Raw genomic sequence first — 46,246 nt, 5'->3', positions numbered from 1 at the left:
CCGATCTCGGTGGAATGGGAGGACGCGGGCATGGACCGCCTGGCCGGCGCCCCCGAGGCCCTGGCCTACGTCAAGGCCCTCAACGCCATCACCCCACCCACCGCCGCCTTCGACGCCGCCTTCTCCTCGGACTGACCGTCCCTGCGGCGATTCGGCCCGAGCCCATGGCGGCGGCCGTCCGCGTGGGCCGCGAGCACCGGCCGTACACGGCACCGCTGACACCGGATTCAGGCTCGCAGTGCCCTTGAGACGTGGCGAAACACCGGCCGGCCCCGCGACCGTTCGTCGTGGTGGCCGGCTTCGCGTCACCGTAGGCTGGAGGAATGAGCGTGGATCCGTTGCCGGACTGGGTGATCCCCCCGCAGGGAGGGTTCACCGCCGATGACTTCTTCCGGATGCCCGGTCTTCCCCCGCACACCGAATTGATCGACGGAAGTCTCGTTTTCGTGAGCCCCCAGGCGAAGTGGCACAGCCGCGTCATCAACCTCCTCGTGGGAGAGCTCGACGCGCAGGCGCCTCCTCATCTGAGGGCCGACCGCGAGATGGCGGTCCGGCTGGCGAAGCGGCAGGTGCCCGAGCCGGACGTCGTCGTCGTGACCGCCGACGCCTACGAGCGCGACGAACCGTCCACCTTCTACCGGCCGGAAGATGTCGTCCTCGCCATCGAGGCGGTCTCACCCGACTCGGAGGACCGCGACCGGGACACCAAGCCCAGGAAGTACGCCGCCGCCGGGATCAAGCACTTCTGGCGACTGGAGACCTCCGAGGGCAGGACGGTGGTCTACGTGTACGAACGTGACCCTGCGTGCGGCGTCTACGCGCTGACCGGCATCCACCACGACCGTCTCAAGGTGGCCGATCCCTACCCGATCGACATCGACCTCACCGCCGTCGGCACGCGCCGGCGTTAGGCCGCGTGGGTTCGCGCGACCTGTTCTGCGGCGTTGCCAGGCTCGGCGATGGGCGGGTGTTCCACGTCGTCGGCGACGCCACCCGAGGTGGCGCCGCCGAAGGGGAGGGGGTCAGTCGAAGACGACGATCTGGCGGAGCACCTCGCCGGAGCGCAGGGCGGCGACGGCGTCGTTGAGGTCGGCGAGCTTGATCCGCGAACTGATCATGCTCTCCAGGTCGAGCTTCCCGGCCTTCCACAACTCGGCGAAGAACGGGAAGTCGTGGCGCACGTCGCTGCCCCCGTACAGCGAGCTGAGCAGGTTCTTGCCCTCGAACAGCAGGCTGAACGCCGACAGCGGCACCGTGTCGTCCATGGCGCCGGCCCCGACCACGATGACGTCCCCGCCCCGGCGGGTGGCCTGCCAGGCCGACATGATCGACGCCGACTTGCCGACCACCTCGAAGCCGTAGTCGAACCCGCGTCCCCCTGTCAGCTCACCGATGGCGCCCATGAGCTGGTCGGGGGTGCAGGCGTGCGTCGCGCCGACCTTCTTGGCCAGGGAGTGCTTGGACTCGAGCGGGTCCACCGCCAGGATCGTCGTCGCGCCCGACACCCGGGCCCCCTGGATGACCGACAGGCCCACCCCGCCGCACCCGATCACGGCCACGCTGGAGCCGGGACGGACCTTCGCGGTGTTGATCGCCGCGCCGACGCCCGTGGTGATGCCGCAGCCGATCAGCGCCGCCACCTCGTACGGCACCTCCGGGTCGACCTTGATCGCGCCCTGCCAGGGGACGACGATCTCCTCGGCCCACGTGCCACAGCCGGCCATGCCGAACGCGGAGCTCTCGCCGCCGTAGCGGAACCGCGCCAGCGTGAAGCTCTCCATGACGTAGGTCATGCACAGGTACGGCTGGCCGACCAGGCAGTTGGGACAGGTGCCGCAGGCCGGCGTCCAGTTGATGATCACGTGGTCGCCGGGCTGGACGGTGGTGACGTGGTCCCCGACCTCCACGACCTCGCCCGCGCCCTCGTGTCCCGGGATCACCGGCAGAGGCATCGGCAGCACGCCGGTCAGCACCGACAGGTCCGAGTGGCAGACGCCGGTGGCCTTGATCCTCACCCGGACGTCCGTCGGCCCCACCGGGGTGAGGGTGAAGTCGTCGCGGATGTCGAGTTTGTCGTCACCGACGGCGTGCAGCAGGGCGGCTCGCATGGGGGGACCTCCTTGAGGTTAGGCCTACTCGTCCTCGAGGGAGAGCGCGGCCTTGGGACAGGATCGGACCGCGTGGCGCACGCGGTCGAGCATCTCCGGCGGGGGCTCGGGGAGCAGAACGTGCAGGTTGTCGTCGTCGTCCACTTCGAAGACCTCGGGGGCCAGTCCCATGCAGACCGCGTTGGCCTCGCAGACGTCGTAGTCGACCTTGATTTTCATCGGAGCCTTCCTCGCAATACGGACCCTTCACAGCCGAGATTAGGCCGTGGCGGGCGTCGAAAGCTTGCGATGGTCCCAGGAAACCACCCGGGTCGGCTCGACGATGTAGGCGACGCGCTTACGGCCGGTGTGCTCGACGTACCCGCGAAGCTCCGCAGTCACGTCGGCGTCGGTCAGTCCTGTCATGCGCTTGGTGATGTCCATGCCGATGTCCAGGACGGCCTCCGGCTCGGTGACCAGGCGCGTCGTGCCGTACAGCAGGACGCCCCGCAGCTCGGCGTAGTCGTCGCCGGCCTCGACCAGGCAGCTCACGCGGGGATCGCGGGCGAGGTTGCGCGTCTTCTGGGCCTTGCCATAGGTCCAGAACGTCAGCCGGTCCTCGGTGAGCCCGTAGAACATCGTCACCATGTGCGGCGTCCCGTCCGCGTTGATCGTCCCGAGCTGGAACTTCCGCGACTCCCGCAGGAACGCCTCCACCTCGTCATCGGACATCACTATGCGAGCACGCTGGTTCACCCAGGAAGTAGAACACGTTCCACCGCACCCGACAAGAGCCCGACGGAACATTGTTCGGATCGCCCGCCGGCCATCCTCAGCGCTGCCTACCTCCAGGCCGCGACGACGTCGTCCGGCCCCCACACCAGGTCCAGGTCCAGCCCGGAAGCGACCCCCGACAAGGACACCGCGACGAGCCCGCCCGAGTCGTGGCCGGGGATCTGGGCGGCGGACTCACGAAGCCGGTGCAGGTCTTGGGCGTCGAAGGCCGTGCCCAGCCACTTGATCGAACCGGCGAAGCGCACATGACGCGCGACCGGCGCCCGGTCGGCGCCCACGAGGTCCACCTCCGGGTCGAAGCGCCGGTTCCACCACCCCCCCACCGCCTCCACGTCGTCCCAGGGGAGGCGCTCGGCCGCGGCGGCCATCGACAGCGCCTCCCGGATCACCGGCTCGACCGCGCGACCGCGCAGTGAGGACCAGCGGCGTTCGACGAGCTTGACCGCGGCGTCCAACTGGCCACGTCGCGACCTCTCCGCGGCGGCGCGCAGAACTCCGAGATACAGGCGCAGGTTGTGATCGGCCACCCGGTAGAGGGGGGGCTTGCCCGGCTGCGTCGACAAGGGCTCCTCAACGGCCAGAACCCGCTTCTCTTCGGTCAGGCGGCGCAGGAGGGGGGAAACGGAGCCGGAGGCCAGAGCGCCCCGGCGTCCCCCGGCCGTCGCCGCGATGTTCGCCTGTGTTCGTTCCCCGCTGCCCACCGCCTCCAGGACCCGGCGGGCCTGATCAGGCGTCGGGAACTCGGCGAGCAAGGACGCCTCGGGGACGTTGAAGAGCGGGGAGGCCGGATCGGCGCACTCCTGCCGGATGAACTCCAGGGCGGGGGTGCCGTGCGGCCAGGCGCGGAGGATGCCTGGCAGGCCACCGGAGGTGAGATAGGCATCGATGGCGTCGCCGCCGCTCAGCCCGAGCGCGTCGGCGGTCTCGGCGGGGTTCAGCGGCCCGAGGACCATGGCGTCCGCCCGGCCGAAGAACGGACGGTCGTAGGCGGTGAAGCGCTCCATCATGTGCAGATCGCTGCCGAGCAGCAGCAACAGGACCGGCCGGTCGCTCAGCAGCCTGTCCCACGCCGTCTGCAAGGCGCCGTCGAACAACTCGTCCTGCTCGGCCAGCCACGGCACCTCGTCGATCACCACGACCGACGGGTGATCGGGAAGCGTCGTCGAAAGGATGCGGAACGCGTCGGGCCAGTTGCCGGCGCCCGCCTGGGGCACGGCCTCGGGTCGTGCGGGCAACGGGGACTCGCGCAGCTCGGCGCAGAAGGCGTCGACGGACTCGACAGGGGACATGCCCTTGGTGGCGGTGAAGAAGAAGTAGGGCACCTGCGCGCGATCGCAGAACTCCTGCACGAGCCGAGATTTGCCGACCTGGCGGCGCCCCCGGATCGCGACCGCGGCACCGGTGCCCGTGGCCCGTACGCGCTCCAGCCGCTTCCCCAGAGCTCCCAGCTCCGCCCCGCGCCCGACGAACGCCGTCCTCGGCATGCCCCTCCTATGTAGACACCATCTACGTAGATGCACCCTACCTTGAGGACGCCCTGGCTGGTGGGAGTGCGATGGGGGCTGCCTCCTCGGCCATATACGTCCGAGCCTGAGAGCACGCCGGCAAGCCGGCGGCGGTTGAGCCGGCGGCCGCCGACGGCGGTCTCACCGCCTGGGGACGCTTCCCTATGCCCTACCATTTGCACCGGAAATGCACCAAAAGAACGGTTTGTCCGGTGAACTCCCACTTCTTCGACCTGCTGGCGAGCTGTCACTTGCGCTTGGTCGGCACCCCGCTGGTAGGCCCCGAGACCACGGCGCGCTGGCTGTACGAGGACGCGCCCTTCGGGGTGCTGGCACACGACGCGGGGGACGACCCCCGCTTCACCTATGCGAACCTCGCCGCCCAGCGATGCTTCGAATACGACTGGGAGGAGTTCGTCGGCATGCCCTCCCGCCTCTCGGCAGAACCCGACCGGCGGGAGGACCGCCAGTGGCTCCTGGACGCCGTCCACCGCGACGGCTTCGCGACCGGTTACCGGGGGCGGCGCATCGCCAAGTCGGGACGCCGCTTCTGGATCGAGGACGTGACGATGTGGAACCTGGTGGAAGACGGAATCCTCGTCGGCCAGGCGGCGTCCTTCCAGCACTGCCAAGACGCCTGACACCCGCCCCGGTGAACCTGCGCGGCATCGCTCCCCGACGAGCCGGCCGCCCACCTGACGCTCGCTACGGCGGGCCCGAGCGGTATCGCTTTCCCCATGCCCGCCGAGGCGGCGGCCCTTGCGGCTCGGAGATCGGACCGCTCGTCTGACGACCGCTACGGCGCGCCCGGCGGCGTCGCACTCCCGTCGAGCGGAGCGTGTGGCCCCGCTCGTCACGCCGCGACCATCGCCGCCGGAGGCGGTGAGGTCGGGTGGGCGCGGCATTCAAGAGTGGCGGCATGGGCAACGGGTGGGTCCACCACCCTGACCAGCGTCACGAATGTTCTTGATAGTGCATGGTCGAATGGTCGAGCGGGATGTGACCCGACCATGCGAGGTTACGGCGTGAGGGGTCAGGGGCCCAGGGTGCCGGAGCGTACGCCTTGGAGGAAGGCGGCGAACTCGGGGGAGGGGACGGACAGGACGGCGGGGCTTTGCACCTTGCTGTCCCGGATGCCGACTGTCGTCCCGGTGTCGAATCTGGCCACCTCGACGCAGTCTCCACCGTTGTTGCTGTAGCTGCTCTTGTGCCATCTGCCAGGGGAGTGGCCGTTCTCTAACCGGGGGCGATCAGCGCTCACGTCGATCACGCATCCTTTGCCACTTGAGCGATCAGGCTCCGGCTCTGATCTGGGTCCAGGGCCTTTGCGCGTAGGTGATTGAAGACCAGGTTATATCGGTCGACCGCTGATGACTCTTCCAAGTAAAGACTGCCCATCTGGTTCTCCAGGTACACGACGTCGGGATCCGCCGCCTCCGGAAAACCAAGGATGACGAAGCCGCCGTCCATCGCTGGGTGTGGCCCTGCCGCGAACGGGAGGATCTGCAAAGTGACATTGTTGCGGCCGGACGTGTCGATGAGGTGCCGTAGTTGGGCTCTCATGACGCTTTCGCTACCCACGGGACGACGGATGACGGCCTCGTTGACGATGACCCAGAGTCGCAACGGTTCGGGACCGTCGAGTCGCGCTTGTCGGGCCATTCGAAAGTCGATTTTCCGGTCTGTCTCCTCCTGAGATGCCGCCATTGGGGCTGTGCGGATGTAGGCGCGGTAGTAGTCAGGGGTCTGGAGAAGGCCGGGTACGAGTTCAGTGTCATACCTGCGCAGCTCCGCTGCTTCGGCTTCGAGGCCGACGAAGATCTGGAACCACTCGGGGATCACGTCGCCGTAGGTGTGCCACCAGCCGCGCTGTCGTGCCTGCCGGGCCAGGACGAGCAGCTCTTCCCTGGCCGAGCCGTGGACGTCGTAGACATCGAGGAGGGCACGCAGGTCGATGGGGCGGATGCGCCGTCGTCCCGTTTCGATGCGGCTGATCCAGGAGGGGTCGATCTCCAGCTTCTCGGCGATGGTCTCGGCGGTCAGGCCCGCCTCCTTGCGCAGACGGCGAAGCTCGGCGGCGAGTCTTCTCCGCCGGACGGTGGGGCTGCTTCCAGCGGTCAACGCTGTCACCTCACAGCAGTCGGACGATCCCTGGGGGAGTTCCACAAGGACACAGATGAATGAGTGGGAAGTTGTTTTTGGCACCTTGCCAATGCCTCGTCGTGACTTTCAGTATGTTATCCGCGACCGAACGTGACCGTCTTGCCGTTTGCAGTATCGGCCGTTATGGAGGGGTCGCAAGGTGGCAGCATCTCCCACGCCGCAAGAACAACAGTTCATCCATCTCGTACGGCTTGCTTGGGACCTGCGGAAACGGGGGCTGGGGGCGGCCATTGAGCTGCCGAGCCGGGATCAGCCCGTTCTGCTGCTCGCCCGGACGCCGGGCCCGGTGAGGGTCATGGCCGTGGCGCTCGACGGCAGGTGGTTCTTCACCTGGGGGCGCGGGCGCGCTCGCCGGATCCGGGCGCTGGCGGACGACGCGGCCGACCGGGTCTGGGAGGTGGCGCAGTGAGGACGATCGGGCTTATGGGCAGCGTCCACTTGCCCGGCAGGGTCATCTCGGTTCCGGTGGCGCGGGCTTTCGTGCGCGAGCTGCTGGGGGTGGCGGGATGGGCCGAAGCCGACGACGTCCTGTTGCTGGTCAGCGAACTGGTGACCAACGCCGTTCGGTACTCGGACTCCGGTCGCCGCCCGAACGGGCTCGTCGCGTTGACGGTCACCGACAACGGCCGCTCCCTGCGCGTCGACGTGCTGGATGAGGGATCGCGGGACGGGGCGCCATGCGTCCGGGAGGCCGGCTCAGAGAGCGACAACGGCCGGGGGCTATGGCTGGTCGAGCACATCGCCTCGACCTGGGGCGTGCGGGAGGACGAGACCGGCCGCACGGTGTGGTTCGAGATGAACGCCCCCCGTTGACGTGGCTCTTCCGCTCCGTCAAAGGTGCGGGCCCGGGCGGAGTCCGGGATGGACCTGCGGGTGCGGGTGCGGGTGCGGGGTGGGGGGTGCGGGGTGAATCCTGTGCGGGTCATGACTGAGACGGGCGCCGCGACCGTCGCCGCCGGAGGCGGCGAGGTCGGGGTGGGCGCGGCATTCGAGAGTGGCGGCATCGGCAACGGGTGGGTCCACCGCCCTCGCCACACCTCCAAGCCCCAGAGCGTGTCCAGGTCGGCTGGAGGGAGGCTCGCTGGAACATTATTCGGTGGGGTTTGGGTGGGGAAGGGGGGCACCTTTCAGGCGGCTGCGGTGTTGATAGATAGGGTGCATCCGCATTGGCCGCACAAAGAGGAAAAATCATGACTCACGTGTCCATGCCGGCGGACCTGCGTCACGTGGCCGAGCGCGCGAAGGGCTTCATGCCCTCCAACGAGGGCCAGGCCCTCTTCGAGACCGCGTACACGTACGGATCCCTCGGTCCCATCTGCGAGATCGGCACCTACTGCGGCAAGTCGGCGATCTACCTCGGCGCCGCCGCCCGGCAGGTCGGGTCGGTCGTCTTCACCGTCGACCACCACCGCGGCTCGGAGGAGATCCAGCCCGGCTGGGCCCACCACGACCCCACCCTGATGGACCCGCGGTTCGGGAAGATGGACTCCCTGCCCTTCTTCCGGGCGGCCATCGCCAAGGCCGGGCTGGAGGAGGAGGTCATCGCCGTCGTGGGACGGTCGGAGACGGTGGCCCGCTACTGGAACACCCGCCTGGCGATGCTGTTCATCGACGGAGGGCACTCTGAGGGGCCGGTGACCAGCGACTACGAGGGTTGGGCGCCGCACGTCATGGTGGGCGGGGCTCTGGTGTTCCACGACATCTACCCCGACCCCGCCGACGGCGGGCAGGCTCCGCTCCGCGTCTTCGAGCGCGCGCTGGCCTCCGGCGACTTCAAGGAGGTCGCGGCCGAGGGCTCGCTGCGCGTGCTCCAGCGCGTCGGCTTCTCCGCCTGACGCCGCCGAGGTCAGGACTCGGGGGCGTCGGGGGCCGGGGCGCCGGTGTAGGCGGCCGTGGTGCGCGCGGCGGCGGCGCGGGCCTTGGCCTCGTCGGTGCCGGCGGCGATGTCGGCCTCGGCCCAGCGGTCGCTGCTGAGCGCCGTGAAGGTCTTGCCCTCCTCGGAGGCCGCCCAGGCCGCTCCGGCCGCGAGGTCGACGGGTTGCCCGGTGGACAGGTGCATGGCCAGGCCGACCAGGCCCATGTCCCAGCCGATGCCGACGGCGCCGGGGCCGAACTGCTCCCAGTGGTCCTCGGGCAGGGCGATGTGCTCCAGTACGAACCGGGCGCGGCCGTCGCCCTCGGGGGTGAGGCGGACCTCGATCCAGCTGACGTTGCCGCCGAACTCCCAGGTGGCCGAGAAGCCCTTCGGCGGGTCGCACCGCTCGACGACGCCGCCCGCGTTGCCCTCGAACTGGTAGCGGCCGTGCAGGCGCAGGTCGCCGGAGACGGGCAGGAACCACCGGGCAATGCGCTCGGGGTCGGTGCAGGCGTTCCACAGGTCTTCGACGGTGGTGTCGTAGGTCTGGGCGATGGTGACGGTGACGGCCTCGCCGGCCTCGATCACGCGGGAGCCGACCTGCCGCCGGACGGCGTTGATCTGCTGGTTGACGTCGATCATTGGGTATCCCCTTGAATTGGTGCTTCGCCTGGGTCGCGGAGCCGGCGTTCGCGCTTGCCGCGGGCCAGCTCTGTCGCCAGCGCGTCCAGATGCGGAGTCCAGTAGCGCCGGAAGCGTTCGAGCCATGCGTCGATGTCGCGTAGCGGGTCGAGGTTGACCGCGTAGAGGCGGCGGGCGCCTTCGGGGCGCACCGTCGCGAACCCGCCGTCGCGCAGCACCCGCAGGTGCTGTGAGACGGCCGGCTGCGAGATGCCGAACTCCTCCTGGATGACCGCGCTCACCGCGCCGGAGGTCTTCTCTCCGTCGGCGAGGAGCAGTTCCAGAATCCTGCGGCGCACCGGGTCGCCGAGCACATCGAACGCATGCACGAGTAATGTGTATCAGCAGTGCCTTATATAAAACAAGCCTTCTATACTTCCGCGTCACGGCGGCGGGCCCCGGGGCGCAGGCGTCACGGACCCCGGGCGCAGGCGTCACAGACCCCGGAACCCCGGGCGCGGGCGTCACGGTTCACGGGACCGTCCGCCGGCGGCGGTCAGGTGCGGCTGGAGGCGGGGGAGCAGCCGCAGGCGTCGGGGTCGATCACCGGGACGGCGAAGCGGCCCGCGTCGCGGAACAGCGAGGACGCCGGTGTGGCGCCCGAGAGGGCGTCGGCGGCCAGGACGACCGCGGCGGCTGTGTAGGCGGACTGCTCGTGCGGGAACCATGCCCCGTTCACGAACTGCCAGCCGGTCCAGTACGAGCCGTTGTCGTGCCGCAGGTGCTGCATGTCGCGGTAGACGGCGAGGGCCCGCTCCCGCTCGCCGGCCGCGTCCAGCGCGAGGGCCAGCTCGCACGACTCGGCTCCGGTCACCCACGGTTGGTCGGACACGCACCGGATGCCGAGGCCGGGGACGACGAAGGTCTCCCACTCCTCCTCCAGCCGCATCAGCGCGTCGGTTCCGCGCACCGCGCCGCCCAGCACGGGGTAGTACCAGTCCATCGAGAAGCGGCTCTTGTCGGCGAACGCCTCGGGGTGGGCGGCCAGCACGTGCCCGAGCCGGTCGGCGGCCAGCTCCCAGTCGGGCTGGGGGTCGCCCAGGTGCTCGCCGAGCAGCACGCCGCAGCGCAGTCCCTGGTAGATCGACGAGCACCCGGTCAGCAGGGCGTACTGCGCGGGGACGCCGGCGGCCGAGCGCTCCCAGACGATCTCCCCGCGGGCCGTCTGCAGGCCGACGACGAAGTCCAGCGCCTTCCGCACGACCGGCCACATCGCGCGGGCGAAGTCCTCGTCCCCGGTGACCAGCAGCTCGTGGCGCACGCCCACGGCGAGGTACGCGGCGTGGTTGCTCTCGCCGTTCGCCTCGGCGGCCGCGCCGCGCACCATCTTCATCGGCCATGAGCCGTCGTCGCGCTGGCGCCGCGCCAGCCAGTCGTAGCCCTTCCTGGCCTCGGCGGTGAGCCCGGCGGCGCTCATGGCCATCAGGCACTCGACGTGGTTCCAGGCGTCGACGTGCCCTTCCGGCCACGGCACGCCGCCGTCGGGCTGCTGGACGGCGGCGATGCTGCGCGCGGTCGCGAGGACCTGTTCCGCGGTGATGATCCCCGGTACCGCCGGGACGGCGCCCGTCGAGACCGGTTCGGTCATGCCGGCTTCCGGACGTAGACCACCACGCTCTTGCCGATCAGGGGGTTGAGCAAAGATTCGGCGACCCGGGTCAGCGGCGGGCGCTTCATGATGTCCCACACCAGCAGCTCGTGGTAGGCCTTGGCCAGCGGGTGGTCGTCGTCGTTCACGCCGACCGCGCACTTGATCCACCAGTACGGCGAGTGCAGGCCGTGGGCGTGGTGGTGCGGGCCCACCACGAAGCCCGTCGACTTGAGCTTGGCGGTGAGCTCGGCCAGCGTGTAGATGCGGACGTGGCCGCCGGGCGCGGTGTGGTAGTCCTCCGACAGCGCCCAGCAGATGCGCTCGGGCAGGAAGCTCGGCACGGTGATCGCCGCCCGGCCGCCCGGCTTGAGCACCCGCAGGATCTCGCGCATCGCCGTCATGTCGTCGGGGATGTGCTCCAGCACCTCGGCCGCGATCACCCGGTCGAAGGAGGCGTCCGGGAACGGCATGGCCAGCGCGTCGCCGGTCACCGTCTCGGCGGTGGCCTCGGCGGGCACCTCGCCGGCCTTGTCCATGGCGGCGAACATGTTCGCGACGCCTTCCAGCTCGGCCGCGTCCTGGTCGAAGGCCACCACGTCGGCGCCGCGGCGCAGCACCTCGAAGGCGTGGCGGCCGCCGCCGCAGCCGAGGTCCAGCACCCGTACCCCGGGTCCGACCGGAAGCTTGCCGAAGTCGACGGTCAGCACTTACCGCTCCCCTTTCCTGCGGGCCTCGATGGCCTCGTGATAGGCCTCGACGGTCCGCTTGGCGACCACGTGCCAGGTGTAGCGCTCCATCACCCGGTCGTATCCGGCCCGGCCGACCCGCTCGCGCTCCTGCGGCGAGTCGTGCAGGCGGCGCAGCACCGCGGCCAGCTCCTCAGGGTCGCCGGGGGCGACCTGGACGGCGGCGTCGCCGACCACCTCGGGCAGCGCGCCCGTGCGGCTGGCGACCAGCGGGGTCGCGCAGGCCATGTGCTCGACGGCGGGCAGCGAGAAGCCCTCGTAGAGGGACGGCACCACCGAGATCTCGGAGGTCGCGATCAGCTCGCCGAGCTCGTCGTCGCTGATGCCGTGCACGAACCGCACCCGGTCGCCGAGCGCGAGTTCCTGGACGAGCTTCTCGGTGGGCCCGCCGGGCGTCGGCCTGCTGACCACCGTCAGGTTGACGTCGCGTTCGGTGGCGAGCTTGGCGACCGCGCGCAGCAGGGTGGCGACGCCCTTCATGGGCGAGTCGGCGCTGGCCACGGCGACGATCGATCCCTTGCGCCTGGGCAGGTGCGGGCGCGGGTGGAAGTACCGGGTGTCGACGCCGAGCGGGATGAGCCGCATGCTGCTCTGCGGGACGTTGAAGTCGCGGTGGATGTCGGCCAGGCTGGACTCGCTGACCGTGAGGATCGGCTTCAGACGGGGGGCGACGATGCTCTGCATGCGGACGAAGCCGTACCAGCGGCGCATGGAGAGCTGCTTGCGCAGCGGCGCGGCCTCCAGCTCGATGCGCCGGTCGACGCTGATCGGGTGGTGGATGGTGCCGACGACCGGGAAGAGCTTCTGGATGCCGAGCACGCCGTAGCCGAGCGTCTGGTTGTCCTGGACGACGTCGAAGTCGCCGCGGCGCTTCTTCAGCTCGCGCAGCGCGCGCAGGCTGAAGGTCAGCGGCTCGGGGAAGCCGGCGGTCCACATCGTGGCGACCTCGAGCACGTCGATCCAGTCGCGGTACTCGTCGAGGGCGGGGGTGCGGAAGGGGTCCTCGTCGCGGTACAGGTCGAGGCTCGGCACCTTGGTGAGCACGACGCCCTCGTCCAGCTCCGGGTAGGGCGGGCCGGAGAAGACCTCGACGTAGTGGCCGAGCGCGACCAGCTCGCGGCTGAGGTGGCGCAGGTAGACGCCCTGGCCGCCGCAGGTGGGCTTGCTCCGGTACGACAGGAGGGCGACCCGCAGCCTGCCCGGTTCCCGCTCCCGCTGGTCGTCTGGAACCTCCACGGACACCCCTTTCGAGAGCGGTGCTCGGCGGTCGCCGCCCGGGCACACCACAAAGCCGATCTTAGCCGCGAAGCCTACCATCTAGGTGTGAACCAGCACCTAATGTGGAATTAGGCCCCAAACGGCTCTCACACCTCACGAGCTGGGACGTTAGAGTTACCGAACGTCACTCGGTAGAACCTGTTCTACCGAGGCGGAGGGGCGGCGCCTCGGCAGCCCATGGCGCTCGACGCACCCCTTGGCGGTACATTCGCGTCTTACAGCTCACAGTTCGGGTGAGGCCGCGCGAGCCGCCGAGCCCGGAGAACAAGGAGGACCCGTTGGCCAGGCGTGCGCTGATCACTGGCATCACCGGGCAGGACGGCTCCTACCTCGCCGAGCATCTGCTCGACCAGGGCTACGACGTCTGGGGCCTGGTGCGCGGCCAGGCCAACCCCCGGGTCTCGCGCGTGCGCCGGCTGCTGCAGGACGTCCAGCTCGTCCGAGGGGATTTGCTCGACCAGGGTTCGCTGATCAGCGCGGTGGAGCGCGTCCAGCCCGACGAGGTCTACAACCTGGGCGCCATCTCGTTCGTGCCGATGTCCTGGGAACAGGCCGAGCTGACGGCCGAGGTCACCGGCATGGGCGTGCTGCGCATGCTGGAGGCGATCAGGGTCTGCTCGGGCATCACCTCCTCGCGCGCCTCCGGTTCAGGCCAGATCAGGTTCTACCAGGCGTCCTCGTCGGAGATGTTCGGCCAGGTGCGCGAGACCCCGCAGAACGAGCGCACGCCGTTCCACCCGCGCTCCCCCTACGGCGTGGCCAAGGCGTACGGGCACTTCCTCACTCAGAACTACCGCGAGTCCTACGGCATGTTCGCCGTCTCCGGCATCCTGTTCAACCACGAGTCCCCGCGGCGCGGCGCCGAGTTCGTCACGCGCAAGGTGACGCTGGGCGTCGCGCGGATCAAGCTCGGCCTGGCCTCGGAGCTGCGGCTGGGCAACCTCGAGGCCCGCCGCGACTGGGGGTTCGCCGGGGACTACGTCCAGGCCATGCGGCTGATGCTGCGGGCCGGCACCCCGGAGGACTACGTCATCGGCACCGGCCGCACGCACTCGGTGCGCGAACTGGTCGTCGCGGCGTTCGAGGCGGCGCAGCTCGACTGGGAGCGCTACGTGGTCGCCGACCGGACGCTGCACCGGCCGGCCGAGGTGGACCTGCTGTGCGCCGACCCCAAGAAGGCCCGCGTCCAGCTCGGCTGGGAGCCCGCGGTGACCTTCGAGGAGCTGGTCACGATGATGGTCGAGTCCGACGTCCGGCTGCTGTCGCAGGGCGCCGACCCCGAGCAGGACTCCTCCTGGCCCTGAGCCGATCGGCGCGGCCGATCCCGGGCCGGCCCGTCCTGAGCCGATCGGCGCACCGGCCGCGCCGATCGGCCGATCGGGTCGTTCAGCCGATCCACGCGCCCGTGGTGAAGTTGCCGACGTTGATCGCCATGACGGGCAGCATGACCGCCATGACCGTCCAGAAGAGCCATGGTCGCTTCACGCCCGCCCAGCCGAGCGCCAGCCACAGCGGGAACCAGGTGAGCGACGCCCGCCCGATGGACAGGTAGAACGACGACAGGGTCAGGAACGACAGCACCTGCGGCACCATGTACGCCAGATCCGGCCAGCGGCGGCGCACCGCCAGCCAGACCGCCAGGGCCAGCAGCACCGCCGCGGCGGCGATCTCCTCGTAGTAGGAGGTGGTCAGCGAGGGGACGTCGTCGGACATGTTCCAGGTGTTGAGGAACGCCTCCCACGGCCACACGGTGTGCCGGCCCCAGTACTGCGCCTGGACGCTGTTGTAGGCCAGTGGGTCGCCGGTGCGCGTCCAGTGGTACAGGGTGTAGAGGGCCACCGGGACGGCGGGCAGGGCCAGCCAGAGCCACGCGCGCCGGTTCTCGGGCGCCTTGCGGCCGTTGGCGGCCACCAGGTACATGACCACCAGGCCGACGGCCAGGAACAGCCCGGAGATGCGGACCGCCGCGGCCGCCGCCGCGCACAGGGCCGCGTCCTCCCAGCGGCCCTTGCGGGCCAGCAGCCACGCCGGGAAGGCCAGCGCCAGGAACAGGGACTCCGAGTAGCCGGTGAACAGGAAGGCGGCGAAGGGGCTGAGGAACAGGGCGCCCACGGCGAACGGGCCGCTGCCCTTGAGCATGTGCTCGGCCAGCCGCGACAGCGCCACGGCGGCGACCGCGCTGGCCACCAGCGAGATCAGCACCGTGGCAAGGCGGCCGTCGTGCACGATCGGCTTCAGCAGCCTGATCAGCAGCGCCATGCCGGGGAAGAACGCGGGAAGCTTGGCGCTGTCCTGCATGCCGGGCGGGCCGTCGTAGCCGTAGTCGGCGATGGCGATGAAGTTCTCGGCGTCCCAGCGGGTGAGCCGGTTGATGAAGGGGTCGGTGGTGCGCCCCGGGGCGGCCAGGTAGGCGTAGATCAGGAAGCCGACGTGTGAGCACAGCCAGATGAGCAGCGCCTTGCGGTCGGTCGCGTCGGTGACGAATCGCGGCGGCCACCACCGCCTCTGGACGGCCGTCCCGCCGTCTCCCGTGTCGTGCTCCTGCTGTCGCTCGTCCGCGCGTCCGCCGGCGGCCGTGCCGTCCTCGCGTCCGCCGGCCGCCGCCTCGTCTTCGGCGACGGTCTCGACCTGGTCTCGGGCGAGCGTCACAGACCCGTCGGCGTCTCGGGCGAGCGTCACGGACCCGTCGGCGCCGGCCGTCTCGGGCACGCGCTCGCGGGTGGTCTCGGGCGGAGGCACGGGGGCCTTCTCGGGCACGGGCTCGGCGACCGTCTCGGGCGCGGTGCCGGTGTCCCGCGGGGTCACGGGGGCCGGTTCGGGCCCGGACGCGGTGGCGGGCAGGGACGCGGTCCGGACCGGCTCGCGTGGTGGGGTGCGTTCCATCACCAGGACACCCTGATATATCCGACAAATTCCTGACAAGCGATTACGCGTCATCCGTCATGCGCGGAGAGAGAACGAACCATCCGACCTGGGGTGACGCCCGGCCGCTCCGGCGGCCACCACGCCCCCCGGGAGCGCGGCGCGAAACTTTCACGGCCGTGCCGGGCGTCCGCGGGCGTCCCCGCGGCGGTGAGAGCGGTGACGAGGGCAGGGGAGACGGGCCGCGGGCGTCACCTGTGCACGTACGTCCAGAGCGCATGGAAAAGCGGAACGCCCGCCTCGCTCGGCGGGTGCCGAGGAGGCGGGCGTTCCGCTCAGAAGGCGGAGGGCTTCACCGGCCCGGCCGGTCAGATCCGGACGGGAAGGCTCTTGATGCCGTTGATGAAGTACGACCGCAGGCGCTTGGCCTCGCCGGCCGGGCGCAGGTCGGGCATGCGCTGCGCCAGTACCTCGAACAGCACCCGCAGCTCCAGCTTGGCCAGGTGGTTGCCCAGGCAGAAGTGGGCGCCGCCGCCGCCGAAGCCGATGTGCGGGTTCGGGTCGCGGCCGATGTCGAAGCCGCCCGGAGCGGCGAAGACGTCCTCGTCGCGGTTGGCCGAGGAGTAGAACACCACGACCTTGTCGCCCTCCTTGACCTGCTTGCCGTGCAGGGTGGTGTCGCGGGTGGCGGTGCGGCGGAACAGGTTGACCGGGGAGACCCAGCGGACGATCTCGTCGGCCGCGGTGCGGGCGAGGGACGGGTCGCGGACCAGCCGCTCCCACTGCTCGGGGTGCTCGAACAGGGCGAGCATGCCGCCCGACGCCGCGTTGCGGGTGGTCTCGTTGCCCGCGACGACCAGCAGCAGGACGAACAGGTCGAACTCGTCCTCGCTCAGCGACTCGCCGTCGTCGCCCGGCTGGAGCAGCTTGGTGACGATGTCGTCGCGCGGCTCCTCGCGGCGCCGGGCGGCGAGCTGGTTGGCGTAGGCGTAGACCTCCATCGCCGCCGCCTGGCCCTCCTCGGGGCTGGTGGCGTAGTCGGGGTCCTGGCTGCCGATCATGCGGTTGGACCACTGGAACAGCTTGTCGCGGTCCTCGACCGGCGCGCCGAGCAGCTCGCAGATCACGTACAGGGGGAGCGGGGCCGCCACGTCGGTGACGAAGTCCACCTCGCCCTTGGCGGTCGCCTCGTCCACCAGGCCGTGGCAGATGTCGCGGATGTGGTCCTCGAGGATGCCGATCTGGCGCGGGGTGAAGCCGCGGTTGACCAGCGAGCGCCGGCGGGTGTGCTCCGGCGGGTCCTGGTTGAGCATCATCATCCGCTGGAGCTGGCGCTGCTCCTCGGCCATCTCGTTGAACAGGGCCAGGCTCCTGCTGGAGGAGAACACATCGGAACGGCGGGAGATGTGCACGACGTCCTCGTGCTTGGTGACGGCCCAGAAGCCCGGCCAGCCCGGCTCCTGCTCGCCCTCGTGCCAGAAGACCGGATCGTTGGCGCGCAGCCACCTGAGCTGCTCGTGCGGGACGCCGGAGCGCGCGTAGTGGTCCTGGTCGACGAGGTTGATTTCCATATGACCGCCCGGGGGAGTTGATCAAGCGCTTGGTCGGCAGGTTTCTGAAACGTGTTCTATTACGGTCGCCGGAGCCCGTCAAGGCACGCCAGGATGGGAATACCCTGCCGGGCCGCCGTACCACCACGTCCAGGGGTCAGGTTACGAGATGGTGAAAGCACTGTCGCGATGACGGCACAGCCATCGGATGAATAGGCGGACAGCCTCGCCAACCCTCTTGACGTGGGCGCATCTCCGCGTAGTCTTCTTTTCCAACACATCCGATGAATATGGGGGAGACGCGTGAAGCTGCTGCGAGTCGGACCGCCCGGAGAGGAACGGCCCGCCGTCCTGGACGACGCCGGCCGCCCGCGTGACCTGCGCGGCGTCCTCGGGCAGGGCGTCGACTTCGACGGGGACTTCTTCGCCTCGGGCCGGATCGAACGTGTGGCGATCGCCCTGCGGGCCGGCGAACTGCCGCCGCTCGACGAGGAGGCCGCGCCGGGGACCACGGAGGGCCGCGTCGGGGCGCCGATCGCCCGTCCGGGCAAGGTGGTCTGCGTCGGCCTCAACTACCGCGACCACGCCGAGGAGACCGGGGCGTCCATCCCCGGCGAGCCGATCATCTTCATGAAGGCCCCCAACACCGTCGTCGGGCCCGAGGACGAGGTCCTCATCCCGCGCGGCAGCGTGAAGACCGACTGGGAGGTCGAGCTGGGCGTCGTCATCGGCAGGACCGCCCGCTACCTCGGCACCCACGAGGAGGCGCTGGCCTGCGTCGCCGGCTACGCCGTCTCCAACGACGTCTCCGAGCGGGAGTTCCAGCTCGAGCGCGGCGGTCAGTGGGACAAGGGCAAGTCGTGCGAGACGTTCAACCCGCTCGGCCCCTGGCTGGTCACCGCCGACGAGGTGCCCGACCCACAGAGCCTCGGCCTGCGGCTGTGGGTCAACGGCGAGGCAAGGCAGGACGGCAGCACCGCGAACATGATCTTCGGGGTGGCCGAGATCGTCCGCTACCTCAGCCAGTTCATGGTCCTGGAGCCCGGCGATCTGATCAACACCGGCACGCCCGCCGGCGTCGCCCTCGGCATGCCCGGCCAGCCGTACCTGGTCAAGGGCGACGTGGTCGAGCTGGAGATCGACGGCCTGGGCCGCCAGCGCCAGACGGTGGGTCAGGCATGAGCCGCGCACCGCTGATCATCGCCCTGGAGACCCACGACATCCGGTTCCCCACCTCCCAGGAGCTGGACGGGTCCGACGCGATGAACCCCGACCCGGACTACTCCGCCGCCTACGTGGTCCTGCGGACCGACGGCGGCGTCGACGGCCACGGCTTCGCCTTCACCATCGGCCGCGGCAACGACGTGCAGACCGCCGCCATCGCCGCCCTGGAACCGTTCGTCGTGGGCCGCCGCCCGGACGACCTCGGCGCCCTGTACAAGGAGATGGTGCACGACTCCCAGCTCCGCTGGCTCGGCCCGGAGAAGGGCGTCATGCACATGGCGATCTCCGCGGTCGTCAACGCGCTGTGGGACCTCAAGGCCAAGCTGGAGGGCAAGCCGCTCTGGCAACTGCTGAGCGAGATGTCCCCCGAGGAGCTCGTCGACCTGGTCGACTTCCGCTACCTCAGCGACGCGCTCACCCCCGGCGAGGCGCTGGAGATTCTGCGCCGCGCCGAACCGGGCCGGGCCGAGCGCGCAGCCGACCTGCGGGCCAACGGCTACGCCGCCTACACCACCTCCCCGGGGTGGCTCGGCTACGACGACGACAAGCTGCGCCGCCTGTGCCGGGAGGCGATCGCCGCGGGCTTCACCCAGATCAAGCTCAAGGTCGGCGCCGACCTCGACGACGACCTGCGCCGCATGCGCATCGCCCGCGAGGTCTGCGGCCCCGGCTTCCGCATCGCGATCGACGCCAACCAGCGCTGGGACGTCGGCGCGGCCATCACCTGGGTGAACGCGCTCAGGGAGTACGACCCGTACTGGATCGAGGAGCCCACCAGCCCCGACGACGTGCTCGGCCACGCCACCGTCGCCCGCGCCCTGGCGCCGATCAAGGTGGCCACCGGCGAGCACGTGCAGAACCGCGTGGTCTTCAAGCAGATGCTCCAGGCCGGTTCGATGTCGATCGTGCAACTCGACTCCGCCCGCGTCGGCGGGGTGAACGAGAACATCGCGATCCTGCTGCTCGCCGCCAAGTTCGGTGTGCCCGTCTGCCCGCACGCCGGCGGCGTCGGCCTGTGCGAGCTGGTGCAGCACCTGGCCATGTTCGACTACGTGGCGGTCAGCGGCAGCCGGCAGGACCGGGTGATCGAGTACGTCGACCACCTGCACGAGCACTTCGTCGACCCCGTGGTGGTCAAGAACGGCCGCTACCAGGCGCCGGACGCGCCCGGGTTCAGCGCCGCCATGCGCCCGGAGTCGATCTCCGCCCACACCTTCCCCGGCGGGCGCGTCTGGGCCGGCGGCGACGTCGAGGAGGGGGCCGCATGAGCGAGCTGGAAGGGCTGTCCGCGCTGGTCACCGGCGGCGGCTCGGGCATCGGCCTGGCGACCGCCGAGCTGCTCGCCGAGCGCGGCGCCCGGGTGGCCTGCCTGGACCTCGACCCGCCGGGCGAGCCGTTCGTCGGCGTCAAGGCCGACGTCACCGACGACGCCGCGGTCCGCTCCGCCGTCGCGGCGGCGGCCGGACGGCTCGGCGGCATCGACATCCTGGTCAACAACGCCGGCATCGGCGCGGCCGGGACGGTCGAGTCCAACCCCGACGAGGAGTGGTTCCGCGTCCTGGACGTCAACCTCCTCGGCATCGTCCGGGTCACCAGGGCGGCGCTGCCGCACCTGCGCGCGTCCACCCACGCGGCCATCGTCAACACCTGTTCGATCGCGGCCACGGCCGGCCTGCCCGACCGCGCGCTCTACAGCGCGTCCAAGGGCGCGATCCTGTCGCTGACGCTGGCCATGGCCGCCGACCACATCGGCGAGGGCATCCGCGTCAACTGCGTCAACCCGGGCACCGCCGACACGCCCTGGGTGCAGCGACTGCTCGCCGTGGCGCCGGACCCGCAGGCCGAACGCCGCGCGCTGGAGGCCCGTCAGCCCATGGGCCGACTGGTCAGCGCCCAGGAGGTCGCCGCGGCCATCGCCTACCTCGCCGGCCCGCTGGCGTCGAGCACGACGGGCACCGTGCTCGACGTGGACGGCGGCATGCACGGCCTGCGGCTGCGTCCCAAGACCTAGCCGTCCCAAGACCTGGCCGTCCCAAGACCTGGCCTTCCGGTCCCACCTCCCCAGGCCCGCCGCTCCTCACCTCCCCGGAGGCCCACCCCGCCGCCCCTACGTCCCCGAGGCGGCCCCGACGTCCCGCACCCGCCCTCCCGGGGCGCCGCGCCCTCATACCGAGGCGCCCCGCAACCCCCCGCATTTCCCGTTGAATCGAGGCGACAAGTGACAATACGATCCTCGGCCACCTACGGTGTGGCACTTCTCGCGGCGACCCTGACCCTCGCCGCGTGCGGGTCGTCGACGCCGTCCAGCCCCTCGTCCTCGGCCGGGGGCGGTTCGACCGCCGCCGCCGGGGGCGGCAAGATCGGCATCGACTTCCCGCGCGCCGACACCGACTTCTGGAACTCCTACAACAAGTACGTCCCGCAGATGGCGAGCCAGCTCGGCATCGACCTGATGCCGCCGACCAACTCGCAGAACGACATCGCCAAGCTGGTGGCCAACACCCAGGCGCTGGTGAGCCAGGGCGCGAAGGCCATCGTGATGGCCCCGCAGGACACCGGCGCGATCGCCACCACCCTCGACCAGCTCGCCGGGAAGAACATTCCGGTCGTCACCGTGGACACCCGGCCCGACAAGGGCAAGACTTTCATGGTGGTCCGCGCCGACAACCGCGCCTATGGCGAGAAGGCCTGCAAGTTCCTCGGCGACCAGCTCAAGGGCAAGGGCAAGGTCGTCGAGTTCCAGGGCTCGCTGTCGTCGGTCAACGGCCGCGACCGCTCCGAGGCGTTCGGCGCGTGCATGAAGTCCAACTACCCCGGCATCACGGTCTTCGCCGAGCCCACCGAGTGGGAGGGCCCCAAGGCCTCGGCCGCGCTGCAGACCCGGCTCACCCAGCACCCCGACATCAACGGCATCTACATGCAGGCGGGCGGCGCCTTCCTCGCGCCCACCCTCCAGCTGCTGAAGTCCAAGAACCTGGTGGTGCCGCCGACCGACCCCAAGCACATCTTCATCGTCTCCAACGACGGCATCCCGCAGGAGTTCCAGGCCATCCGGGACGGGCAGATCGACGCCACCGTCTCCCAGCCCGCCGACCTGTACGCCAAGTGGGCGCTCTTCTACGCCAAGGCGGCATTGGAGGGCAAGACCTTCGCGCCGGGCGCGACCGACCACGACAGCACGATCGTCGACGTCGGCGGCGGTCGTCTGGAGGACCAGCTCGCCGCGCCGCTGGTCACCAAGGACAACGTGGACGACCCCAATCTCTGGGGCAACCAGGTCAAATGATGTCGTCATCCGCCACCCCGGCCGTCGAGGCCCGTGACATCACCAAACGGTACGGGCCCACGACGGCGCTCGACGACGCGGGCATCGTCATCGCCGAGGGAGAGACGCACGCCCTGGTCGGCCGCAACGGCGCCGGCAAGTCGACGCTGGTGTCCATCCTGACCGGGCTCCAGCGCCCCGACGCGGGCGAGGTCCGCTTCGCCGGTCGGCAGGCCCCGCCGGTCGCCGACCGCGACGGCTGGCGCCGCAACGTCGCCTGCGTGTACCAGAAGTCCACGATCATCCCGACGCTCACCGTCGCGGAGAACCTGTTCCTCAACCGCCAGTCGGCCCGCGGCCCGATCAACTGGCGGACGCTGCGGGCACGGGCGCACGAGGTGCTGGAGCAGTACGGGGTGGCGGTCGACGCCGGGCGCCTGGCCGGCGATCTCAACGTCGAGCAGCGCCAGCTGCTGGAGATCGCCCGGGCGCTGTCGTTCGGCGCCCGGTTCATCATCCTGGACGAGCCGACCGCGCAGCTCGACGGCCCGGCGATCGAGCGGCTGTTCGACCGCATGCGGTCGCTGCGCGAGCAGGGCGTCACGATGATGTTCATCTCCCACCACCTGGAGGAGGTGTACCGGGTGTGCCAGTCGGTCACGGTCTTCCGCGACGCCCGGCACGTCCTCACCAGCGCGGTGGACGACCTGCCGCACGACGAGCTGGTCGCCGCGATGACCGGCGAGGCCGCGGCCGGCTACCAGGCCAGGGCCCGGGCGGCGGACGCCGGCGCGCCGGCCGTGCTGAGCGCCGAGAAGCTCACGCTGGCCGGCCGCTACCAGGACGTCGATCTCACCGTGCGCGCCGGGGAGATCGTCGGGGTGGCGGGGTCGGGCAGCAGCGGCAAGGTGAGCCTGGCCGAGACGCTCGTCGGCCTGCTCGCCGCCGACAGCGGCACGGTGACCGTCAACGGCACCCGGCCCCGGCCGGGGGACGTCGCCTCGGCGCTGCGCGCCGGGCTCGGCTTCGTCCCGAAGGACCGGCACAAGGAGGGCTTCGTGCCGCTGCTGTCGATCGCCGAGAACGCCACTCTGCCGATCGCGCACAAGCTCGGCCGCCTCGGCGCGGTGTCCCCGGCCCGGCGCCGCGCCAAGGCCGAGAGGATGATCGAGGATCTCACCATCAAGACGACCGGGCCCTCCCAGCCGGTCGGCGACCTGTCGGGCGGCAACGCCCAGAAGGTCGTCATGGCGCGGGCGCTCGCCGACGACCCCAGGGCGCTGGTCGTGATCGACCCGACCGCCGGGGTGGACGTGCGGGCGAAGCAGGCGCTGCTCGGAGCCGTGGAGGACGCGGCCGAGCGCGGCGCGGCGGCCGTGCTCGTCTCCGACGAGCTGGACGACCTGCGCATCTGCGACCGGGTCGTCGTGATGTTCCATGGACGCATCGTCAAGGAAGTGCCACGGGGCTGGGCGGACGCCGAGCTCGTGGCGGTCATGGAAGGTGTCGACGCACGATGACGGAAACGACCGTGGCCTCCCCCGGCAGCCCCGGCGAGTCCCCGGGCACGGAGGTCAGCACGACGCGGGGCCCGGCGAGGGTCCCGCTCGCGCGGTTCCGCGACCTCGCCTTGGTGCCGGCCATCCTGCTGCTGATGGTCGTCGGCGCCCTGCTGGAGCCGGCCTTCCTCAGCGCCGACAACCTGACCAACGTGCTCCAGCAGCAGACCGAGCTGTCGCTGCTCGTGCTCGCCGAGGCGATCATCCTGATCGCCGGGAAGTTCGACCTGTCGCTGGAGTCCACCGTGGGCCTCGCGCCCGCGCTCGGCGTCGCGTTGGTCATCCCGGCCGCCTCCAACGGGCTCGGCACCGAATGGCCGACGTGGCTGGGCGTGCCGATCTGCCTGCTGATCGGCGTGCTCGTCGGGGCGTTCAACGGCATGCTCATCATGCGGTTCAAGCTGTCGGCGTTCATCGTGACGCTCGGCATGCTGATCGTGCTGCGCGGCCTGCAGATCGGCTTCACCGGCGGCCAGAACCTCTTCGCGCTGCCCGAGTCGTTCCTGTACCTGGGCAACGCCCGCTGGCTCGGCCTGCCGGCCTCCATCTGGATCTGCGTGGTCGCCTACGCCATCGGCATCGTCGCGCTCGGGTACTTCCGGCACGGGCGCTCGATCTACGCGATCGGCGGCAACGTCGACGCGGCCCGCGCCGCGGGCGTGCGCACCGACCGGGTCATGTGGACGGTGTTCATGATCGGCGGCCTGCTGGCCGCGCTCGCGGGCCTGCTCATGACCGGCCGGCTCGGGTCGGTGGCGGCCGCCCAGGGCGACGGCATGATCTTCACGGTGTTCGCGGCCGCGGTCATCGGCGGGGTCAGCCTCGACGGCGGCAAGGGCACGCTGTTCGGCGCGCTGTGCGGCGTGCTCGTCCTCGGACTGATCAACAACATCCTCACGCTGGCGGGCGTCTCCGCGCAGTGGATCCAGGCGATCTACGGAGGCATCATCCTCATTGCGCTGATGCTCGCCCGGGTGACCAGCGGAAAGGCACAAGATTGACCCAGCGCATCGCCCTGCGCACCCGGCTGCGCCCGGGGGCCGAGGAGGCCTACGACAGGGAGCACGCCACGATCCCCGCCGACCTGGAGGCCCAGATGCGCGGGGCGGGCGTGCACACCTGGAAGATCTGGCGCGACGGCCTCGACCTGTTCCACTACATCGAGGCGGACGACTACGCGGCCCTGCAGGACAGGCTGCGCCTCAGCGAGGCCAACCTGGCCTGGCAACGCCGGATCGACCGCCTGCTGGACGGGGACTTCGACCCCTCGGCCACGGGTATGCGCATGGTCTGGCAGATGGAGGCGCCGGCTCCTTGAGCCGGCGGCGACCGACGAAGGAGAAGCGATGCAGAGCCGGACCGTGGGACGCGGCGTCCAGGTCACCAGGTACGGATTCGGCGCCGCGCCGATCGGCAACCTGTTCGCGGCGGTGGGCGACGGCGAGGCGCGCGAGGCGGTCGACGCGGCGTGGGCGGCCGGGGTGCGGTACTTCGACACCGCCCCGCACTACGGCCTCGGCCTGTCCGAGCGCCGCCTCGGCGCCGCTCTGCGCGACCGGCCGCGTGACTCCTACGCCCTGTCGACCAAGGTAGGGCGGCTCATCGTCCCGGCCGAGGACGCGGCGGCCGGCCACGAGCCGCCCGCGGGGGGCGGACGCGACGACCAGGGCTTCGACGTGCCCGCGACGCGGCGCCGGGTCTGGGACTTCTCCCGCGACGGCGTGCGCCGCTCCATCGAGGAGAGCCTCTCGCGTCTCGGGCTGGACGCGGTCGACATCGCGCTGATCCACGACCCGGACGACCACTGGGCGCAGGCCGTGGGCGAGGCCTACCCGGCGCTGGCCGAGCTGCGCGACCAGGGCGTGGTCAAGGCGATCGGCGCCGGCATGAACCAATGGGAGATGCTGGAGGGTTTCGTCAAGGAGACCGACCTCGACGTGGTCATGCTCGCCGGGCGTTACACGCTGCTCGACCAGTCGGGCGGCGCGCGGCTGCTGCCGCTCTGCCAGGAGCGCGGCGTCGCGGTGTTCGCGGCCGGCGTCTTCAACAGCGGGCTGCTGGCCACCCACGAGCCGGCCGGCACCTACGAGTACGCGCCGGCTCCCGGCCCGCTGGTGGAGCGGGCGCGGCGCATCGCGGCGGTGTGCGAGCGGTACGACGTCACGCTGCCGCAGGCGGCGCTGGCCTTCCCGCTGCGGCACCCGGCGGTGTCCTGCGTGGTCTCCGGCGCCCGCTCGGCGGCGGAGGTCGAGCGCAACGCGGCCCTGGCCGCCGTCCCCGTCCCCGGCGAGCTGTGGACCGCGCTCGCCGAGGAGTCCCTGGTCACCCTCGGCTAGCCGGATGGAGAGCAGCTCATGATCGACGCCCATCACCACCTGTGGGACACGGCCGCGCGCGACTACCCGTGGATGAGCGGCGCGGCGATGGCCCCGCTGCGCCGCCCGTACGGCCTGGCGGACCTGCGGCGCGGGTGCGCGGCCCGCGGCGTCGAGCACACGGTGCTGGTGCAGACCGTGGGCGAGACGGAGGAGACCGAGGAGTTCCTGGCCACCGCGGCGGCCTCGGACGGACTGGTGGCGGGCGTCGTGGGATGGGTCGACCTCACCGCGCCGGACGTGGCCGGCGAGCTCATGCGCCTGCGTTCCCTGCCGGGCGGCGAGCTCCTGGTGGGGATACGCCACCCGGTGCAGGACGAGACCGACCCGAAGTGGCTGTACCGCGAGGACGTGCGGCACGGCGTCCGCGCGGTCGGCCAGGCGGGCCTGGCCTACGACCTGCTCGTGCTGGCACACCAGCTCCCGGCGGCCCGCGACCTCGTGCGCGACCTGCCGGGCGTGCGGTTCGTGCTGGACCACGCGGCCAAGCCGCCGATCGCGTCCGGCGCCGTCGAGCCGTGGGCGAGCGAGCTCAAGGCCCTGGCCGCCTCGCCCAACGTGATGTGCAAGCTGTCCGGCCTGGTCACCGAGGCCGACTGGCACGACTGGGACGCGCCGCGCCTCGCCCCGTACGCCGAGCACGTCCTCGGCTGTTTCGGGACCGACCGGGTGATGTTCGGCTCCGACTGGCCGGTGTGCGAGCTCGCGGCCTCGTATGAACAGGTCGTCGATCTGGCCCGGGAATTGACCGCAGGCCTTTCCGCCGCGGAGCGCGAGCTGGTTTTCGCGGGCAACGCCCGGGTGGCGTACGACCTGCCATCCTGAGCCGACGCCCGCCGGCTCGCTGTTCCCTTTCCCGTACGTCCGCCTGAGGCCAGGCGGGCGTACGAGCATGCCCTGATCTCGGAAAACGCGGGCCTTTGCCCGGCGTTCATGGCAGCATTCGTGAATCACGGCGGGGAAAGGGTTTCCATTTACCCGCCGGGCGCGATAACCCCGGCGGTTAACGCTGATTGCTCATTCTTAGCCGCATATTGGCCCTTTTGGGTGCGACGTCGGGTATATCCGCAAATGCTGACGGAAAGGTCCGAACAGGGTAAGGGAGAGGCTCATGATGGCGGTGCGCGCGGGAGTCATGGCGATGGTCATGCCGGTGACGTTGCTGGGCGGAGGCGCCGTGGCGTCGGCCAGGCCCCAGCCGGAGCCGCTGAGCCGCGGCCCCGAGCCGGTCCTCGCGCTCGGCCGCTTCGCGGGCTACGGCCCCGGGCAGACGGCCGTCACCTACGACCCCAAGCTCGTCCCCTCCGGCGCGGCGGCGGCCGTCGCCTATGTCCCCACCGCCGACGGGCACGCCAGCGTGCAGCTGAGGGCGCAGGGGCTGCTGCCCAACCGCAGGTACGGCGCGCACGTGCACACCAACGCCTGCGGGTCCAAGGGCGAGGACGCCGGGCCGCACTTCCAGCACGTCCAGGACCCGAAGACGCCCTCCACCGATCCGAAGTTCGCCAATTCCCGCAACGAGATCTGGCTCGACTTCACCACCGACGGCCAGGGCAACGGGTTCTCCCGCGCCGCGCTGGAGCGCAGGTTCACCGACCGGCGCCCGCACTCGGTGATCGTGCACGCCGACCACACCCACACCGACCCCGGACACGCCGGCCAGGCGGGCGCCAGGCTCGCCTGCATCAACGTCGACTTCTGAGGACGTCGGCCGCTCGTGAGCACGTCGGCCGCGGGCTGAGCGCGTCCGCCCCGCGGGGGAGCGTGGGGGGTCAGGGGAGGCGGGCCGCCGTGCCGGCGTAGCGAGGCGCGGCGCCGGCGGTCTCGCTCACCTCGAAGCTCACCTGTCCGTCGCCGAGCGGCGACAGCAGCAGGGTGCCCTGGTGACACTGGTCGCCCCGCACGCGGTCGAGCCGGAAGACCGCCGTGGCGTCCCGCGCGCCCGCCGGGGTGAGGCGGCCGGAGCAGTGCAGGTCGGCGCCCCACAGCATGGTGCCGGTGTCGGCGCCGGTGGGCAGGCGGATCTCCACCGGGAACACCCGCCCGGCGGCCGGATGCTCCGCGGTGCCGGTCCAGGTGCCCGCGTAGGACACCCCGCCCGGCTCCCGCCCGCCCGTCGCCCACCACACCGCGCCGAACGCCACGACAGCCGCCACCACGGCGAGCCCGGCGAGCGCCGCCCATCGCCCGCGCCGCCGCCCGGGACGGGCCGGACTCCCGGGCGCGGCGCCCGCACTGGAGCCGGTGTGGCCCTCGGTGGCGGCGGCCGGGCCGCCGTGCCCGTCGCCGGTCGCCTCCTCGGCTTCCCCGGGGACCGTGGTCCCGGGAGCGTGCCGGCCCTGGGCGGGCCCTGCGGGGGCGCCGGCGGCGCGCGAGGGCGGTGCGGTGGACGGGTCGGCGGCGCGCCAGGGCGGTGCGGCGGCCAGGGTGGCGCCCGTTTCGAGTACGCCGTGACGCGGCATGGGGGCGGCGGCCGGTCCCGTGCCGATGAGCAGGCGCAGCGCCTCCTCGGCGCCCGGGCGGTCGGCCGGGTCGGCGGCGAGGCAGGCCACCACGATCTCCCGCAGCGGCCCGGCGAGCGGGCCGAGGTCGGGCTCCCCGAACAGGATGCGGCCCAGGGTCGCCTCGAACGACCGAGCGGCGTAGGCGTGACGTCCGCTCGCCGTGAAGGCGACCGTGAGCGCCCAGCCGAACATGTCGGCCGCGGGCTCGGCGCGCTCGCCCTTGAGCTGCTCGGGCGAGATGTACGCGGGCGTGCCGACGGGCGGCCGGCCCGTGGTGGTCACCGTGCCCGTCATCCGCGAGATGCCGAAGTCGATCACCCTGGGCCCTTCGAGGCCCAGCAGGACGTTGCCGGGCTTGAGGTCTCGATGCACGACCCCGGCCCCGTGGATCGCGGCCAGCGCCGTGGCGGTGCCGACGGCGATGCGGTCCAGGGACCCCCCGGCGAGCGGCCCCTCGGTGGCGACGTGCCGGTGCAGCGAGACCCCGTCGACGTACTCGCTGACGATGTACGGACGGTCGCCGTCCAGGTCGGCGTCCAGCACCTGGGCGGTGCAGAACGGCGCCACCCGCCGGATCGCCCGCACCTCGTCGGCGAACCGGCGGCGTGCCCGGTCATCGTCCAGCCGCGCGTGCATCAGCTTCACCGCGACCGGCTCGCCGCCGGGCCCCAGCGCACGGTACACCACACCCTGCCCGCCCTGGCCGAGGCGGCCGGTCAGGCGGTAGTCGCCGATTCGCTCGGGGTCGCCGGGCCGCAGGGGGTCGGGTGGGGCCATGATCCATGATTACCACGAACCCGCGCGGGGCACGGCCGGCGCGTCAGCCGGCCCCGGCGCCGCGCAGGGCTCCGGCGGGCGGCGGGCCTTCCGGGGTGCTGAGGGATGCGGCGGCCCTCCGCGCGGACGGCCGCACGGCCAGGACGGCGAGGCCGGTCAGCACGATGGCGCCGCCCAGCAACTCGCCGGGGCCGGGACGCTCGCCGAGCCAGACGCCGGCCGTCGCCATGCCGATGATCGGGACGAGCAGCGTGAACGGCGCCACGGCCGAGGCGGGGTACCGGCGCAGCAACGCGTTCCAGATGCCGAAGCCGACGAAGGTCGACAGGACCACCACGTAGGCCAGCGCCGCGACCGACCCTAGGGCGAAGGAGGAGAACGCGCCGCGGATGCGGTCCGGGCCCTCGAACAGCGCCGACAGCCCGAGCAGGGGCAGCGGCGGCACCAGGCTGGACCACACCAGCAGACCGAGCCCCCCGGGCGCCTCGGCGCGCCGGACGCACACGTTGGCGACGCCCAACGAGGCCGCGGCCCCGAGCGCGAGCAGCAGGGGCCACAGCGGCACCTGGGCGCCCCTGCCCACCGCGATCACCGCGATGCCGGCGGAGGCGACCACGATGCCGGCGAGCCGGCGCCGTCCCGGGCGCTCGCCGAGGACCACGGCGGCGACGGCCACCGTGAAGATCACCTGCGCCTGGAGCACCAGGGAGCTGAGGCCGGCGGGCAGGCCCAGGTACATGGCGGTGAACAGCAGCCCGAACTGCCCGGCCCACTGGAACAGCCCTACGACGACGATCCAGCGGACCGGGATCGCCGGGCGCGGGATGAGGAACACCGCAGGGACGGCGACCAAGGTGAAGCGCAGCGCCGCGAACAGCAGCGGCGGGAAGTGTTCGAGCCCGATGTCGATGACGACGAAGTTGACGCCCCACAGGACGGCGACGGCGATGGCGAGGAAGGAGTGAAGGGGGCGCACCCCTGGAGTTTCGACGCGTGGCGCAGTTCAGTCCAGCTATTTCTTCTAAAGTGATTTGTGTAGTGACGCTACATCGTTCTGCGGGCCGTCCGGCGTGGTGGCCGTCTCGCCCGGAGCGGCCGTCGTCCCGGCCGGTGTGGTCGTCGTCGCGGCGGGAGCGGCCGTCGTCGTGGGAGCGGCGTATCGGCGTAGCGCCGGCATGGCCAGGGCGATCAGCCCGGCACCCACGATGGTGGCCAGGCCGCCGCCGACCGCGCTCACGGTGGGCGACAGCGCCGAGCCGAGCGCGCCGGCGCGGAAGTTGCCGAGCTGCGGGCAGCCGGCGCCGACCAGGTACTCGGCGGCGCCGACCCGGCCCCGGTAGCGGTCGGGCGTCGCCACCTGCACGACCGAGGTGCGGAAGACCACGCTCACCACGTCGGCGGCGCCGGCGACGGTCAGCAGCGCCAGCGCCGGCCACAGAGTGGGAGTCAGGCCGAAGCCGGCGACGGCGGCTCCCCAGATCGCCCCGGCCACCAGCATGGCCCGGCCCTGGCGGGACACCCGCCCGACCCATCCCGACAGCGCCGTGCCGGCCAGGCCGCCGGCCGCGACGGCGGAGGTGAGCAGGCCGAGCGTCTCGGCCGACCCGCCGAAGCGCTCGGCGTTGATCACCGGGAACAGCGCGTAGGGCATGCCGAGGAGCATGGCGCTCATGTCGGCGAGGAAGGCGCCGCCGATCACGCGGTTCCTCCCGATGAACCGCAGCCCCTCGGCGACCGCCCGCGGGCCCGGCCTGGTGCCCCCGCCCTCCGGCGGCATCGCCGGCAGCCGCGCGACACCGTACAACGCGAAGGCGAAGCTCAGCGCGTCGATGAGGTAACACGTGCGCAGGCCCCAGCCGGCGGCGATCACCCCGGCCAGGGCGGGGCCCACCGTCCCGCTGAAGTGGAAGGTGAACATGGTGAGCGCCGCGCCCGCCGGGACCTGCTCGGGCGGCAGCAGCCGGGCGAGGAACGTGCCGCGCGCCGGGCTGTTGACCGCGGCGAGCGCCGACTGCAGCACGACCAGGCAGTACAGCGGCCACACCTGGCCGAACCCGGCGAACGCCTGGACGGCGAACAGCGCCGACACAACGGCCAGGCAGCCGCTGGTCACCAGCACCAGCTTGCGCCGGTCGACCGCGTCGATGACCACGCCCCCCGCGAGGCCGAGCACGATCGAGGGAACGGCGCTCGCCAGGCCGACCGCGCCGACGGCGACCGCCGAGCCGGTCATCGTGTAGACCTGCAGGACCACGGCGAAGGTCGTCATCTGCCCGCCGACGGCCGACAGCAGCGTCCCCGCCCACAGGCGGCGGAACGCGGGAGAGCTCCGCAGGGGACGCACGTCCATCAGCAGCCGGCCGCCCGCCATGTCCCCGTCCCCCTCCAGACGCCAGGTCCCCCCGGATGAGGGACGGTCGGCGATGAGCCGGGGAAGTCTAACCACGCCTCCGGCGGCGCGGCCAGCGGTTTTCCGCGCGGAACACCGGGACGCGGTGGTCACCGGCGTCTCGTGGGCGACGCTCGAGCTGTTCCCGTGTCGGTGGCCTGGGCCGCCGACGCCGGCCGGAGGACACGGCGGCGCCTAAGGCCGGAGCCCTCGGAGGCGTTCGGCGAGGAAGCGGCGCTCGGCGGCGTTCTCGGTGAGCAGCAGCGCCTCCTCGTACGCGGTGCGGGCCTCCGCGATGCGGCCGAGGCGGCGCAGGAAGTCGGCGCGCGAGGCGGCCAGGTAGCCGTACCCGGCCAGTTGCGGCTCGCCGGCGAGCGAGTCCAGCTCCCTCAGTCCGCGGGCGGGACCATGGACGAACCCCAGGGCCACCGCGCGGTTGAGCGCCACGACCGGTGACGGCCAGACGCAGACGAGCAGGTCGTAGAGCGCGAGCACCTCGCGCCAGTCGGTGTCGTCCCAGGTGGGCGCCTCGGAGTGGACGGCGGCGATGGCGGCCATCAGGGCGAAGCGGCCCGGCGGGCGGCGCCGCAGCGCCTCGCGGACCAGCGCCGCTCCCTCGGCGATGGCCGGACGGTCCCAGCGGGTGCGGTCCTGCTCGTCCAGCGTGAGCAGCCGCCCGTCGCCGGCCACCCGGGTGGCGGCGCGGGCGTCGGTGAGCAGGATCAGCGCGAGCAGGCCGGCGACGTCGGCGTCGTGCGGCAGCAGCGCCCGGAGCATGCGGGTCAGGTCCAGCGAGCGTTCCACCAGGTCGCGGCGGACGACCGACTCGCCGGCCGGGGCGGTGTGCCCGGTGGTGAACAGCAGGTGCACGACGGTGAGCACCGCGTCGATACGCCCCGGCAGCGCCTCCGGCGGCGGCACGCGGTAGGGGATGCGCGCGGCGGCGATCTTCTTCTTGGCCCTGGTGAGGCGGGCCGCCATGGTCGGCTCGCTCACCAGGAAGGCGCGGGCGACCTCCGCCGTGGTCAGCCCGCACAGCAGGCGCAGGGTCAGGGCGACCTGCGCCTGCAGGGCCATGGCGGGGTGGCAGCAGGTGAAGATCAGCCGGAGCCGGTCGTCGCCCGCCCGCGCGGCGGGCGTCTCGTCCGGTCCCGGCTCGACCTGGTCCTCCAGCAGCAACGGCAGCGACCGGCGCATGGTCGCGTCCCGGCGCAGCAGGTCCAGGGCGCGGTTCCTGGCCACCGTCGTCAGCCAGGCCCCCGGGCTGGCCGGCACGCCCTGGGCGCTCCAGGCGGTCAGCGCCCTGGCGTAGGCGTCCTGCACGCACTCCTCGGCCAGGTCGATGTCGCGGGTGACGCGCACCGCCGCGGAGAGCACGAAGGCCCACTCGCGGCGGTGCGCGTCCGCGACGGCGGCTGCCGCCTCCGGGGTCACCTCAGTCGAAGATCTGCACCGGGCGGACCTCGACGCCGCCGTAGGGCGCCGGAACCTGCTTGGCCACGGCGATCGCCTCGTCCAGATCGGCCGCGTCGATCAGGTAGTAGCCGCAGATGGCCTCCTTGGTCTCGACGAAGGCCCCGTCGGTGACCAGGAACTCGCCGGAGGAGTCCCTGCGGATGGAGGTGGCGGTGCCGGTCGGGTGCAGCGCGTCGCCGCCCAGCAGCTTGGGCCCGTTGTTCTCGGCGAACACGACGTGCTCCTTGTAGACGCGGTCGTGGTCCTCCCGCGTGGCGGCGGCGTAGGAGGCTTCGTCCTCGTAGATGAGAACCAGGTACTTGGCCATGATGCGGTCCTTCCGTGTTCGTCCATGTCCATCGGAGCTCGTCGGGCCCTGCTTCGCGGGCCGGACATCCATCCCGACGCGTGGGTCCGCCTCGGATCGACAGGACGGCGGAATCCCGCCGGAAAATTTTCCCGGCCTCTGCGGCGCGAGGGCTCAGAGGGCGCGGCGCAGCCATTCCTCGACGCCGGCGACGTGGACGGTGGCCCAGGCTCGGGCGACGTCGGGCTGACGGCCCGCGATGGCCTCGTAGATCGCGGCGTGCTGCTCCCTGGTCTTGACGGTGGCCCCCTCCTGCGTGAGGCCGCGCCAGACGCGGGCCCGGGTGGTCGGCCCGGACAGGCTCTCGATGAGCGAGCACAGGACGGTGTTGCCCGACCCCTTGGCGATGAGCTGGTGGAACTCCAGGTCGTTGGCGACGAGCTGCTCGATGCTCGGGTCGTCGGGCAGGGCGTCCAGGATCGACCGGAGGTCCTCGACCTGGCCGTCGGTCATGGCGAGCGCCGCCATGCCGGTGGCGGCCGGTTCGAGGATGCGGCGCACCTGGAAGAACTCCAGCACGGTGTCGTCGCGGTGGAAGTCGACCACGAAGGACAGGGCGTCGAGCAGGAGGTGGGGCTCCAGGCTGGTGACGTACGTGCCGTCGCCCTGCCGCACGTCCAGCACGTTGATCAGCGCGAGCGCGCGGACGGCCTCGCGGAGGGAGTTGCGGGACAGGCCGAGGCGTTCGGCCAGGTCGGCCTCCTTGGGAAGCCGCGCGCCCGGGCCGAGCTCGCCCGAGACGATCATTCCCTTGATCTTGTCGATCGCCGCGTCCGTGACCGCCACGGAGACACCACCTCTGCTTTTCGCGCTTCATCCGCAGACATCGGATGTCTATGAGTGTATGGGGTCATTGTGACGTGGCGGTGAACCGGACGGGATCGCCGGGAGCCCCAGGTGCGCGGCGGACGGCGCCGCGGGACTCCAGCGTCCGCAGATGCGCCGCCGCTTCGCCCGCGGCGAGGCCGCGCTGCACGGGCGCCAGGTCGCTCCACGGCCTGTTCCAGGTCATTCGCTCGGCGACCTGCCAGATCGTCAGGGGCTCGGCCGCGACCCCTGTCATCATGTCGCGCAGACGTAGGAGCTTGTCCTCGTGGTGGGCCCGGATCTCGGCCGCGCGGGCGGCGACGTCCGCGAAGGGCTCCTCGTGCGCCGGCAGCGCCTGCGCCTCTCCCAGCCCGGCCACCCGGGTGAGAGACCCGAGGAAGTCTTCCAGCGGATCGACGTCCTGCCGGTCGTACGGATAAATGCCGATGTGAGGGGTGATGTCGGGCAGGACGTGGTCGCCGGTGAACAGCCGGTCGGCGTCCTCCAGGTGCAGGCACACATGCCCGGGAGTGTGGCCCGGCGTCCACACCACCCGCAGCACGCGCCCCGGCAGGTCGATCAGGTCCCCGTCGCGCAGCTCCCTGTCGGGCTGCGCGGGCGGGTCGGGCCGCTCGGAAGCCCGGACGGCCTCCGCCTCCGCCCCCGCGCCCGCCCGGCGCATCATCTCGGCCTGGAACTCGCGATGGGAGTCCGCCGGCATGGCGCGCATCAGGCGCACGATGGCGGCGTCCGCCTCGTGCATCGCGATCCAGCCGCCCGACTCCTCGCGCACCCGCCCGGCCAGCCCGGCGTGGTCGGGGTGGTAGTGGGTGACGACCACCCCGCGCACCTCCCGGACGTCCACGCCGCACGCGGCGAGCCCGTCGCGCAGCGCCGTCCAGGCGTCCTCGTGGTTCCAGCCCGCGTCGACCAGCACCGGCCCCGCGGGGGACTCCACCGCGTACACCAGCGTGTACCCGAGCGGGCTGCCGGGGATCGGCACCGGCACGCTCCACACCCCGCCGCCCAGGTCGGCGGGACGCTGGGCGCTGTAGGCCCTGCGGCGCGTCCTCACACGCGCTCGAGGATGGTCGCGGTGGCCAGGGCGCCGCCGGCGCACATCGACACCAGCGCGGTCGAGCGGTCGGCCCGCTCCAGCTCGTGCAGCGCCGTGGTGACCAGCCGGGCGCCCGTCGCGCCCACCGGATGCCCGAGCGCGATGGCCCCGCCGTTCACGTTGACCCGCTCCATGTCCGGGGCGTGCACCTCCGCCCAGGACAGCACGACGGCCGCGAACGCCTCGTTCACCTCGAACCTGTCGATGTCGCGCACGGACATCCCCGACATGGCCAGCACCTTGGCGGTCGCGTCCACCGGCCCGTCCAGGTGGTAGTAAGGCTCGGAACCGACCAGGGCCTGAGCCAGGATGCGGGCGCGCGGGCGCAGGCCGTGCCGGTCCGCGGCCTCCTCGCTCATCAGCAGCACGGCGGCGGCGCCGTCGGAGATCTGCGAGGAGGTGCCCGCGGTGTGCAGGGCGTCCTCCCCGAGCACCGGCCTCAGCCTGGCCAGCCCCTCGGCCGTGGTCTCGCGCAGGCCCTGGTCCCTGGACACGGCGAGGGTCTCTCCCGTGGGAACCCCGTTCTCGCCGAGAACGGGCGCGGTCACGGGGATCACCTCGCGCTCGAACCGGCCGTCGGCCCACGCCTTGGCCGCCTGCCGCTGCGAGCGGGCGCCGAACCGGTCGAGCCGCTCGCGGGTGAACCCGCGCCGCTGGGCGATGCGCTCGGCGGCGGTGAACTGGTCGGGCAGGTCGATCGACCAGTCACCGGGTCGCGGGTTGGCCGGCAGCACGTTGCTGCCGAGCGGCTGGCGGGACATGGACTCGACGCCGCAGGCGATGCCCACGTCGATCACCCCGGCCTGGATGAGCGCGGCGACCAGGTGCACGGCCTGCTGGGAGGAGCCGCACTGGGCGTCCACCGTCGTCACCCCGGTCTGGTAGGGCAGGCCGGCGTAGAGCCAGGCGTGCCTGCCGACGTGGCCGCCCTGCTCGCCGGCCTGGGTGACGCAGCCCGCGAAGACCTGCCCGACGGCCGAGGGGTCGATGCCGGACCTCTCGACGACGCCGTTCATGGCCGCCCCGAGCAGAGCCTGCGGTTTGACCCCCGCCAGCCAGCCGTTGCGCTTGCCGATCGGGGTGCGCACGGCTTCGACGATCACGGGCCTGCCCATGCGGCCTCCTTCCCATCAGAACAAGGTTCCGCCGCGACTGTAACCGGTTCTAATTTGCCGCGAAAGCCTTGCCGGGCGCCGGAAGCCCTCCCGGAACCCTCGTCGAAGCCGGAAGCCCTCCTGGAACCCTCGTGGAAGCGGGAAGCCCTCTCGAAAGCCGGAAGCCTTCGTGGAAGCGGGTAGCCCTCGTCAATGCCCGAGGCCCGCTCAGGCGTCGGAGTCGTCGCGGTCGTCGCGGTCGTCGCGGTCGTCGAAGTCGGCGAGCAGGCGCTCGGCCGCGATCTCGATGCGACGCTGGATCTGCTCGTAGGTGCGTCGGCCGCGCAGCATCTCCAGCAGCTCGTTCACCCACACCCCGGCCAGCGAGCCGGCGAGGGCGAACTGCTCCTCGGAGGCGGTCTCGAGGGTGAGGCCGTTGCCCGAGACGCGCAGCAGCAGCCCGGCCATGCGGTCGCCGAACGGGACCTCGACCTGGGCCATGATCAGCGAGCGGATGAGCGCGTCGGCGAGCTCGGGCTCGCGCATGAGGCCGCGGGTGGCGCGCATGAGCACGTCCACCCCCCGCCCCGCCGCCGTCTCGGCGCTCGGCGGACGCCGCTCGATGCTGTTCTCGAGCAGGTCGATCTCTTCGCCGACGACCGCGACGACGAGATCCATCTTCGAGGGGAAGTAGCGGTAGAGGGTGCCGAGCGCGACCCCGGCGCGTTCGGCGACGGTTCGCATCTGCATCGCCTCGACGCCGCCCCGCGAGGCGAGGGCCGCGGCGGCCTGGACGATGCGCTTGCGCCGTTGGTGCTGGCTGCGGGTGCGGACGCCGGAGGAGACCCGGGCCGCCGGGGACGGCGCCGCCGCCTGGTCGTCGCCGCCGGGACCGGCGGCCGGGACGGCGGCGGTGCCGGCATGCGAGGTGCGCATGAGAACACGTTACCGGATGACCCGCAGGTAGGGCTTGTTACTCACCGGTCACAAGGAAGGCCGGTCTTGCATGACCTTTGTGTTGCGCGCATGTGTCGGATCGGGGTCACGCGCAATCGCTATGGACACAGATTAGAATCTGTTCTAATTTGCGGCTGACCGGACTCCCACCGGACTCCCACCGGGCTCGACCGGGCGCACGGAAGGCGTCGTGATGGATTTCGACCTCGACGAGACGCAGGCGGAGCTGAAAGAGCTGGCCGCGGGCCTGTTCGGCCGGGAGGCCGGGCACGACCGCCTCGCCGCCCACGAGAAGAGCGGGCAGCCCTACGACGCCGAACTGTGGCGGGCGGTGGCGCGGGCGGGGCTCATCGGGGCCTGCCTGCCGGAGGAGGCCGGCGGCGCCGGGCTCGGCGCCGTGGCGATGGCCGTGGTCGCGCGCGAGGCCGGGGCGCGGGTGGTCCCCGTCCCCCTGCAGGACGGCCTGGTCGCGGCCATGGTGATCGGCCGGTACGGCTCGGCCGCGCAGCGCGCGCTCGCCGCGCGCCTGGCCGAGGGCGAGGTCGTGCTGACCGCCGCGCTCATGGAACCCGGCCGCGACCTCGGCACGCCCCCGCTCACCGAGGCCCGTCCCGGCGGAGCCGGCGGCGGGTGGGCGCTCTCCGGACGCAAGACCATGGTCTCCTACGCCGCCGAGGCCGCCGCGATTGTCGTCCCGGCCGTGACGCCGCGGGGCGTCGGGCTCTTCCTCGTCGAGCCGGGGGCGGCGACCCTGGCGCCGGCGCCCACCTCCACCGGCGAGCCGGCCGCGACGCTGATCCTCTCCGACACCCCGGCCGAGCCGCTCGGCGAGCCGGACGGCGCCGCGTTCGCCGCCCTTCGGCGCCTGGCGCTGGTCGCCCTGACGGCGAGCGCTTCCGGCGTTCTCGCGGGCGCGCTGGCCCTGACCACCGAGCACATCAAGACCCGCAGGCAGTTCGACCGCGCCCTGGCCGAGTTCCAGGCGGTGACCATGCAGATCGCCGACGTCTACATCGCCGGGCGGGCGCTGGACGTGGCCGTCTGGTCGGGCGCGTGGCGGGTGGACCAGGGGCTCGCCGAGGAGGCCGACGTGGACCTCGAGGTCGCCGCGCACACGGCCGCCGACGCCGCCCTCGCCGCCCTCTACACCTGCCAGCACCTGCACGGGGGCCTCGGCCTGGACGTCACCTACCCGCTGCACCGCCACTTCGCCTGGGGCAAGCACCGGGCGCACCTGCTCGGCGGCGCGGAGGCCCGGCTCGACATGATGGGAGCCCTCGTCTGATGCTGATCGACCTGACCCCCGAGCAGAAGCGGCTCCGGGAGGAGCTGCGAGAGTACTTCGCCGCCTGCCTGACCGACGAAGACCGCGCCAAGATCTCCGAGGACCCGTTCGGCGAGGCGTACATGGAGCACTGCCGCAGGCTGGGCCGCGACGGCAAGCTCGGGCTCGGCTGGCCCGAGGAGTACGGCGGTGGCGGCTACGGGCCGCTGGAGCAGCAGATCTTCGCCAACGAGATCGCCCGCGCCGACGTGCCGTACCCGATCATCACCGTGCAGACGGTGGGCCCGACCCTGATGCAGTACGGCACGACGGAGCAGAAGGAGTTCTTCCTGCCCCGCATCCTGGCCGGCGACTGCCACTTCGCCATCGGGTACAGCGAGCCGGGCGCCGGCACCGACCTGGCCTCGCTGCGCACGACGGCGGTCAGGGACGGCGACCACTACGTCGTCAACGGCCAGAAGATCTTCACCTCCGGCGCGCACTATGCCGGGTACATCTGGCTGGCCACCCGCACCGACCCCGGTGCCAAGAAGCACCGCGGCATCTCGATGCTGATCGCCGACACCCGCGACCCGGGGTACTCCTGGACGCCGATCGTGACCATGGACGGCCGCCACCACACCAACTCGACGTACTACTCCGACGTCAGGGTGCCGGCGGACATGCTGGTCGGCGAGGAGAACAAGGGCTGGGACCTCATCGTCAACCAGCTCAACCACGAGCGGGTCACCCTCGGCCCGGCCGGCAACCTCGCCCGCGTGTACGACCGGTTCTCCGCCTGGGCCCGGCGCACCGGCGCCATCGACGAGCCCGCCGTGCGCCGGGCCATCGCCCGCGTCTACGCCTGCTTCCGCACCAACGAACTGCTCAACTGGCAGGTCGCCGCGAACATGGGCCTCGGCTGGCTAGGCGCGCCGGACGCCTCCGCCACCAAGATCTACGGCTCCGAGCGCATGCAGGAGGTCGGGCGGATCGTCGGGGAGACGCTGGCGCGGTTCGGCGACCTGTCCGACCCGGAGACCGCCGCGTTCGCCGAGCAGCTCGACCGGTCGGTCAAGGGGGCGATCGTGCTGACCTTCGGCGGCGGGGTGAACGAGGTCCAGCGCGAGCTCATCGCGATGCTCGGCCTCGGGCTGCCCCGCCCGCCCCGGTGAGCGCGAGGACGACAGGGACGCGGGAGGCCGAGACGGTGACGGGCACGACGGGCACGACGAGCACGGGCGGAGGACGGAGATGACCACGACGGCCGGGCAGGACCTGCACGAGCGGCTCGTCGCCCTGGCGGAGGCGCGCATCGCGGTGGGCGAGGTCCGCGGCGCCCCGGCGGCCGATCCGGTCAACCTGCCGATGATCCGCCACTGGACCACCGCGATGGGGGACGCCAACCCGGTCTACACCGACGAGGCGTTCGCCGCCGCGAGCGTGCACGGGGAGATCGTCGCGCCGCCCGCGATGGCGCAGGTGTGGACGATGGCCGGGCTCGGCCCGCCCGGCGGCGCGGGCACCCCGGTGGACGACGTGCTGCGCACGCTCGACGAGGGCGGCTTCACCGGCGTGGTGGCCACCAACTGCGAGCAGACCTACCACCGGTACGTGCGGCTGGGGGAGCGGCTGGTGCCGGCCACGCGGCTGACCGGGCTGAGCGGGCCGAAGACCACGGCGCTCGGAACCGGATATTTCGTGACCTGGCTGGTCACCTGGTATTCCGAACACGAACCCGTCGCGGAGATGATGTTCCGGGTATTGAAGTTTCGTCCGCGGGAGGAGAAAGCCGCGCCCGAGAAGCGCGAGGCCTACCCTTTGACGCCGGCCGTCAACCGGGACACGGCGTTCTTCTGGGAGGGTGTCCGGGAAGGCGAGTTGCGCATCCAGAAATGCGGTGACTGCGGCGAACTGCGGCACCCGCCCGGACCGATCTGCCCGTCCTGCCGGTCGGCGAACCGGGTGTACGCCGTGGCGAACGGGGTGGGCGAGGTCTACAGCTTCGTGGTGCACCACGCTCCTCCGATGCCGGGGCTGGACCCGCCTTTCGTGGTGGCGGTGATCGCGCTGCCGGAGGGAATACGAATTGTCGGAAATGTCGTGGAATGCCCACCGGAAAGCGTGGGCATCGGTATGCCGGTACGAGTGGCATACCGCGAAATGGACGACAAGCTGACCTTGCCGATGTGGGTACCACGGGAGTCCTGATGCGCACACTGACCGAAGACGAGATCGAGCGCGGGACCGCGCTGCCGCCGTTGCGCATCGAGCTCACACCGACCACCGTCATCGCGACGGCCCTGTCGACCATGGACTTCACGCCGGTCCACCACGACGTCGCGGGCGCCAGGGCCCAGGGGTCGGCGGACATCTTCCTCAACATCCTCACCACCATGGGGCTGGTCGAGCGGTACGTCACCGACTGGGCCGGGCCCGAGGCCCTGATCCGCGGCATCAACGTCCGCCTCGGCGTGCCCGCGTACGCCGGGGACACCCTGACCTTCAGCGGCGTCGTCACCGAGCGGCGGGACGGCGAGGTGACCGTCGAGGTCCGCGGCGCCGTCAGCCTGGGCGACCACGCCATCGGCACAGTGCGCTTCAACCTCCCCCGCTGACCGGCGCCCCGCCCTCCGCAGGAGGGTGTGCTCCCCGCCAGGGCCGACGTCACCAGAAAGGGCTCACCACGTGCACTCGCTCTCCGGCCGCGCGGCCCTCGCGGGCATCGGCGCCACCGAGTTCTCCAAGGAGTCCGGCCGCACGGAGCTCCAGCTCGCCGCCGAGGCCGTCTTCGCCGCGCTGGACGACGCCGGCCTCTCGCCGTCCGACGTGGACGGCCTGGTCACCTTCACCCAGGACGCCAACCAGGAGATCGCCGTCGCCCGCGAGACCGGCATCGGCGACCTGTCGTTCTTCTCCCGCGTCGAGTACGGGGGAGGCGCGGCGTGCGGCACGGTGCTCCAGGCCGCCATGGCCGTCGCCACCGGCGTCGCCTCCACCGTGGTGTGCTACCGGGCCTTCAATGAGCGCTCCGGGCGCAGGTTCGGCCAGCCGAACGCCGGGCTCGGCGGCGAGCCGTCCTCGCTCGGCGTCGAGATGGGGTGGCACGCCCCGTTCGGGCTGCTGACGCCCGCCGCGTGGGTCGCGATGTTCGCCCGGCGGTACATGCACACCTACGGAGCCACCTCCGAGGACTACGGCCGCGTCGCCGTGGCCATGCGCCGTCACGCGGCCGCCAACCCGGCGGCCTGGTTCTACCAGCGGCCCATCACTCTGGAGGAGCACCAGGCGTCCAGGTGGATCGTCGAGCCGCTGCACCTGCTCGACTGCTGCCAGGAGAGCGACGGGGCCGTGGCCCTGGTCGTCACCTCGGCGGAACGGGCCAGGGACCTGCGGCGCTCACCGGCGGTCATCACGGCGGCCGCGCAGGGATCGGGCGCCGGGCAGATGATGATGACCAGCTTCTACCGCGACGACATGGCGGGACTTCCGGAGATGGGCGTCGTGGCGCGCGGACTCTGGGAGATGTCGGGCATGTCGCCGCAGGACATCCAGACGGCCATCTTGTACGACCACTTCACCCCGTTCGTGCTCACCCAGCTCGAGGAGCTGGGGTTCTGCGCCAGGGGAGAGGCGCGCGACTTCATCGCCGGCGGGGGCATCGAGATCGACGGCCATCTGCCGGTCAACCCGCACGGCGGCCAGCTCGGCGAGGCGTACATCCACGGCATGAACGGCATCGCCGAAGCCGTGCGGCAGGTGCGCGGCACCTCCGTCAACCAGGTCCCCGGCGTCCAGAACGTCCTGGTCACCGCCGGCACCGGCGTCCCCACCAGCGGCCTCATCCTCTCCCGCGACTGACTCGCGCGACCGATCCCCGCTCGCGACCACGCGACGCGCGCGACCACGCGACGCGCGCGACCACGCGACGCGCGCGACCACGCGACGCTCGCGACGCTCGCGACCACGCGACGCTCGCGACCACGCGACGCTCGCGACGCTCGCGACCGGCCTCGCGCGACCGGCTTGCGCGGGCCCGCTGAAGGGCGCCCACAGGACGCCGGTTGCTCTCCGGACCCTCTCCGATGAGTTTTCGCGCCATGGCGCCTCTGTACATGTGGACGGCTCGCCAACCGCGCGATCCGGTGTCCGGTGCCCGGCCGGCCGGTCAGGCTCGCCGAGGCCACGGCCGCCGGCTCCGCCGTCCGCCCACATCGTGATCGGCTTCAGTAGAGAGGGAAGACGATGGCTCTTCCGCAGACGGCGTCCCGTGACGAGTGGCTGGCAGCCCGGCTGAGACTGCTCGACAGGGAGAAGGAGGTCATGCGGGCGCAGGACGCGGTCACCGCACAGCGCCGCGAACTGCCCATGGTGAAGATCGACAAGGAGTACGAGTTCGAGAGCGCGGCCGGCAAGGCGCGCCTCGGCGAGCTCTTCGAGGGCCGCCGCCAGCTCATCGTCTATCACTTCATGTGGAACGACGACTGGGAAGAGGGCTGTCCGAGCTGCTCGTTCGCGGTCGACAACGTGGGCCGCCTCGAGCACCTGCACGGCAGCGACACCACGTTCGCGCTCGTCTCCCGCGCGCCGCTGTCGAAGATCGACAGGTGGAGGGCGCGGATGGGATGGACCATCCCGTGGTACTCCTCGGCCGGGAGCGACTTCAATCACGACTTCCACGTCACCAACGACGAGTCCGTCGCACCGGTCCAGTACAACTACAAGAACAGGGCCGCCATGGAACGTGAGGGCCTGGAGTACGCGATCAACGGCGACGCGCAGGGCCTGAGCGTCTTCGTCCGCGACCAGGACGCCGTCTTCCACACCTACTCGACCTACGGGCGCGGCGCCGAGGTGCTGTTGAGCACCTACCACTACCTCGACCTGACGCCCCTCGGGCGGGACCGCTACGTCAACCAGTTCCCCTACCACGACACCTACGGCGACGGCGCGGGCGAAGACCATCACCACGCCCACCACCACTGAGCACGCGGGCGGCAAGGCGGGTGAGGCCCCCACCGACGGGGCCTCACCCCTCCGTCCCGGACACGGAGTCCTGCGATGATCGAGTCGATACCACTCAGATGGACGCTCATACTGGCGTTCGCGGCCACAGGACTGTGGTTCCTGTTCCGCGGCGCGCGACCCGCTTCCGGCGACGGGGCACGGGGCGCCGCCGAAAGGATCTCCCACGTGGCTCACGCCCTCATGGCCGCGGCGATGGCGTTCATGTTCTGGACGATGGGATGAGCGGAGGTGCCGTGACGCGTACGGCGCGACTGCCGGCGGACCCGGCGCCCGGAGCGTCCGACGACGGGTTCGCCCGGCTGAGCGAACCCTTCCGGCGGGAACTGCTGGCGTACTGCTACCGGATGCTCGGGTCGGTCCACGACGCCGAGGACGCGCTCCAGGACACCTACCTGCAGGCGTGGCGCGGGTACGCCGGCTTCGAAGGCCGCTCCTCGATGCGCACCTGGCTGTACCGCATCGCGACGCGGGCCTGCCTCAAGGCGCTGGAGGGCAACGGCCGCCGGCCGCTGCCCTCCGGGCTGGGCGGCCCGAGCCACGACCCGGACGCATCGCCGCGCTCCCGGCTGCCCGAGGTGCCATGGCTGCAACCGGCTCCCGGCGCACTGTTCGGCACCGCCTCCGACGATCCGGCCGTCATCGTCGAGGCCAGGCAGACCATGCGGCTGGGGTTCATCGCCGCGTTGCAGTATCTTCCCGGCCGGCAGCGCGCGGTGCTGATCCTGCGCGACGTGCTCGCCTGGCGGGCAGGCGAGGTCGCCGACCTGCTCGGCACCACGACGGCCGCGGTCAACAGCGCGTTGCAGCGCGCCCGGGCGCAGCTCAGCCAGACCGCGCCCACCGCGGAAGGGCTCACCGAGCCGGACGACCCGGCCCAGCGCGAGCTGCTCGACCGGTACGCGACCGCGTTCGAGAACGCCGACGTCGACGCCCTGATGGGGGTGCTGGCCGACGACGTCGTCTGGGAGATGCCGCCGATCCCCACCTGGTTCAGCGGACGCGAGACGGTCGGACGGTTCCTCGGCGCCAGGATCCTGGCCGGAGGCGGCTACCGGATGGTCCCGGCGCGCGTGAACGAACAACCCGCCTTCGGCTCCTACGCGCGAGGCGACGACGGCGTCCACCGGCCGCACGCCCTGCAGGTGCTGACCGTCACCGCCGCGGGCGTAGGGCACGTCGTGGCCTTCCTCGACGCCGACCTGTTCCCGGCATGCGGCCTGCCACCAGAGCTCTAGTGTGTCGCGCCGGAAGTCCACCCCCTGAGTCGATGACCCGCCGGGCGAGGCCGGTCGGCGGTTCCTCCGCTTTCGACATCCGGCGCCGTGTGCGGTGGGTGACCCGTGCACGTGCGCCGGTCGCAGCGCTATGGGGTGACGATCGTCGGGACCGTGAAGAAGACGAGCATCGCGATGGCGACGCACAGCAGGAAACCGGCCAGTTCCCAGAGCCAGTCGTAGTGGTGCTCGCCGATCTTGATCGGCTTCAGCCGGTCGTGGCGGCGCGGCCGGGTCACTCCGCCGGACGTCGTGGCCGTGGCCGTGACGCCCGCCGGGGCGGCCTCGGACGCGGGGTCGTCCCCGTCCACGGCTCGGGAGTCCAGGGATGCGGCCCCGGAGGCCGTGAACGCGGCCTCATTCTTCGTGGGCGTGGATGCGGGGTCCGCGGCGGGGGGTTCGGAGTTCGTGGACGCGGGCTCCGGGGTCGTGGAGGCCGGCGTGGGTCCGGTGGCCGCTGGTCCAGCGTCCGGCGTCGGGATCTCCACGGAGGGGGAGAAGGCGGACGCTATCGCCGGTTCGGTGGACGCGGGGGCCTCGGCGTGGGCGGCGGGGATGGCCGCGGAGATCGCGGGCATCTCGACCGTCGAAGGGCCGTCCCCGAAGCTCGTGTCGGCGGCAGGGAAGCCGTCCTGCGCGGGCGGCGCCTCCAACGCGGAGAAGGCCGCGCCGAACGCGGGCGGCGGCGCCGCGAAGACCGGCGGTGCGCCCGAAGCCGAGCCGCCCGGGGGGAACGGCGGTGCGCCGAAGGCCGACCCCAGATCGAGGAGCGGGAGTGCACCGGAGGCCGGGCCGCTCTCGGGGGACAGGGGAGCCTCAAGGAAGGGGGGCGCGCTCGAGGCCGCCGCCACGTGGGGCGTCGCAGGCATGGCGGGGAACGGGGGTGCGCTCGAGGCTGCCGCCACGTGGAATGTCGTGGGCATGGCGGGGAACGGGCGCTGGCGTGACGCGGGTACCCCGTCGTGGGCCGCCGTGGGGGCGACGGAGGCCGGTGTGGCGTCGGAAGTGGGCAGCGGAGGCGCCGAGGCCGCGGCCTCAGGCGCGGGCGCCCCCGCGGGCCAGGCTCCAGGCGCGGGCGCTTCCGCGGGCCAGGCTCCAGGCGCGGGCGCCCCCGCGGGCCAGGCCGTGGACGCGGGCGCTTCTGCGGGCGAGGTCGCGGACGATCCCATGGGCCAGGCCTCGGGCACGGGACGCGTCGTGGACGAGGCTGTAGAAGCGAGGGATGCCGGGGTCTTCGTGCGCCTGAGTAGGTTCCGCGCTCCGGTGAGGAACCTCGCCAGGGGAGACTTCGACCTGTCTCGCGACTCCGGGTCGGCACCGGCCGGGTGCGTAGGAGAGTGACCTCCGAAGAGGTCGTCCGCGCCGTGAGAGGCGCGGGAGGGGGCGATCACGCCGTACGGGGCGGACGGCGGCTCAGGTGTGACCGAACCGGGTCCAGCGGCTCTGAACAGGGCGAGGTCGTGCGAATCCGGCCTGAAGGGGGCGAGATGCTGCGAATCGGGCCCGTACGGGGCCAGGTCGTGCGGATCGGGCCTGAAGGGGACGACGTCCTGCGGGGCGGGCCGGGAGGGGAACAGGTCCGGCCGGGCGGGCGCGGATGGGATGAGGCCGTGCTCGGCCGGCTCCTGGGTGGCGGCGGCGGAGGTAGGGCCCACACTGAAGGTGCGCTGCAGGGTG

Annotated in this window: 47 protein-coding genes and 1 pseudogene (1 of these 48 only partly in view); 25 read left to right on the top strand and 23 right to left on the bottom strand. The window is 71.9% G+C overall.

Annotation, left to right across the window (positions count from 1 at the left end; genetic code table 11):
* Positions 1 to 135, top strand: a pseudogene (locus ACWEN6_RS23620) (sugar phosphate isomerase/epimerase); the annotation flags it as partial.
* A gap of 188 nt (positions 136 to 323) precedes the next feature.
* Positions 324 to 911: a Uma2 family endonuclease gene (locus ACWEN6_RS23615; protein WP_452572814.1), complete on the top strand. Its 588-nt coding sequence runs from the start codon at positions 324 to 326 to the stop codon at positions 909 to 911.
* 111 nt (positions 912 to 1,022) lie between these two features.
* Here ACWEN6_RS23615 and ACWEN6_RS23610 read toward each other — a convergent pair whose 3' ends face one another.
* The 4 genes from ACWEN6_RS23610 to ACWEN6_RS23595 form a co-directional block, all read right to left on the bottom strand.
* Positions 1,023 to 2,108 carry a Zn-dependent alcohol dehydrogenase gene (locus ACWEN6_RS23610; protein ID WP_452572812.1) on the bottom strand — a complete coding sequence of 362 codons (1,086 nt, stop codon included), beginning with the start codon at positions 2,106 to 2,108 and terminating at the stop codon, positions 1,023 to 1,025.
* A 24-nt stretch (positions 2,109 to 2,132) separates the two neighbouring features.
* A complete protein-coding gene (locus ACWEN6_RS23605) occupies positions 2,133 to 2,327 on the bottom strand; it encodes a ferredoxin (RefSeq protein ID WP_354847011.1) in 195 nt (64 codons plus the stop codon).
* A gap of 39 nt (positions 2,328 to 2,366) precedes the next feature.
* Positions 2,367 to 2,843, bottom strand: a complete 477-nt coding sequence (locus tag ACWEN6_RS23600; RefSeq protein WP_452572810.1) for a pyridoxamine 5'-phosphate oxidase family protein — start codon at positions 2,841 to 2,843, stop codon at positions 2,367 to 2,369.
* A gap of 86 nt (positions 2,844 to 2,929) precedes the next feature.
* On the bottom strand, positions 2,930 to 4,366 hold the full coding sequence (locus ACWEN6_RS23595; protein WP_452572808.1) for an AAA family ATPase: 1,437 nt from the start codon (positions 4,364 to 4,366) through the stop codon (positions 2,930 to 2,932).
* Positions 4,367 to 4,599: 233 nt separating this feature from the next.
* Between ACWEN6_RS23595 and ACWEN6_RS23590 the strand changes: the two genes are divergently transcribed.
* Positions 4,600 to 5,028: an MEKHLA domain-containing protein gene (locus tag ACWEN6_RS23590; RefSeq protein WP_452572806.1), complete on the top strand. Its 429-nt coding sequence runs from the start codon at positions 4,600 to 4,602 to the stop codon at positions 5,026 to 5,028.
* A gap of 392 nt (positions 5,029 to 5,420) precedes the next feature.
* On the opposite strand, the gene ACWEN6_RS23585 is transcribed toward ACWEN6_RS23590, so the two are convergent.
* Positions 5,421 to 5,648 carry a DUF397 domain-containing protein gene (locus tag ACWEN6_RS23585; protein WP_452572804.1) on the bottom strand — a complete coding sequence of 76 codons (228 nt, stop codon included), beginning with the start codon at positions 5,646 to 5,648 and terminating at the stop codon, positions 5,421 to 5,423.
* Between the two features lie 5 nt (positions 5,649 to 5,653).
* Positions 5,654 to 6,508, bottom strand: coding sequence for a helix-turn-helix domain-containing protein (locus tag ACWEN6_RS23580; protein ID WP_452572802.1), 855 nt, complete (start codon positions 6,506 to 6,508; stop codon positions 5,654 to 5,656).
* Between the two features lie 181 nt (positions 6,509 to 6,689).
* Here ACWEN6_RS23580 and ACWEN6_RS23575 point away from each other — a divergent pair, with 181 nt between their 5' ends.
* The 3 genes from ACWEN6_RS23575 (at position 6,690) to ACWEN6_RS23565 (ending at position 8,385) form a co-directional block, all read left to right on the top strand.
* Complete coding sequence (locus ACWEN6_RS23575; RefSeq protein ID WP_452572800.1) at positions 6,690 to 6,959, top strand: hypothetical protein; 270 nt, start codon at positions 6,690 to 6,692, stop codon at positions 6,957 to 6,959.
* A gap of 14 nt (positions 6,960 to 6,973) precedes the next feature.
* Positions 6,974 to 7,363 (top strand): ATP-binding protein, encoded by a 390-nt coding sequence (locus ACWEN6_RS23570; protein WP_452572798.1) that lies wholly within the window; start codon positions 6,974 to 6,976, stop codon positions 7,361 to 7,363.
* A 377-nt stretch (positions 7,364 to 7,740) separates the two neighbouring features.
* The gene (locus tag ACWEN6_RS23565) at positions 7,741 to 8,385 is read left to right on the top strand and encodes a class I SAM-dependent methyltransferase (protein WP_354847036.1); all 645 of its coding nucleotides are present in this window, start codon (positions 7,741 to 7,743) and stop codon (positions 8,383 to 8,385) included.
* 11 nt (positions 8,386 to 8,396) lie between these two features.
* On the opposite strand, the gene ACWEN6_RS23560 is transcribed toward ACWEN6_RS23565, so the two are convergent.
* From ACWEN6_RS23560 to ACWEN6_RS23540, 5 genes are all read right to left on the bottom strand, one after another.
* The gene (locus tag ACWEN6_RS23560) at positions 8,397 to 9,047 is read right to left on the bottom strand and encodes an SRPBCC family protein (RefSeq protein ID WP_452572796.1); all 651 of its coding nucleotides are present in this window, start codon (positions 9,045 to 9,047) and stop codon (positions 8,397 to 8,399) included.
* The gene (locus ACWEN6_RS23555; RefSeq protein WP_452572794.1) at positions 9,044 to 9,415 is read right to left on the bottom strand and encodes an ArsR/SmtB family transcription factor; all 372 of its coding nucleotides are present in this window, start codon (positions 9,413 to 9,415) and stop codon (positions 9,044 to 9,046) included. Before ACWEN6_RS23555 ends, ACWEN6_RS23560 begins: the two co-directional genes overlap by 4 nt.
* Before the next feature lie 167 nt (positions 9,416 to 9,582).
* Positions 9,583 to 10,674, bottom strand: a complete 1,092-nt coding sequence (locus tag ACWEN6_RS23550) for a prenyltransferase (RefSeq protein WP_452572792.1) — start codon at positions 10,672 to 10,674, stop codon at positions 9,583 to 9,585.
* A complete protein-coding gene (locus ACWEN6_RS23545; protein ID WP_354928069.1) occupies positions 10,671 to 11,384 on the bottom strand; it encodes a class I SAM-dependent methyltransferase in 714 nt (237 codons plus the stop codon). The genes ACWEN6_RS23550 and ACWEN6_RS23545 overlap by 4 nt, the downstream gene beginning before the upstream one ends.
* Complete coding sequence (locus ACWEN6_RS23540) at positions 11,385 to 12,659, bottom strand: glycosyltransferase family 4 protein (protein WP_354928066.1); 1,275 nt, start codon at positions 12,657 to 12,659, stop codon at positions 11,385 to 11,387. It lies immediately after the preceding gene.
* A gap of 320 nt (positions 12,660 to 12,979) precedes the next feature.
* Between ACWEN6_RS23540 and ACWEN6_RS23535 the strand changes: the two genes are divergently transcribed.
* A complete protein-coding gene (locus tag ACWEN6_RS23535; protein WP_354847053.1) occupies positions 12,980 to 14,005 on the top strand; it encodes a GDP-mannose 4,6-dehydratase in 1,026 nt (341 codons plus the stop codon).
* An 82-nt stretch (positions 14,006 to 14,087) separates the two neighbouring features.
* On the opposite strand, the gene ACWEN6_RS23530 is transcribed toward ACWEN6_RS23535, so the two are convergent.
* Together ACWEN6_RS23530 and ACWEN6_RS23525 are read right to left on the bottom strand one after the other, a co-directional pair.
* Positions 14,088 to 15,584: a mannosyltransferase family protein gene (locus ACWEN6_RS23530; RefSeq protein ID WP_452572790.1), complete on the bottom strand. Its 1,497-nt coding sequence runs from the start codon at positions 15,582 to 15,584 to the stop codon at positions 14,088 to 14,090.
* Between the two features lie 347 nt (positions 15,585 to 15,931).
* Positions 15,932 to 17,134 carry a cytochrome P450 gene (locus ACWEN6_RS23525; RefSeq protein ID WP_452572788.1) on the bottom strand — a complete coding sequence of 401 codons (1,203 nt, stop codon included), beginning with the start codon at positions 17,132 to 17,134 and terminating at the stop codon, positions 15,932 to 15,934.
* 282 nt (positions 17,135 to 17,416) lie between these two features.
* On the opposite strand from ACWEN6_RS23525, the gene ACWEN6_RS23520 reads away from it, so the two are divergent.
* The 10 genes from ACWEN6_RS23520 (at position 17,417) to ACWEN6_RS23475 (ending at position 27,238) form a co-directional block, all read left to right on the top strand.
* Positions 17,417 to 18,295, top strand: coding sequence for a fumarylacetoacetate hydrolase family protein (locus tag ACWEN6_RS23520; protein ID WP_354847061.1), 879 nt, complete (start codon positions 17,417 to 17,419; stop codon positions 18,293 to 18,295).
* Positions 18,292 to 19,605: an L-fuconate dehydratase gene (locus ACWEN6_RS23515; RefSeq protein WP_354847063.1), complete on the top strand. Its 1,314-nt coding sequence runs from the start codon at positions 18,292 to 18,294 to the stop codon at positions 19,603 to 19,605. Before ACWEN6_RS23520 ends, ACWEN6_RS23515 begins: the two co-directional genes overlap by 4 nt.
* Complete coding sequence (locus tag ACWEN6_RS23510; protein ID WP_452572786.1) at positions 19,602 to 20,348, top strand: SDR family NAD(P)-dependent oxidoreductase; 747 nt, start codon at positions 19,602 to 19,604, stop codon at positions 20,346 to 20,348. Before ACWEN6_RS23515 ends, ACWEN6_RS23510 begins: the two co-directional genes overlap by 4 nt.
* Positions 20,349 to 20,555: 207 nt before the next feature.
* The gene (locus ACWEN6_RS23505) at positions 20,556 to 21,623 is read left to right on the top strand and encodes a sugar ABC transporter substrate-binding protein (RefSeq protein WP_452572784.1); all 1,068 of its coding nucleotides are present in this window, start codon (positions 20,556 to 20,558) and stop codon (positions 21,621 to 21,623) included.
* Positions 21,620 to 23,122 carry a sugar ABC transporter ATP-binding protein gene (locus ACWEN6_RS23500; protein WP_452572782.1) on the top strand — a complete coding sequence of 501 codons (1,503 nt, stop codon included), beginning with the start codon at positions 21,620 to 21,622 and terminating at the stop codon, positions 23,120 to 23,122. Before ACWEN6_RS23505 ends, ACWEN6_RS23500 begins: the two co-directional genes overlap by 4 nt.
* The gene (locus ACWEN6_RS23495) at positions 23,119 to 24,162 is read left to right on the top strand and encodes an ABC transporter permease (RefSeq protein ID WP_354847076.1); all 1,044 of its coding nucleotides are present in this window, start codon (positions 23,119 to 23,121) and stop codon (positions 24,160 to 24,162) included. Before ACWEN6_RS23500 ends, ACWEN6_RS23495 begins: the two co-directional genes overlap by 4 nt.
* Positions 24,159 to 24,479, top strand: coding sequence for an L-rhamnose mutarotase (locus tag ACWEN6_RS23490; RefSeq protein ID WP_452572780.1), 321 nt, complete (start codon positions 24,159 to 24,161; stop codon positions 24,477 to 24,479). Before ACWEN6_RS23495 ends, ACWEN6_RS23490 begins: the two co-directional genes overlap by 4 nt.
* Positions 24,480 to 24,507: 28 nt before the next feature.
* Positions 24,508 to 25,497: an aldo/keto reductase gene (locus ACWEN6_RS23485; protein WP_452572778.1), complete on the top strand. Its 990-nt coding sequence runs from the start codon at positions 24,508 to 24,510 to the stop codon at positions 25,495 to 25,497.
* Positions 25,498 to 25,515: 18 nt separating this feature from the next.
* Positions 25,516 to 26,361, top strand: coding sequence for an amidohydrolase family protein (locus ACWEN6_RS23480; RefSeq protein WP_452572776.1), 846 nt, complete (start codon positions 25,516 to 25,518; stop codon positions 26,359 to 26,361).
* 286 nt (positions 26,362 to 26,647) lie between these two features.
* A complete protein-coding gene (locus ACWEN6_RS23475; protein WP_452572774.1) occupies positions 26,648 to 27,238 on the top strand; it encodes a superoxide dismutase family protein in 591 nt (196 codons plus the stop codon).
* Positions 27,239 to 27,308: 70 nt separating this feature from the next.
* Here ACWEN6_RS23475 and ACWEN6_RS23470 read toward each other — a convergent pair whose 3' ends face one another.
* The 9 genes from ACWEN6_RS23470 to ACWEN6_RS23430 all read right to left on the bottom strand — a co-directional run bounded on the left by ACWEN6_RS23470 (position 27,309) and on the right by ACWEN6_RS23430 (position 36,982).
* On the bottom strand, positions 27,309 to 28,817 hold the full coding sequence (locus ACWEN6_RS23470; protein ID WP_452572772.1) for a serine/threonine-protein kinase: 1,509 nt from the start codon (positions 28,815 to 28,817) through the stop codon (positions 27,309 to 27,311).
* Between the two features lie 43 nt (positions 28,818 to 28,860).
* Positions 28,861 to 29,793: an EamA family transporter gene (locus tag ACWEN6_RS23465; RefSeq protein WP_452572770.1), complete on the bottom strand. Its 933-nt coding sequence runs from the start codon at positions 29,791 to 29,793 to the stop codon at positions 28,861 to 28,863.
* A 45-nt stretch (positions 29,794 to 29,838) separates the two neighbouring features.
* Entirely contained in the window at positions 29,839 to 31,263 is a 1,425-nt protein-coding gene (locus ACWEN6_RS23460; protein ID WP_452572768.1) for an MFS transporter, read from the bottom strand.
* Positions 31,264 to 31,401: 138 nt separating this feature from the next.
* The gene (locus tag ACWEN6_RS23455) at positions 31,402 to 32,640 is read right to left on the bottom strand and encodes an RNA polymerase sigma factor (RefSeq protein ID WP_452572766.1); all 1,239 of its coding nucleotides are present in this window, start codon (positions 32,638 to 32,640) and stop codon (positions 31,402 to 31,404) included.
* A gap of 1 nt (position 32,641) precedes the next feature.
* Positions 32,642 to 32,989: a YciI family protein gene (locus ACWEN6_RS23450; RefSeq protein ID WP_452572764.1), complete on the bottom strand. Its 348-nt coding sequence runs from the start codon at positions 32,987 to 32,989 to the stop codon at positions 32,642 to 32,644.
* Between the two features lie 153 nt (positions 32,990 to 33,142).
* Positions 33,143 to 33,814 (bottom strand): FadR/GntR family transcriptional regulator, encoded by a 672-nt coding sequence (locus tag ACWEN6_RS23445; protein ID WP_354847101.1) that lies wholly within the window; start codon positions 33,812 to 33,814, stop codon positions 33,143 to 33,145.
* Between the two features lie 64 nt (positions 33,815 to 33,878).
* Entirely contained in the window at positions 33,879 to 34,910 is a 1,032-nt protein-coding gene (locus ACWEN6_RS23440; RefSeq protein WP_452572762.1) for an MBL fold metallo-hydrolase, read from the bottom strand.
* Entirely contained in the window at positions 34,907 to 36,067 is a 1,161-nt protein-coding gene (locus tag ACWEN6_RS23435; RefSeq protein WP_452572761.1) for a steroid 3-ketoacyl-CoA thiolase, read from the bottom strand. The genes ACWEN6_RS23440 and ACWEN6_RS23435 overlap by 4 nt, the downstream gene beginning before the upstream one ends.
* A gap of 207 nt (positions 36,068 to 36,274) precedes the next feature.
* The gene (locus tag ACWEN6_RS23430; protein WP_452572759.1) at positions 36,275 to 36,982 is read right to left on the bottom strand and encodes a TetR family transcriptional regulator; all 708 of its coding nucleotides are present in this window, start codon (positions 36,980 to 36,982) and stop codon (positions 36,275 to 36,277) included.
* Positions 36,983 to 37,196: 214 nt separating this feature from the next.
* Between ACWEN6_RS23430 and ACWEN6_RS23425 the strand changes: the two genes are divergently transcribed.
* From ACWEN6_RS23425 to ACWEN6_RS23390, 8 genes are all read left to right on the top strand, one after another.
* The gene (locus ACWEN6_RS23425; RefSeq protein ID WP_452572757.1) at positions 37,197 to 38,288 is read left to right on the top strand and encodes an acyl-CoA dehydrogenase family protein; all 1,092 of its coding nucleotides are present in this window, start codon (positions 37,197 to 37,199) and stop codon (positions 38,286 to 38,288) included.
* Positions 38,288 to 39,442: an acyl-CoA dehydrogenase family protein gene (locus tag ACWEN6_RS23420; RefSeq protein WP_452572755.1), complete on the top strand. Its 1,155-nt coding sequence runs from the start codon at positions 38,288 to 38,290 to the stop codon at positions 39,440 to 39,442. Before ACWEN6_RS23425 ends, ACWEN6_RS23420 begins: the two co-directional genes overlap by 1 nt.
* Before the next feature lie 79 nt (positions 39,443 to 39,521).
* Positions 39,522 to 40,478 (top strand): bifunctional MaoC family dehydratase N-terminal/OB-fold nucleic acid binding domain-containing protein, encoded by a 957-nt coding sequence (locus tag ACWEN6_RS23415; protein ID WP_452572753.1) that lies wholly within the window; start codon positions 39,522 to 39,524, stop codon positions 40,476 to 40,478.
* Complete coding sequence (locus ACWEN6_RS23410; RefSeq protein WP_354927999.1) at positions 40,478 to 40,885, top strand: MaoC/PaaZ C-terminal domain-containing protein; 408 nt, start codon at positions 40,478 to 40,480, stop codon at positions 40,883 to 40,885. Before ACWEN6_RS23415 ends, ACWEN6_RS23410 begins: the two co-directional genes overlap by 1 nt.
* A gap of 70 nt (positions 40,886 to 40,955) precedes the next feature.
* Positions 40,956 to 42,128, top strand: coding sequence for a lipid-transfer protein (locus ACWEN6_RS23405; RefSeq protein WP_354847124.1), 1,173 nt, complete (start codon positions 40,956 to 40,958; stop codon positions 42,126 to 42,128).
* A gap of 384 nt (positions 42,129 to 42,512) precedes the next feature.
* The gene (locus ACWEN6_RS23400) at positions 42,513 to 43,253 is read left to right on the top strand and encodes a DUF899 domain-containing protein (protein ID WP_452572751.1); all 741 of its coding nucleotides are present in this window, start codon (positions 42,513 to 42,515) and stop codon (positions 43,251 to 43,253) included.
* A 75-nt stretch (positions 43,254 to 43,328) separates the two neighbouring features.
* The gene (locus tag ACWEN6_RS23395) at positions 43,329 to 43,517 is read left to right on the top strand and encodes a DUF5134 domain-containing protein (protein WP_380831509.1); all 189 of its coding nucleotides are present in this window, start codon (positions 43,329 to 43,331) and stop codon (positions 43,515 to 43,517) included.
* An 11-nt stretch (positions 43,518 to 43,528) separates the two neighbouring features.
* The gene (locus ACWEN6_RS23390; RefSeq protein ID WP_452572749.1) at positions 43,529 to 44,530 is read left to right on the top strand and encodes a sigma-70 family RNA polymerase sigma factor; all 1,002 of its coding nucleotides are present in this window, start codon (positions 43,529 to 43,531) and stop codon (positions 44,528 to 44,530) included.
* 128 nt (positions 44,531 to 44,658) lie between these two features.
* Here ACWEN6_RS23390 and ACWEN6_RS23385 read toward each other — a convergent pair whose 3' ends face one another.
* Positions 44,659 to 46,246, bottom strand: the 3' portion of a protein-coding gene (locus ACWEN6_RS23385; RefSeq protein WP_452572747.1) for a hypothetical protein. Its footprint extends 1,337 nt past the window's final position; only the last 1,588 of its 2,925 coding nucleotides appear in the window; its start codon lies off the right edge, out of view; it ends in the stop codon at positions 44,659 to 44,661.

Source organism: Sphaerisporangium sp. NPDC004334 (assembly GCF_053602655.1).
This window is presented reverse-complemented; position numbering and strand designations above follow the sequence as displayed.

Excerpts from the sequence above, each read along its gene's own strand:
- ACWEN6_RS23560 (WP_452572796.1), bottom strand. The coding sequence starts at position 9,047 with ATGATCGACGTCAACCAGCAGATCAACGCCGTCCGGCGGCAGGTCGGC.
- ACWEN6_RS23605 (WP_354847011.1), bottom strand. The coding sequence starts at position 2,327 with ATGAAAATCAAGGTCGACTACGACGTCTGCGAGGCCAACGCGGTCTGC.
- ACWEN6_RS23430 (WP_452572759.1), bottom strand. The coding sequence starts at position 36,982 with ATGCGCACCTCGCATGCCGGCACCGCCGCCGTCCCGGCCGCCGGTCCC.
- ACWEN6_RS23395 (WP_380831509.1), top strand. The coding sequence starts at position 43,329 with ATGATCGAGTCGATACCACTCAGATGGACGCTCATACTGGCGTTCGCG.
- ACWEN6_RS23415 (WP_452572753.1), top strand. The coding sequence starts at position 39,522 with ATGACCACGACGGCCGGGCAGGACCTGCACGAGCGGCTCGTCGCCCTG.
- ACWEN6_RS23570 (WP_452572798.1), top strand. The coding sequence starts at position 6,974 with ATGGGCAGCGTCCACTTGCCCGGCAGGGTCATCTCGGTTCCGGTGGCG.
- ACWEN6_RS23480 (WP_452572776.1), top strand. The coding sequence starts at position 25,516 with ATGATCGACGCCCATCACCACCTGTGGGACACGGCCGCGCGCGACTAC.
- ACWEN6_RS23470 (WP_452572772.1), bottom strand. The coding sequence starts at position 28,817 with ATGGCCCCACCCGACCCCCTGCGGCCCGGCGACCCCGAGCGAATCGGC.
- ACWEN6_RS23610 (WP_452572812.1), bottom strand. The coding sequence starts at position 2,108 with ATGCGAGCCGCCCTGCTGCACGCCGTCGGTGACGACAAACTCGACATC.
- ACWEN6_RS23475 (WP_452572774.1), top strand. The coding sequence starts at position 26,648 with ATGATGGCGGTGCGCGCGGGAGTCATGGCGATGGTCATGCCGGTGACG.
- ACWEN6_RS23615 (WP_452572814.1), top strand. The coding sequence starts at position 324 with ATGAGCGTGGATCCGTTGCCGGACTGGGTGATCCCCCCGCAGGGAGGG.
- ACWEN6_RS23515 (WP_354847063.1), top strand. The coding sequence starts at position 18,292 with ATGAGCCGCGCACCGCTGATCATCGCCCTGGAGACCCACGACATCCGG.
- ACWEN6_RS23510 (WP_452572786.1), top strand. The coding sequence starts at position 19,602 with ATGAGCGAGCTGGAAGGGCTGTCCGCGCTGGTCACCGGCGGCGGCTCG.
- ACWEN6_RS23595 (WP_452572808.1), bottom strand. The coding sequence starts at position 4,366 with ATGCCGAGGACGGCGTTCGTCGGGCGCGGGGCGGAGCTGGGAGCTCTG.
- ACWEN6_RS23550 (WP_452572792.1), bottom strand. The coding sequence starts at position 10,674 with ATGACCGAACCGGTCTCGACGGGCGCCGTCCCGGCGGTACCGGGGATC.
- ACWEN6_RS23530 (WP_452572790.1), bottom strand. The coding sequence starts at position 15,584 with ATGGAACGCACCCCACCACGCGAGCCGGTCCGGACCGCGTCCCTGCCC.
- ACWEN6_RS23485 (WP_452572778.1), top strand. The coding sequence starts at position 24,508 with ATGCAGAGCCGGACCGTGGGACGCGGCGTCCAGGTCACCAGGTACGGA.
- ACWEN6_RS23400 (WP_452572751.1), top strand. The coding sequence starts at position 42,513 with ATGGCTCTTCCGCAGACGGCGTCCCGTGACGAGTGGCTGGCAGCCCGG.
- ACWEN6_RS23450 (WP_452572764.1), bottom strand. The coding sequence starts at position 32,989 with ATGGCCAAGTACCTGGTTCTCATCTACGAGGACGAAGCCTCCTACGCC.
- ACWEN6_RS23410 (WP_354927999.1), top strand. The coding sequence starts at position 40,478 with ATGCGCACACTGACCGAAGACGAGATCGAGCGCGGGACCGCGCTGCCG.
- ACWEN6_RS23565 (WP_354847036.1), top strand. The coding sequence starts at position 7,741 with ATGACTCACGTGTCCATGCCGGCGGACCTGCGTCACGTGGCCGAGCGC.
- ACWEN6_RS23435 (WP_452572761.1), bottom strand. The coding sequence starts at position 36,067 with ATGGGCAGGCCCGTGATCGTCGAAGCCGTGCGCACCCCGATCGGCAAG.
- ACWEN6_RS23500 (WP_452572782.1), top strand. The coding sequence starts at position 21,620 with ATGATGTCGTCATCCGCCACCCCGGCCGTCGAGGCCCGTGACATCACC.
- ACWEN6_RS23420 (WP_452572755.1), top strand. The coding sequence starts at position 38,288 with ATGCTGATCGACCTGACCCCCGAGCAGAAGCGGCTCCGGGAGGAGCTG.
- ACWEN6_RS23495 (WP_354847076.1), top strand. The coding sequence starts at position 23,119 with ATGACGGAAACGACCGTGGCCTCCCCCGGCAGCCCCGGCGAGTCCCCG.
- ACWEN6_RS23525 (WP_452572788.1), bottom strand. The coding sequence starts at position 17,134 with ATGGAAATCAACCTCGTCGACCAGGACCACTACGCGCGCTCCGGCGTC.
- ACWEN6_RS23425 (WP_452572757.1), top strand. The coding sequence starts at position 37,197 with ATGGATTTCGACCTCGACGAGACGCAGGCGGAGCTGAAAGAGCTGGCC.